Origin of the sequence: Kitasatospora sp. NPDC059160 (assembly GCF_042755465.1) — a bacterium.
Classification (GTDB): Bacteria; Actinomycetota; Actinomycetes; order Streptomycetales; family Streptomycetaceae; genus Kitasatospora.
Genome location: NZ_JBHZCN010000001.1, coordinates 168329 through 220738, shown reverse-complemented (window position 1 = coordinate 220738; position 52410 = coordinate 168329). Strand labels below are relative to the sequence as shown.

General features: G+C 73.6%; 45 protein-coding genes. 23 read left to right on the top strand and 22 right to left on the bottom strand.

Going from position 1 to position 52410, the window contains the following annotated elements; all coding sequences use genetic code 11:
• Nucleotides 1–148 precede the first annotated feature (148 nt).
• Nucleotides 149–2077: a hypothetical protein gene (locus ACFXOZ_RS01005; RefSeq protein WP_380586265.1), complete on the bottom strand. Its 1929-nt coding sequence runs from the start codon at nt 2075–2077 to the stop codon at nt 149–151.
• A 150-nt stretch (nt 2078–2227) separates the two neighbouring features.
• Here ACFXOZ_RS01005 and radA point away from each other — a divergent pair, with 150 nt between their 5' ends.
• Nucleotides 2228–3775, top strand: a complete 1548-nt coding sequence (gene radA, locus ACFXOZ_RS01000; RefSeq protein WP_375881658.1) for a DNA repair protein RadA — start codon at nt 2228–2230, stop codon at nt 3773–3775.
• Between the two features lie 202 nt (nt 3776–3977).
• The gene (gene disA, locus ACFXOZ_RS00995) at nt 3978–5036 is read left to right on the top strand and encodes a DNA integrity scanning diadenylate cyclase DisA (RefSeq protein ID WP_350507754.1); all 1059 of its coding nucleotides are present in this window, start codon (nt 3978–3980) and stop codon (nt 5034–5036) included.
• Between the two features lie 179 nt (nt 5037–5215).
• Here the strand turns inward: disA and ACFXOZ_RS00990 are convergent, their stop codons facing one another.
• Nucleotides 5216–6088 (bottom strand): hypothetical protein, encoded by an 873-nt coding sequence (locus ACFXOZ_RS00990; RefSeq protein WP_380586262.1) that lies wholly within the window; start codon nt 6086–6088, stop codon nt 5216–5218.
• A 291-nt stretch (nt 6089–6379) separates the two neighbouring features.
• Between ACFXOZ_RS00990 and ACFXOZ_RS00985 the strand changes: the two genes are divergently transcribed.
• Complete coding sequence (locus ACFXOZ_RS00985; protein WP_380586259.1) at nt 6380–7297, top strand: A/G-specific adenine glycosylase; 918 nt, start codon at nt 6380–6382, stop codon at nt 7295–7297.
• Nucleotides 7298–7380: 83 nt separating this feature from the next.
• Here ACFXOZ_RS00985 and ACFXOZ_RS00980 read toward each other — a convergent pair whose 3' ends face one another.
• Nucleotides 7381–8976 carry an MDR family MFS transporter gene (locus ACFXOZ_RS00980; protein WP_380522913.1) on the bottom strand — a complete coding sequence of 532 codons (1596 nt, stop codon included), beginning with the start codon at nt 8974–8976 and terminating at the stop codon, nt 7381–7383.
• 260 nt (nt 8977–9236) lie between these two features.
• Here ACFXOZ_RS00980 and ACFXOZ_RS00975 point away from each other — a divergent pair, with 260 nt between their 5' ends.
• Nucleotides 9237–9875, top strand: a complete 639-nt coding sequence (locus ACFXOZ_RS00975; RefSeq protein ID WP_380522912.1) for a TetR/AcrR family transcriptional regulator — start codon at nt 9237–9239, stop codon at nt 9873–9875.
• Nucleotides 9876–9901: 26 nt separating this feature from the next.
• Here ACFXOZ_RS00975 and ACFXOZ_RS00970 read toward each other — a convergent pair whose 3' ends face one another.
• The 16 genes from ACFXOZ_RS00970 to ACFXOZ_RS00895 all read right to left on the bottom strand — a co-directional run bounded on the left by ACFXOZ_RS00970 (nt 9902) and on the right by ACFXOZ_RS00895 (nt 29274).
• Complete coding sequence (locus tag ACFXOZ_RS00970; protein ID WP_380586256.1) at nt 9902–10825, bottom strand: M23 family metallopeptidase; 924 nt, start codon at nt 10823–10825, stop codon at nt 9902–9904.
• Between the two features lie 440 nt (nt 10826–11265).
• Nucleotides 11266–13617: an immune inhibitor A domain-containing protein gene (locus ACFXOZ_RS00965; protein ID WP_375881672.1), complete on the bottom strand. Its 2352-nt coding sequence runs from the start codon at nt 13615–13617 to the stop codon at nt 11266–11268.
• Nucleotides 13618–13890: 273 nt separating this feature from the next.
• Nucleotides 13891–16410 carry an ATP-dependent Clp protease ATP-binding subunit gene (locus tag ACFXOZ_RS00960; protein WP_375881675.1) on the bottom strand — a complete coding sequence of 840 codons (2520 nt, stop codon included), beginning with the start codon at nt 16408–16410 and terminating at the stop codon, nt 13891–13893.
• A 668-nt stretch (nt 16411–17078) separates the two neighbouring features.
• Entirely contained in the window at nt 17079–17429 is a 351-nt protein-coding gene (locus tag ACFXOZ_RS00955; RefSeq protein ID WP_375881678.1) for an Lsr2 family protein, read from the bottom strand.
• 91 nt (nt 17430–17520) lie between these two features.
• Entirely contained in the window at nt 17521–18057 is a 537-nt protein-coding gene (locus ACFXOZ_RS00950) for an amino-acid N-acetyltransferase (protein ID WP_375881681.1), read from the bottom strand.
• A gap of 9 nt (nt 18058–18066) precedes the next feature.
• Nucleotides 18067–18531, bottom strand: coding sequence for a BlaI/MecI/CopY family transcriptional regulator (locus ACFXOZ_RS00945; RefSeq protein ID WP_375881683.1), 465 nt, complete (start codon nt 18529–18531; stop codon nt 18067–18069).
• 249 nt (nt 18532–18780) lie between these two features.
• Entirely contained in the window at nt 18781–20337 is a 1557-nt protein-coding gene (gene lysX / locus ACFXOZ_RS00940) for a bifunctional lysylphosphatidylglycerol synthetase/lysine--tRNA ligase LysX (protein WP_375881685.1), read from the bottom strand.
• 102 nt (nt 20338–20439) lie between these two features.
• A complete protein-coding gene (locus ACFXOZ_RS00935; RefSeq protein WP_375881688.1) occupies nt 20440–21189 on the bottom strand; it encodes a hypothetical protein in 750 nt (249 codons plus the stop codon).
• A 165-nt stretch (nt 21190–21354) separates the two neighbouring features.
• Nucleotides 21355–22140 (bottom strand): type III pantothenate kinase, encoded by a 786-nt coding sequence (locus tag ACFXOZ_RS00930; protein ID WP_375881691.1) that lies wholly within the window; start codon nt 22138–22140, stop codon nt 21355–21357.
• Nucleotides 22141–22199: 59 nt separating this feature from the next.
• Nucleotides 22200–23168: a carboxylating nicotinate-nucleotide diphosphorylase gene (gene nadC, locus ACFXOZ_RS00925; protein WP_375881694.1), complete on the bottom strand. Its 969-nt coding sequence runs from the start codon at nt 23166–23168 to the stop codon at nt 22200–22202.
• A 4-nt stretch (nt 23169–23172) separates the two neighbouring features.
• Complete coding sequence (locus ACFXOZ_RS00920; protein WP_380405477.1) at nt 23173–24846, bottom strand: L-aspartate oxidase; 1674 nt, start codon at nt 24844–24846, stop codon at nt 23173–23175.
• A gap of 15 nt (nt 24847–24861) precedes the next feature.
• Nucleotides 24862–25311, bottom strand: coding sequence for an aspartate 1-decarboxylase (gene panD / locus ACFXOZ_RS00915; protein ID WP_375881700.1), 450 nt, complete (start codon nt 25309–25311; stop codon nt 24862–24864).
• A 96-nt stretch (nt 25312–25407) separates the two neighbouring features.
• A complete protein-coding gene (panC, locus tag ACFXOZ_RS00910) occupies nt 25408–26313 on the bottom strand; it encodes a pantoate--beta-alanine ligase (protein ID WP_375881702.1) in 906 nt (301 codons plus the stop codon).
• Nucleotides 26313–27260 (bottom strand): Rossmann-like and DUF2520 domain-containing protein, encoded by a 948-nt coding sequence (locus ACFXOZ_RS00905; RefSeq protein WP_375881705.1) that lies wholly within the window; start codon nt 27258–27260, stop codon nt 26313–26315. Before ACFXOZ_RS00905 ends, panC begins: the two co-directional genes overlap by 1 nt.
• A 104-nt stretch (nt 27261–27364) precedes the next feature.
• Nucleotides 27365–28054, bottom strand: a complete 690-nt coding sequence (locus ACFXOZ_RS00900; RefSeq protein WP_375881707.1) for a response regulator — start codon at nt 28052–28054, stop codon at nt 27365–27367.
• A gap of 26 nt (nt 28055–28080) precedes the next feature.
• Entirely contained in the window at nt 28081–29274 is a 1194-nt protein-coding gene (locus ACFXOZ_RS00895; RefSeq protein WP_375882323.1) for a sensor histidine kinase, read from the bottom strand.
• 165 nt (nt 29275–29439) lie between these two features.
• Between ACFXOZ_RS00895 and ACFXOZ_RS00890 the strand changes: the two genes are divergently transcribed.
• Both ACFXOZ_RS00890 and ACFXOZ_RS00885 read left to right on the top strand, forming a co-directional pair.
• Entirely contained in the window at nt 29440–30456 is a 1017-nt protein-coding gene (locus ACFXOZ_RS00890) for an SAM-dependent methyltransferase (protein WP_375881710.1), read from the top strand.
• Nucleotides 30453–31622, top strand: a complete 1170-nt coding sequence (locus tag ACFXOZ_RS00885; protein WP_375881712.1) for an NADH-quinone oxidoreductase subunit D — start codon at nt 30453–30455, stop codon at nt 31620–31622. Before ACFXOZ_RS00890 ends, ACFXOZ_RS00885 begins: the two co-directional genes overlap by 4 nt.
• A gap of 169 nt (nt 31623–31791) precedes the next feature.
• Here ACFXOZ_RS00885 and ACFXOZ_RS00880 read toward each other — a convergent pair whose 3' ends face one another.
• On the bottom strand, nt 31792–32616 hold the full coding sequence (locus ACFXOZ_RS00880) for a hypothetical protein (protein WP_380522919.1): 825 nt from the start codon (nt 32614–32616) through the stop codon (nt 31792–31794).
• Nucleotides 32617–32909: 293 nt separating this feature from the next.
• On the opposite strand from ACFXOZ_RS00880, the gene ACFXOZ_RS00875 reads away from it, so the two are divergent.
• The 3 genes from ACFXOZ_RS00875 (at nt 32910) to ACFXOZ_RS00865 (ending at nt 36556) form a co-directional block, all read left to right on the top strand.
• Nucleotides 32910–33380: a hypothetical protein gene (locus ACFXOZ_RS00875; protein WP_380586251.1), complete on the top strand. Its 471-nt coding sequence runs from the start codon at nt 32910–32912 to the stop codon at nt 33378–33380.
• Between the two features lie 28 nt (nt 33381–33408).
• Complete coding sequence (locus ACFXOZ_RS00870) at nt 33409–36243, top strand: toxin glutamine deamidase domain-containing protein (protein WP_380586248.1); 2835 nt, start codon at nt 33409–33411, stop codon at nt 36241–36243.
• A gap of 67 nt (nt 36244–36310) precedes the next feature.
• Nucleotides 36311–36556 carry an antitoxin gene (locus tag ACFXOZ_RS00865; RefSeq protein WP_380522905.1) on the top strand — a complete coding sequence of 82 codons (246 nt, stop codon included), beginning with the start codon at nt 36311–36313 and terminating at the stop codon, nt 36554–36556.
• A 3-nt stretch (nt 36557–36559) separates the two neighbouring features.
• On the opposite strand, the gene ACFXOZ_RS00860 is transcribed toward ACFXOZ_RS00865, so the two are convergent.
• A complete protein-coding gene (locus ACFXOZ_RS00860) occupies nt 36560–36829 on the bottom strand; it encodes a DUF6247 family protein (RefSeq protein WP_380586245.1) in 270 nt (89 codons plus the stop codon).
• Between the two features lie 109 nt (nt 36830–36938).
• On the opposite strand from ACFXOZ_RS00860, the gene ACFXOZ_RS00855 reads away from it, so the two are divergent.
• From ACFXOZ_RS00855 to ACFXOZ_RS00825, 7 genes are all read left to right on the top strand, one after another.
• Complete coding sequence (locus tag ACFXOZ_RS00855) at nt 36939–38267, top strand: SUKH-4 family immunity protein (RefSeq protein ID WP_380586242.1); 1329 nt, start codon at nt 36939–36941, stop codon at nt 38265–38267.
• Between the two features lie 169 nt (nt 38268–38436).
• Nucleotides 38437–39291: a glycerophosphodiester phosphodiesterase gene (locus ACFXOZ_RS00850; RefSeq protein WP_380522902.1), complete on the top strand. Its 855-nt coding sequence runs from the start codon at nt 38437–38439 to the stop codon at nt 39289–39291.
• A 151-nt stretch (nt 39292–39442) separates the two neighbouring features.
• Nucleotides 39443–40405: a Ppx/GppA family phosphatase gene (locus ACFXOZ_RS00845; protein ID WP_375881728.1), complete on the top strand. Its 963-nt coding sequence runs from the start codon at nt 39443–39445 to the stop codon at nt 40403–40405.
• 504 nt (nt 40406–40909) lie between these two features.
• Nucleotides 40910–41713, top strand: coding sequence for a sugar phosphate isomerase/epimerase family protein (locus ACFXOZ_RS00840; RefSeq protein WP_375882328.1), 804 nt, complete (start codon nt 40910–40912; stop codon nt 41711–41713).
• 45 nt (nt 41714–41758) lie between these two features.
• Entirely contained in the window at nt 41759–42529 is a 771-nt protein-coding gene (locus tag ACFXOZ_RS00835; protein WP_375881731.1) for a class I SAM-dependent methyltransferase, read from the top strand.
• A gap of 216 nt (nt 42530–42745) precedes the next feature.
• Complete coding sequence (ilvD, locus tag ACFXOZ_RS00830) at nt 42746–44590, top strand: dihydroxy-acid dehydratase (RefSeq protein ID WP_380522901.1); 1845 nt, start codon at nt 42746–42748, stop codon at nt 44588–44590.
• A gap of 79 nt (nt 44591–44669) precedes the next feature.
• Nucleotides 44670–45182 (top strand): hypothetical protein, encoded by a 513-nt coding sequence (locus ACFXOZ_RS00825; protein WP_380522900.1) that lies wholly within the window; start codon nt 44670–44672, stop codon nt 45180–45182.
• Between the two features lie 36 nt (nt 45183–45218).
• Here the strand turns inward: ACFXOZ_RS00825 and ACFXOZ_RS00820 are convergent, their stop codons facing one another.
• Nucleotides 45219–45668, bottom strand: a complete 450-nt coding sequence (locus tag ACFXOZ_RS00820; protein WP_375881738.1) for a hypothetical protein — start codon at nt 45666–45668, stop codon at nt 45219–45221.
• Nucleotides 45669–45876: 208 nt separating this feature from the next.
• Between ACFXOZ_RS00820 and proC the strand changes: the two genes are divergently transcribed.
• From proC to ACFXOZ_RS00785, 7 genes are all read left to right on the top strand, one after another.
• On the top strand, nt 45877–46704 hold the full coding sequence (gene proC / locus ACFXOZ_RS00815; protein WP_375881741.1) for a pyrroline-5-carboxylate reductase: 828 nt from the start codon (nt 45877–45879) through the stop codon (nt 46702–46704).
• An 85-nt stretch (nt 46705–46789) separates the two neighbouring features.
• A complete protein-coding gene (locus ACFXOZ_RS00810) occupies nt 46790–47992 on the top strand; it encodes an MFS transporter (protein WP_380586239.1) in 1203 nt (400 codons plus the stop codon).
• Between the two features lie 49 nt (nt 47993–48041).
• Nucleotides 48042–49238: an acetoin utilization protein AcuC gene (locus tag ACFXOZ_RS00805; RefSeq protein ID WP_375881746.1), complete on the top strand. Its 1197-nt coding sequence runs from the start codon at nt 48042–48044 to the stop codon at nt 49236–49238.
• 225 nt (nt 49239–49463) lie between these two features.
• Entirely contained in the window at nt 49464–49673 is a 210-nt protein-coding gene (locus tag ACFXOZ_RS00800) for a helix-turn-helix domain-containing protein (protein WP_045699258.1), read from the top strand.
• A 190-nt stretch (nt 49674–49863) separates the two neighbouring features.
• Complete coding sequence (locus ACFXOZ_RS00795; RefSeq protein WP_003948845.1) at nt 49864–49962, top strand: 30S ribosomal protein bS22; 99 nt, start codon at nt 49864–49866, stop codon at nt 49960–49962.
• Nucleotides 49963–50113: 151 nt separating this feature from the next.
• Nucleotides 50114–51205: an NAD-dependent epimerase/dehydratase family protein gene (locus ACFXOZ_RS00790; protein WP_375882331.1), complete on the top strand. Its 1092-nt coding sequence runs from the start codon at nt 50114–50116 to the stop codon at nt 51203–51205.
• A 7-nt stretch (nt 51206–51212) separates the two neighbouring features.
• The gene (locus ACFXOZ_RS00785; RefSeq protein WP_380586236.1) at nt 51213–52220 is read left to right on the top strand and encodes a lysophospholipid acyltransferase family protein; all 1008 of its coding nucleotides are present in this window, start codon (nt 51213–51215) and stop codon (nt 52218–52220) included.
• The last annotated feature ends 190 nt before the right edge of the window (nt 52221–52410 follow it).

Below are 52410 nucleotides of genomic sequence, written 5' to 3'. Positions count from 1 at the left end.
GGTCGCGCTCCACCTCCTCCCCGGGCGGCCCCCGCTGCGCGCCCGCGCCCGGGGCTCACCCACCCCCCCCCCGCCGCCCCCGCGGCTCGGGGAGCAGGAAGTCGACCCGGCCGACTTCCCACTCCACGCGGCACCGCGGCCCGCCTGCCTAGTGCCCCGTCGCCGCCCCCGTCGGGTGGGGCGAGGCGCCGGCCGTCGGAGACGCCGTGGTCGCGGGTGCGCTGCTCGGCGATCCGGAGGGGGACGGCGGGACCGTCCGGCTCGGCGTCGCGGTGGGCTGGGCCGGGGCCGTCGTCGAAGGCGACGCCGGCGAGGAGGGCGAGGCGGAGGCCGACGAAGGCCCCGAGGGCGCAGGCCCCGAGGAAGGCCCTGCCGAGCTCCCTGCCGAACTCCCCGTCGAGTCCCCCGACGAGGGCTCCGCCGAGGAGGACGCGGTACCGCCCCGGTTCTGCGGTCCGCCCTCCAGGGTGACCACCGCCTGGGAGGGCGGCAGCGCGATCCGGGCGGTCCAGTGGGTGGTGGGCGCGAGGTCCTCGTCCACGGTGACGATCACGGTGATCCGCTGCCCCGGCGCCAGCGTCCCCGAGTCGCGGCTGAGCCGGAGCCAGCCGGCGTCCGTCACCGCGTGCCAGCGGATCTCCGTGGTGCCGGAGTTGGTGAGGGTGAGCACCGTCCGGCTGCCGTACTCCCCGGCCTCGACGGTGAGCAGCCCGGCGGGCGCCGGGTTGCCCGCGCCCGGCGCGGAGGCCTGTTCGACCGCGGGAGCCGGGGCGGCGACCAGGGCGGGGCTGCCGAGCGGGGTCGCGCCGCGGGCCGGCACGGGGACCAGCGGTCCCTGGAGGGTGAGCCGCGGAAAGCCGGGCAGCAACGTTTCTGCACCACTCCCGCCACCTCCGCCACCCGCCCCACTGCCACCCGCACCCGCCAGCTCCAGCCCGGGCATCCCCGCGCCGCCGCCCGCGCCCACCCCGGCCGACCAGGGCGGCCGCTGCCCGGCGTCCGACCCGGCCCCGTCCACCCGCACCGCCGACACCGAGGCCGCCGCCCCCGCCCCGGTGCCGCCCCGGTGCCCGGCCCAGAGCGCCACCACCGGCGCCGCCAGGACGGCCGCGAGCACCCCGGTGGTCACCACCCGCCGACGGACCGCCAGGCTTCGGCCCGCGTCCGGCGCCCGGTGCCGGGGGAAGCCGCCGTGGTCGAAGCGCAGCCCCGGTTCGGCCGCCGCGGTACCCCGCCGCCCCGCCGCCCCTGCCGCCGGGGGCTGCGCCGCGCCGCCCACCGCGGCCGGCGCCGTCAGCAGCGGCAGGCCCGACAGCCCAGACAGCCCGGACGCGCCCTCCGCCGCCCCGCCGGCGGCCACCCGCTCCGCCGTTCCCCGGCAGGTCGGGCAGTCCACCACGTGCTGCACCAGCTCCCGCCGCAGCGCCGGGCCGAGCACCCAGTCCCGCCAGGACTCGGCCCCGGCCCCGCCCAGCCGGTCCAGCTCGGGGCAGCTACCCACCCCGAGCACCAGCAGCGCCGCCCTGGTCCGGGCCACCTCGGCCTCGGCGGCGGCGAGCAGGGCCCGGGTCCGCTCGAACGGCAGGCCCAGGACGGCCGCCACCTCCAGCGGCGTCAGCCGGTGCCGGACGGAGAGTTCCAGCGCCTCGCGCTGCTCCGGGTCCGTACCGGCCGCCTCCGGCCAGGCGAGCGAGGCCAGCTCGCGCCGCCGCCGGACCGCCTCCGCCCCGGTCGGCTCCGCGCCGGTCGAATCGGCCCCGGGCCCCGCGCCGGTCCCGTCCTCCGACCCGCTGCCGCTCTCCGGCCCGCTCCCGCCCTCCGAGCAGGCCCCGTCCGCGAGCCGCCGCAGGCAGCAGTACCGGGCCAGTGAGAAGAGCCAGGCCCGGACCAGTCCGGGCTCGGCCAGCCGGTTGCCGTGCCGCCGGGCCAGTTCGCGGACCTCACGCAGGGCGCCGGCCGCCGCGTCGTGCTCGCACAGCACCGAGAGGCAGTAGGTGAACAGGCCGTCCACCTGCCGGTCGTACGCCGCGAGCACGGCGTCCGCAGCCCCGACGGGCCCAACAGTTCGCGTTGTCACCCGTCCGACGGTAGGAGCAGCGGGCGGTCCGTCCCCGCCGTTCGCCGCGTATGTACTTCTTTCGGGTAACAACATCGCCCATCTGTGTGGGCGCGCGTCCGGTCCGGCGGTGGTCCTCCGCTGTCACACCCAGCCGCTACCGTGGGCCGCATGCCTCCGCGTTCCAAGACCACCGCCAAGCCGCGCCCGGCCTACCGCTGCACCGAGTGCGGCAACCAGCTGCCGAAGTGGGTCGGCCGCTGCCCGGAGTGCAACGCCTGGGGCACGGTCGAGGAGTACGGCGCGGTGCCGATCCGCACCACCGCCGCGGGCCCGGTCAGCGCGCCCGCGCGGCCGATCGCCCAGGTGGACGGCCAGGTCGCGACGGCCCGCTCCACGGGCGTGCCGGAGCTGGACCGGGTGCTCGGCGGCGGCCTGGTGCCCGGCGCGGTGGTGCTGCTGGCCGGCGAGCCCGGTGTCGGCAAGTCCACCCTGCTGCTGGACGTCGCGGCCAAGGCGGCCACCGACCGGCACCGTACGCTCTACGTCACCGGCGAGGAGTCGGCAGGCCAGGTCCGGCTGCGCGCCGACCGGATCAACGCCCTCTCCGAGCACCTCTACCTCGCCGCCGAGCAGGACCTCGGCGCGGTGCTGGGGCACATCGAGGCGGTCAACCCCGGCCTGCTGATCCTGGACTCGGTGCAGACCATCGCCTCCGCCGAGCTGGACGGCGCCCCCGGCGGCCCGGCCCAGGTCCGCGAGGTGGCGGGCGCGCTGATCCGGGCCTCCAAGGAGCGGGGCATGGCCACCCTGCTGGTCGGCCACGTCACCAAGGACGGCCAGATCGCCGGCCCCCGCCTGCTGGAGCACCTGGTGGACGTGGTGCTGAGCTTCGAGGGCGACCGGCACGCCCGGCTGCGGCTCATCCGCGGGGTCAAGAACCGCTACGGCGCCACCGACGAGGTGGGCTGCTTCGAGCTGCACGACGAGGGCATCGTCGGCCTGGCCGACCCGTCCGGCCTCTTCCTGACCAGGCGTGACAAGCCCGTCCCGGGCACCTGCCTCACCGTCACCCTGGAGGGCAAGCGCCCGCTGGTCGCCGAGGTGCAGGCGCTGATGGTGGATTCGCAGATCCCCTCCCCGCGGCGCACCACCTCGGGCCTGGAGTCGCCCCGGATCGCGATGATCCTGGCCGTGGTCGAGCGGCACGGCGGGGTGAAGCTCGGAAAGCAGGACATCTACACCGCGACGGTCGGCGGGGTGAAGCTCACCGAGCCCTCCGCCGACCTCGCGGTCGCGCTCGCGGTGGCCAGCTCCTCCACCGACACCCCGCTGCCCAGCAACCTGGTGGCGATCGGTGAGGTCGGCCTGGCCGGCGAGGTGCGGCGGGTGACGGGTGTGCAGCGCCGGCTGGCCGAGGCGCACCGGCTGGGCTTCACCCACGCCCTGGTCCCGCCGGACCCGGGCAAGGTGCCGCCGGGCATGAAGGTGGTCGAGGTGGCCGACATCGGCGAGGCGCTGCGGGCCATCCCGGGCCGCCGCCGGGCCGCCGCCAAGTCGCGCTCCGAGAGCCGCTCCGAGACCCGCGGTGAGGCCCGTACGGAGGGGCGTGGTGAGGCTCCGTCGGCCCCGCCGGCGCCCCGCGCACCCCGGGTCCCGGCGTACCCGGAGGAGCTGATGGACGGCTGGGAGCCGCTCGACTCCGATGAACTGCGCTGACCCAAGCCCTGCCGAAGCCGCACGCAGTTAGACTTTCCCCAGTCTCATTGGCCAGAAGGCAGTACCGGAGCGGTACTGAGCGACAGAGCAACAGACCGCGGACCGGCGCACGGCGCGAGGCGCGCGGCACGGGGTCGACCGGAGGAGTCACGTGGCAGCCAGCGACCGGGGGGCGGACAAGGCCTCCCGTGAGGAGGCCCTGCTGCGGGCCTCCCTCACCGCCATCGCGCCCGGTACCGCGCTTCGTGACGGACTGGAACGGGTCCTGCGGGCCAATACCGGTGGCCTGATCGTGCTGGGCTTCGACAAGACCGTCGAGCCGATCTGCACCGGCGGCTTCGTCCTGGACGTCGAGTTCAGCGCGACCCGCCTGCGCGAGCTGTGCAAGCTCGACGGCGCGGTGGTGCTGGACAAGGACATCACCAAGATCGTCCGGGCCGGCGTCCACCTGATGCCGGACTCCACCATCCCCACCGACGAGACCGGCACCCGCCACCGCACCGCCGAGCGGGTCAACCGGCAGACCGGCTACCCGGTGGTCGCGGTCTCGCACTCGATGCGGCTGATCGCCATGTACGTCAACGGCACCCGCCGGGTGCTGGAGGACTCCACCACCGTCCTCTCCCGCGCCAACCAGGCGCTGGCCACCCTGGAGCGCTACAAGCTGCGCCTGGACGAGGTGGCCGGCACGCTCTCCGCCCTGGAGATCGAGGACCTGGTGACGGTCCGGGACGTCACCGCCGTGGCCCAGCGCCTGGAGATGGTCCGGCTGATCGCCACCGAGATCGCCGGCTACGTGCTGGAGCTCGGCATCGACGGCCGTCTGCTCTCGCTCCAGCTGGACGAGCTGATCGCGGGTGTGGAGCCGGAGCGCGAGCTGGTCGCCCGGGACTACTTCCCGGAGCGCGCCGCCAAGAAGGGCCGCACGGTCACCGAGGTGCTGGCCGACCTGGAGGCGCTCACCCACGCCGAGCTGCTGGACCTGCAGACGGTCGCCAAGGCGCTCGGCTACTCCGGCACGCCGGAGTCCCTGGACTCCGCCGTCTCCCCGCGCGGCTACCGCCTGCTGGCGAAGATCCCGCGCCTGCCCAACACGGTGATAGAGCGCCTGGTCGAGCACTTCGGCGGCCTGCAGAAGCTGCTCGCGGCCAGCATCGACGACCTGCAGACGGTCGAGGGCGTCGGCGAGACCCGGGCCCGCTCGGTCCGCGAGGGCCTGTCCCGCCTTGCCGAATCGTCCATCCTGGAGCGCTACGTCTGACCGGACGCGGACGCGCAGCGGACCACGAACGGCCCCCGGAGAAACGCTTCCTCGGGGGCCGTTCCGCGTCCCCGGACCCCGCGGCACGGAACGGCCGACGTGCCGCCGGGCCGACGTGCCGAAGCGCGGAGCCCCCGACCGCTCGGCGGCCGGGGGCTCCGTGGGGACGTGACGGGCGTTCAGCTGTCCAGTCGGATCGAGGTCCGGGCCGACACCTTGTCACCGGAGAGCCCGGTGAGCTCCGCCAGCACCACGTACGTCCCGTTCGCCGGGGCGGTCTGGTCGGCGGTCGCGCACTGCGGCTTGCTGCGGCTGCGGTCCCAGGTGAAGGTCTCGGTCTGGCTGCCGTTCGCCGGGATCTGCACCCAGATGTTGCCCTTGTCGGGCGGGCAGTCGCCGGAGGACCAGACCCGGTCGTTGTTGCTGCCGCTGCTGACCGTGATCACGGAGGCGGTGCGGCCCAGGTCCACCCGGCAGTTGGCGCCGGAGGAGTTCTTGACCGTCAGCGCCAGCTTGGGCTTGTCCTTGGGCTGGTACGAGTTCTGGGTGCCAGCCAGCTCCAGGGCGACCTGCGAGGAGGAGCAGACCGGGAGTGCCATCACCTCGGCGGTGTTCACCGCCGGGGCGCCACCGCCCGAGCCGCCGGCCCCGCCGGGCGCCGGGCTGCCGCCACCGGAACCGCCCGCGCCGCCGGACCCGCCCGAGGTACCGGACCCACCGGTCCCGCCCGAGCCGCCGGTCCCGCCGGCGCCGCCACCCGTGGCGCCGCCGCTGAGGCCGACCTCGCTGCCGCCGCCGCTGGCCACCGGCCCGCCGCCGGAGCCGCCGGCCGGGTGCGCCGCGGGGCCGCTCGGCGAGGCGCCGGGCGTGATCGCCTGAGCGGGCGTCTGGCTCTGGGACGGTACGGGCTGCGCGGCCTTGCTCGACGAGCCGCCGTCACCGCCCCCGCCCTGATCGGTCATCAGCCAGGCGATCAGGGCGACGACCGCCGCGACGGCGACGAGCACGACGACACGCCGACGCCAGTAGATCGAGGCCGGCAGCGGTCCCACGGGTTGACGCAAAGAGGGCACGATCAAACTCTATGGGACTGCGTGTGGCGATTGACTCACCAACACCGCACAGTCGCCCCTTCTTTCACATGATCCGCCATTTGATCCGTTCGAGGGAGTCCTTTCACCCGGATGCCCGGCCGGAAACCGGCGGAGAACCGGCCGGAGACCCGCTGGAGTCCGGAAGGAGCCCGGGTGGCGACCCGAGCGGAAACCGGGGGAGAACGGTCCGTCCGGAGCCCCCGCATCCGCTTCGATCCGGCTCCGCGGCCGTGGGAGGATCGAAGGGCCATGACTGCCATCACCGCCACCGAAGCCGCCCCCGCGCCGCCACTGCCCCTGCCGCTGCTGCACTCGACCGTCATCGACTGGTACGAGGCCAGCAAGCGCGACCTGCCCTGGCGGACCCCCGACGCGACGCCCTGGGCCGTCATGGTGAGCGAGTTCATGCTCCAGCAGACCCCGGTGAAGCGGGTGCTGCCCGCCTGGCAGGCCTGGATGACCCGCTGGCCCACCCCCGCCGCCCTCGCCGCCGAGGCGCCCGGCGAGGCGGTCCGGATGTGGGGCCGGCTGGGCTACCCGCGCCGCGCGCTGCGCCTGCACGCGGCCGCCGTGGCGATCACCGAGGAGCACGGCGGGGAGGTCCCGGACGACCACGCCACGCTGCTCTCGCTGCCCGGGGTGGGGGAGTACACCGCCGCGGCCGTCGCCTCCTTCGCCTTCCGCCAGCGGCACGTGGTGCTGGACACCAACGTCCGCCGGGTCTTCGCCCGCGCGGTGACCGGCGTGGAGTACCCGGCCACCGCCACCACCGCCGCCGAGCGCCGCACCGCGACCGCGCTGCTGCCGGACGACGCCGGGACGGCCGCCACCTGGGCGGTCGGCGTGATGGAGCTGGGAGCCCTGGTCTGTACCGCCCGGGGCCCGGAGTGCGGGGAGTGCCCGCTGTTCACCGTCTGCGCCTGGCAGCGGGCCGGCCGCCCGCCGTACGAGGGCCCCGCCCGGCGCGGCCAGACCTACGAGGGCACCGACCGCCAGGTGCGCGGCAAGCTGCTCGCGGTGCTGCGCGAGGCGCACGGCACCGTCCCGCAGGCCCGGCTGGACGCGGTCTGGCCGGATGCGGTGCAGCGCGCCCGGGCCCTGGACGGACTGGTCGCCGACGGCCTGGTCGAGCCGGTCGAGCAGGGCGTCTACCGGCTGCCCCAGTAGCCGGCGGCGAAGCCCCCCCGGACAACGAGGACGGCGCCCCCGGGAGATCCCTTCCCGGGGGCGCCGTCGTCCGTGGGCGGTCGTCAGACGGCCGCCGCCTCCAGCGAGGCCTCGGCCGGCTTCTCGCCCTTGCCGGTGCCGCGCAGCGGCACCTCGCGCAGGAACAGTGCGGCGGCGATGGCGATCACGGCCACCCCGGCGCCCCACAGGAAGACGGTGTGCATGCCGTTGGACACGGCGTGGTGGTAGGCGTCCTGGACGACCTCGGGCAGCTTGCGCAGCTCGGCCGGGCTCACCTGGCCCGGGTCCTTCGCCCCGCCGCCGGCCGAGGCCTGCTCGCCCAGGCGCGAGGTCATGGTGTCCTTCACCCGGTTGTTGAACAGGGCGCCGAACAGCGCGACACCGAAGGAACCGCCGATGGTGCGGAACAGGGTGGCGGTGGAGCTGGCCACGCCCATGTCCTTGAGCTCCACGCTGTTCTGGGCGACCAGCATGGTGATCTGCATCAGGAAGCCCATGCCCGCGCCGAGCACGACCATCCAGCAGGCCGAGGTGAAGCTGCTGGTCCCGACGCCCATGGTGGAGAGCAGGACCATGCCGGCGGTCATCACGACGGTGCCGATGATCGGGAAGATCCGGTACTTGCCGGTCTTGGTGACGGCCTGGCCGACCACCAGCGAGACGACCAGCATGCCGAACATCATCGGCATCAGCAGCAGGCCGGAGTTGGTCGCCGAGGCGCCCTGGACGATCTGCTGGTAGAGCGGCAGGAAGACGGTCGAGCCGAACATCACGAAGCCGACCACGAAGCCGATGATCGAGACCAGGGTGAAGTTCAGGTTCTTGAAGAGGCTCAGCGGGAGCATCGGCTCCTGGGCCCGCTGCTCCACGTAGCAGAAGGCGATCAGCGAGGCGACGGCGAGCGCGGCCAGGCCGAGGATCTCCTTGGAGCCCCAGGCGTACTGCTGGCCGCCCCAGGTGGTGATCAGCACCAGCGAGGTGATGCCCGCGGTGAGCAGCACCGCGCCCGGGTAGTCGATCCGGGCGGTGTTGGTGACCTTCGGCAGCTTGAGGGTGACGACGACCACGGCGAGGGCTATCAGGCCGAGCGGCAGGTTGATGTAGAAGGTCCAGTGCCAGCTCAGGTGGTCGGTGATGAAGCCGCCGACCAGCGGGCCGCCGATGGTGGCGAGGGCCATCACGGCGGCGAACATGCCCTGGTACTTGCCGCGGTCACGCGGCGGGACGAGCGCACCCATGATCGACATGACGCCGACCATCAGGCCGCCGGCGCCGAGGCCCTGCACGGCGCGGAAGCCGATCAGCTCGTTCATGTTCTGGGACAGGCCGGACAGCGCCGAGCCCACCAGGAAGATCACGATCGAGGTCAGGAAGATGCCCTTGCGACCGTAGAGGTCGCCGAGCTTGCCCCAGATCGGGGTGGAGGCGGCGGTGGCCAGGGTGTACGCGGTGACCACCCAGGAGAGGTGCTCGGCGCCGCCGAGGTCGCCGACGATGGTCGGCATCGCGGTTCCGACGATCAGGTTGTCGAGCATGGCCAGCAGCATCGTGACGACCAGGCCGACCATCACGAGGCGGATCTCGCGGGGTGACCGCGGCTGCTCCTCCTCGGTCGCCTTGTCCTCCGGTACCGGGCCGGCGGTCTTGGACTGTGACATGGGGTGGGGTCTCCCGGAGGGGTGTTTCGGACGGGCCTCGCGCCGCGGTGCGGATCACTTACTTGACGCCCGGCTAGTTTATCGATCGTCGGCACGGTAGGCTTTTTACTAGCCGGTCGTCAAGCCAGTTTTAAGACCGAGCGCCTGGGCAGGGAGAATGGGCCCGGGGCGGACGCCACCCTGGGTCCGCAGCCGTCACCGCAGCAAGTCACCGCAGCAAGTCACCGCAGCCGTCACCGACGCAGTCAACGAGGCAGGCCATGGGCACTCCGCACAGCCCCCGCAGCGACACCCGGGCTCGCATCATCGAGGTGTCGTTGGAGCTCTTCTCGGAGCAGGGCTACGAGCAGACCTCGCTGCGTGAGATCGCCGACCGACTGGGCGTCACCAAGGCCGCGCTGTACTACCACTTCAAGACCAAGGACGACATCGTCCTGGGCATCGTGGAGCGGATGGCCGCGCCGATCGACGAGATCATCGCGTGGGGCCGGGAGCAGGAGGCCTGGAGCCCGGAGATGCGCGACGAGTTGATCCGGCGCTACGCGGACGGGATGACCGAGCGGGCCCCGCTGCTGCGCTTCTTCCACGAGAACCAGCCCGCGCTGCGGGAGTCCCCGGCCGGGCTGGCGTTCCGGGAGCGCGTGATCACCATGATGCAGCTGGTGCACGGACCCGACGCCGGGTTCCGCGACCGGCTGCGGGCCACGATGGCGCTGTTCACCGCCCACTCGGCGTTCTTCCTGCTCAAGCAGGACTCCTCCGACTGCGGCGAGACCGAGAACGTGTGGGGCGAGAAGCTGCCGGCCGCGGACCTGGAGGAGGCGCTCGAAGCGGCCCGCGAGGTCGCGCTGGAGATCAGCAGCCGGATCGGCCGACCCACCACCGGCACCACCGGCTGATCACCGCGGCACCGCGGCACGGCGTCCTAGAACGCCGTGACGCCGTGCGCGGAGAGGTAGGCGATCGGGTTGACCACCGCGCCGTAGCGGTTGCTGGTGCGGATCTCGAAGTGCAGGTGCGGCCCGGTCGAGTTGCCGGTGTTCCCGGACAGTCCGACCCGTAGGCCCGCCGGCACCCGGTCGCCGGCCGACACCGAGACCGCCGACAGGTGCGCGTACTGCGCGAAGTGCCCGTCGGCCAGCCGCAGCACGACCTCCTTGCCGTACGCGCCGTCCCAGCCGGCCGAGACCACGGTCGCGTCGCCGACCGCCAGCACCGGCGTGCCGGGGGAGACCGCGAAGTCCACCCCGGTGTGGTACCCGGCGGCGTAGCTGCGGTTGGGCTTCCCGAACGGGTTGCTGGTCGGCGCGTCCGGCGCCGGCGCCGACCAGTCCGGCGCGGGCGCGGGGTCCGGTGCGGCCTCCGGCTGCGCGCCGGGCTGTTCGGCGGGCGCGGGCTCCGCGGCGGCCGGGTCGAGCGGCAGCAGGTTGGGCGCCACGGCCACGAAGGCCTGCGCCGAGGCGGCGTCGTCCGGCAGCTTGTACGGGCTCGGCCCGGCCACCTGCACCAGGCCCGGGTTGGGCACCTCCGCCCGCGGGGCCGTGAAGGCCGAGCTGCCGGGCGTGGTCGGCCGTACGGTCTGCGCCGAGGCGCTGCCCGGAGTGGCGATCAGCAGCACGCCCGCCAGCAGCGCGGCGGCCGCCCCGGCCGAGGCCACCGCGTGGTCGCGCTCGGTCCGCTGCCGGCTGCCCGGCAGGGTGGCGTGCCGGGGGGTCGTGAGCAGCCGCAGCGACGGTACGGCGCGGCTGCGGACGGCCTGGCCGATCCGCGGCTGCCAGACGGCCGCCTGGGCCGTCGCGCGGACGGCGAGCCGGCGCAGGGCCGGCCCCACGGGCGGGACGTTGGACATCGCGGGTCGTACCTCACGGTCGTGCGGGGGCAGCACGGAAACGCCCGGTCGGGCGGTCGGCTGCGCTGGGGAGCACTCAGCTTTAACCGTCACCGAGCGCAGCCCCAAACCCGGCGATGTACTACCCCGTGTAGTCGGCGTGGCGCCGGGATTCCCGCCGACGGAGTAATGATCATGAGATCGGATCGCCGAGGCCCGACCGGGTCCACGCCGCGGTCCCGCCCCGCCGACTACTAGGCCCGGTCGTACCGCGCCGAACCGCTGTGACCAGCGCCACCCGGTGCGCGCGCTCCCGGGCGGAGCCGGCCGACGGAAAGCGCCCGGCCGCCGAAGAGCGCCCGGCCGCCGAAAAGCGTCCGGCCCGCCCCCGCGCGGTGGCGGGGGCGGGCCGGACGTGGAGAACTCAGTGCCGCGCGATCACGGCCTGACCGTCAGGACGATCAGTTGTCGACCGGGCGGACCCGGATCCAGGTCTCCAGGTAGTTCGCGGACTCGTTCTCGACCTCGATGCTGGTGCCGGTCTTCGGCACGTCCACACCGGCGTACTGGTCGTCCTTCGACCACCAGGACTTCAGGTCGTTGAACTCGTCGACGCCCTTGGACTTCGGGATGACGGTCTCGACGTCGGCCTTGTGCAGGGTCAGCGCCGGGACGCGGCGCGAACCGAAGGTCGAGTCGAAGCCCTGCATGCGCGGACGCATCAGGGTGCCGTCGGACCACTTGATCGGGGCCGGGTGCGAGTCGACCGGCAGGACCAGGCCGTGGCCCGGGTGGGCGCTGACGTTGTTGTCGGTCTGCGACTCGTCCCAGTACCAGATCAGCAGGCCGGGCTGGTACGAGTAGTGCTCGACCCAGCTGGGCTTGGCGGCCGAACCGAAGTTGTACGGGCCGGTCTTGAGGGTCTGGTCGAACGACACGTACTGCTTGTTCTCCGCGATGTAGTACTGCGCGTAGTCCTTGGTGTACGAGCCGCCGAAGCGGGTGAAGCCGGCGGCGGTCCAGCCGTTGTCGCCGTTCTCCACGTCGTCGCTGAACACGGTGGCACCGTCGGCGACCACGGCGATGTTGTCCGCCGCGAAGCCGCGGTAGTGCAGACCGCCGTCAGTGGTGTTGTGGTAGCGGAACTGGATCTTCTTGCCCGCGTAGGCGTCCAGGTTGAACGACAGGTCGCCCCAGGCGGCGGTGAGGCCGCTGAGGGCCGGGCGGCCGTTCTCCTTCGGGAGGGCGGCGCCGTTCCAGGTGCCGTCCACCACGGTCCAGGTCTTGCCACCGTCGGTGGAGACCTCGCCGAAGGCGTAGTCGAAGTCCGGCTCCAGCTCGTACCAGGCCTTGGCGTTGATGCTGGCCTTGGTCTTGCCGGTCAGGTCGATGTCGCGGGTCAGCGTGACGTTGAGGTTGTCGGCGCTGCCGCTCCACCACTCGTTGTTGCCACCGAAGGGCTTGTTGATGTCGGTGGTGATGCTCTTCTTCGGCAGGTCGACGATGAGCGCCTGCGGAAGGTTGGTGTTGTACTCGACCGGGCCGATGTGGTGCGTCGACTCGGTGCCCGCCTTGGCGCGGTCGACCTTGAGCCAGCCGAGCTGGTACTTGCTCCAGGCGTCGAGGTCGTTCGGCATGTCGCCGATGCTGTCCTTGCCCTCGCCGAGCCAGGAGCCGGAGGACATCAGGGACCAGAAGCCGACCGAGTTGTCGATGCCCTTGCCGGCGGTGTCGTAGAGGTCCGGCAGACCGAGGTCGTGGCCGTACTCGTGCGCGAAGACGCCGAGGCCGCCGTTCTCCGGCTGCATCGTGTAGTCGCCGATCCAGAAGCCGGAGTCACCGACCTGGACGCCGCCGAGCTTGTTGTTGTCCGGGCCGGCCTGGCCGGTCAGGTTGCCGTAGACGTACGAGCGGTGCGCCCACAGGGCCTTGCTGCCCTGCTTGCCGCCACCGGCCGACTTGTCCTCACCGGCGTGCACGATCTGGAAGTGGTCGATGTACCCGTCGGGCTGGTTGAAGTTCCCGTCGTGGTGCGACCCGTAGCGGTCCCACTGGTCGTACGAGGCCAGCGTCGCCTTGACCTGCTCCTTGGTCTGACCCTTCGCCAGCTGGTCCTTGTACCAGATGTCGACGGCGTCGCGGATCAGGTCCTGGGCGCTGGAGCAGACGTTGGAGCCGCAGTAGTCGGAGCCGTAACGGGCCTCGTTCCACGGCACCCGGACCCAGTCCGAGACCACGCCGTCGACCGTGTAGCGGCCCGAGGACTGCTTCTCGTAGAAGGTCTTCAGCGAGGGCTTGTCCTTGGCGAAGTACAGGTCCTGGTAGTGCTGCTGGTTGTAGTCGGCCTGCCAGGCGGTCGAGTTGTTCGTGGCGCGGTCGGGCGCCTCGATCTCGTTGTGCTTGGGGCCGGCCTCGCCGCCGTACTTGACCTTGCCGTCGGCGGTCTTGGTGGTGTTGTCGACCTGGTCGCCGAAGTCGACCAGGATCGTGAAGATCTTGTCCGAGCGCTCACGGGGGAGCTCGACGTACTTGTCCTTGCCGAGCTTCACGCTGGTGCTGCCGTTGTGCTGCTCGACCTGGGCGGTGCCGTTGAGCAGCTGCTCGGTGGCGGCCTTCTTCTCCGCGTCGACCTTGGCGGTCAGCGGGCCCGGGATGTTGTGCTCGGTGTTGACGGACTGGACGGCGTCGGCCGGGTCCTTCGGAACCGGTGCCGAGCCGGCCGCGACGGCGCTGCTCGGGAACAGACCCGCGCCGAGCGTGACTATGACCGCCGCCGCGGTGGTGACCGCTGCGGCTCTCCTGGTGGTCTTCAACGTTGTGACGCCCTCCCCGACCGAGCTGACTCTTGGCCAAGGCCCGGTAAACCAATATGAAAGACAGGTGGACGTCATTTGACCGAAGTGGAGCTGGAAAAGATAGACCTTGACCCTGACATGGCCACGGCGCTATGCTCGCCGATTTCATGTCAGCTGACGGCAGGTCAGAAAACGCCTGGTCCGGGCCCTGCGCGGGAATCCGGAACGCAACGAGCCCCCGGCGCGGACGCCGGGGGCTCGTGGCTGTGAAGTTGTCTGTTAAATGTTGGTCTACTTCGTCAGGTCCGGACCGGACGAAGCGACCTCGGCCGGGGTGTCCGCGACGGCCGACTTCTCCTCGCCGCGGAAGGTGAACTTGGCGTCCTTGCCGTCGCCGTCCACGTCCACGACCACGATGTGGCCGGCCCGCAGCTCGCCGAAGAGGATCTTCTCGGAGAGGTGGTCCTCGATCTCGCGCTGGATGGTGCGGCGCAGCGGACGGGCGCCCATGATGGGGTCGTAGCCGCGCTTGGCCAGCAGCTTCTTGGCCTCGACGCTGAGCTCCAGGCCCATGTCCTTGTCCTTGAGCCGCTCGTCCACCTTGGCGATCATCAGGTCGACGATCTGGATGATGTCGACCTCGGACAGCTGGTGGAACACCACGATGTCGTCGACGCGGTTCAGGAACTCGGGGCGGAAGTGCTGCTTGAGCTCCTCGCCGACCTTCGCCTTCATCCGCTCGTACCCGGTCTGGGAGTCACCCGTGGCCGCGAAGCCCAGGTTGAAGCCCTTGGAGATGTCCCGGGTGCCGAGGTTGGTCGTCATGATGATGACGGTGTTCTTGAAGTCGACCACGCGGCCCTGGGAGTCGGTCAGACGACCGTCCTCCAGGATCTGCAGCAGCGAGTTGAAGATGTCCGGGTGGGCCTTCTCGACCTCGTCGAAGAGGACGACCGAGAACGGCTTGCGGCGGACCTTCTCGGTCAGCTGGCCGCCCTCCTCGTAGCCCACGTACCCGGGCGGGGAGCCGAACAGCCGGGAGACGGTGTGCTTCTCGGAGAACTCGGACATGTCGAGCGCGATCAGCGCGTCCTCGTCGCCGAAGAGGAACTCGGCGAGCGTCTTGGACAGTTCGGTCTTACCGACGCCGGACGGGCCGGCGAAGATGAACGAACCGCCGGGGCGCTTCGGGTCCTTGAGGCCCGCACGGGTGCGCCGGATGGCCTGGGAGAGCGCCTTGATGGCGTCCTTCTGGCCGATGACGCGCTTGTGTAGCTCGTCCTCCATGCGCAGCAGCCGGGAGGTCTCCTCCTCGGTCAGCTTGAAGACCGGGATGCCGGTGGCGGTGGCCAGGACCTCGGCGATGAGCTCCTCGTTGACCTCCGCGACGACGTCCATGTCGCCGGCCTTCCACTCCTTCTCGCGCTTGGCCTTGGCCTGCAGGAGCTGCTTCTCGTCGTCGCGCAGGGACGCGGCCTTCTCGAAGTCCTGCGCGTCGATCGCGCTCTCCTTCTCGCGGCGCACGTCGGCGATCTTCTCGTCGAACTCGCGCAGGTCCGGCGGCGCGGTCATCCGGCGGATGCGCATGCGCGAGCCGGCCTCGTCGATCAGGTCGATCGCCTTGTCCGGCAGGAAGCGGTCCGAGATGTACCGGTCGGCCAGGGTGGCGGCGGCGACCAGGGCGGCGTCCGTGATGGAGACCCGGTGGTGGGCCTCGTAGCGGTCGCGCAGACCCTTGAGGATCTCGATGGTGTGCGGCAGCGAGGGCTCGGCGACCTGGATCGGCTGGAAGCGGCGCTCCAGCGCGGCGTCCTTCTCCAGGTGCTTGCGGTACTCGTCCAGGGTGGTGGCACCGATGGTCTGCAGCTCGCCGCGGGCCAGCATCGGCTTGAGGATGCTGGCGGCGTCGATGGCGCCCTCGGCGGCGCCCGCACCGACCAGGGTGTGCAGCTCGTCGATGAACAGGATGATGTCGCCGCGGGTGCGGATCTCCTTGAGCACCTTCTTGAGGCGCTCCTCGAAGTCACCGCGGTAGCGCGAGCCGGCCACCAGGGCGCCCAGGTCCAGCGTGTAGAGCTGCTTGTCCTTGAGCGTCTCCGGGACCTCGCCCTTGACGATCGCCTGCGCCAGGCCCTCGACCACGGCGGTCTTGCCGACGCCGGGCTCACCGATCAGGACCGGGTTGTTCTTGGTGCGGCGGGACAGCACCTGCATGACCCGCTCGATCTCCTTCTCGCGCCCGATGACCGGGTCGAGCTTGGCCTCGCGGGCGGCCTGGGTGAGGTTGCGCCCGAACTGGTCCAGGACCAGCGAGGTCGACGGGGTGCCCTCGGCGGGCCCGCCGGCCGTGGCCGACTCCTTGCCGCCGCTGGTCTGGTAACCGGAGAGCAGCTGGATGACCTGCTGGCGCACCCGGTTGAGGTCGGCACCCAGCTTCACCAGGACCTGGGCGGCGACGCCCTCGCCCTCGCGGATCAGGCCGAGCAGGATGTGCTCGGTGCCGATGTAGTTGTGGCCGAGCTGCAGGGCCTCCCGGAGCGACAGCTCCAGGACCTTCTTCGCCCGGGGGGTGAAGGGAATGTGACCGGACGGGGCCTGCTGGCCCTGGCCGATGATCTCCTCGACCTGCTGGCGCACGGCCTCAAGGGAAATCCCGAGGCTCTCCAGGGCCTTGGCGGCGACGCCCTCGCCCTCGTGGATCAGACCCAGGAGGATGTGCTCGGTGCCGATGTAGTTGTGGTTGAGCATCCGGGCTTCTTCCTGAGCCAGGACGACAACCCGCCGCGCGCGGTCGGTGAACCTCTCGAACATCGTTTATCGCTCCTCAGAGCGGTCGGGCAGTTCGGGGTCCGTCCCCGCCCTGTCCTTCCGCATGCTAGTCCCGCTCAGCGGCGCGGCCCACGGATTCACTCCCCGGTAGAGGAGCGAGATGCTGCGCGACCAGCCGACACCAATCCCAACCTGATGCTGGGAATCGGTGTTCCCACAGGTGGGCCGGATGCACCGGAAACCGCTACGCCATCGGCGAACAAGAGTCGCCGGGGCGGAGCCGGGTCCTCTTCGGCCGGTCGCACATGCTGCCCCTGGACAGGTCGAAGAACCCGTCCACCTGCATTCATACCCGGTATCGGGGCGGTTCTCGCGCAGTTTCCGCGGTGGCGGTGTTCGCCTGGCGAGAAGTCCGGCCGCGGTGACGGTGGTTCGACGGCGGCCGGGGACGGTCGTACGCCATCCCGGGGTGTCCGCGTTACCGCTTCGCCCCTACAGCGTTGCACAGCTCGTGATTGTTCCGCCGCCCGAGCCCGCAGCCCCGGCCGGCCGGGCAGGCCCGGGCCCCGGGGCCCCGGTGCGGCGGCCGGCCCGGTGCGCGCCGCGGGGCGCGGAGGTGTCACCTCCGCGCCCCGCGCGTGTGTCGTCGGTGCCGTACGCGGCCGCCGGGGCCCCGCATCCGCTCCGGCGGGCCGGTGGTGGCGCCGGGGTCAGGCCACGTTGGCCTTGTCGTAGGCCTCGCGGACGGTGCTCGGCACCCGGCCGCGGTCGTTGACCTCCATGCCCTGCTCCTTGGCCCACGCGCGGACCTTCGCGGTGTCGGGAGCGCTGCCGGACGGCCGCGCAGCGGCGGCGCGGCCCGGGCGGCGGGGCCCGGCCAGCCGGCCGCTCTGCTTGCGGCCCTTCTCCAGGTAGGGCGCCAGCAGACCGCGCAGCTTGTCCGCGTTGGCGCTCTTCAGATCGATCTCGTAGGCAACGCCGTCGAGCGCGAACGTCACCGTCTCGTCCGCCGAACCGCCATCGAGATCGTCTTCAAGAATGACCTGCACCCTCTGTGCCACGGGCTTCCCTTTCCGCTAAACGACCCATTGCCTAAGGAAAGGAAAGCGCCTTTCTGCGGAAAACACAAACCCTTGACCGGCGCGGAGCCGCTCAGAGGTGCAGCAGCATGCGTGAGTTGCCCAGTGTGTTGGGCTTCACCCGCTCCAGGTCGAGGAACTCCGCGACACCTTCATCGTACGAGCGGAGGAGTTCTTCATAGACGTCCGTAGCGATCGCCGCCGGGTCTGTCGTACCATCATCGGTTTCCTGGAGCTCCCCGATCTCGACGAAACCGTGTTTCGCGAAGAACGGAACCTCGAACGTCAAGCAGAAAATCCGACGGACGCCCAGCCAGCGGGCGGTCTGCACCAGCTTCTCCAACAGCACGTGCCCGATCCCGAAGCCCCGGCAGGACGGATCGACCGCGAGGGTGCGGACCTCGGCGAGGTCCTCCCACATCACGTGCAGGGCGCCGCAGGCCACCACCGCGCCGTTGTCGTCGCGTTCCGCGACCCAGAACTCCTGGACGGATTCGAACAGTGTGACTGTGGGCTTGTCGAGCAGAATGCCGTCGCGCGAGTAGGCGTCGATGAGCCCGCGTACGGCCCGTACGTCCGTGGTCCGCGCGCGGCGGATGGTGACCTCCATGGCGGGACGTTATCGCGTCGCGCCCGGCGGGGTCTCCCCGGTATCCGCTCCGCCGGTATCGGGGCCGTCCGCGGGGGAATCCGGGGCGGGCTGATCCGCCGCTGGATCGGGCGGGAACAAGGCCGCGACCCGCAAGGCGTCCCGGAGGGCCTCGCGCTGCTCCGGCGACATCAGGCCGAAGAAGTGGACCAGGGCCGCCGCGGGATTGTCGCCGGTGGCCCAGGCGTCGTTCATCAGGGCCGCCGTGTACGCCTCACGCGAGGAGACCGGTTCATATCGATAGGCCCGGCCCACCCGCTCGCGGCGCAGCCAGCCCTTTCTGTGCAGCTTGTCCAGGACGGTCATCACCGTGGTGTACGCGATTTCGCGTTCCGACTGCAGATCCAGGAGAACCTCGCGAACCGTCACCGGTCGGTTCCACCGCCACACCCGGGTCATGATGGCGTTCTCAAGTTCGCCGAGTTGCCGGACCATAGTGCGGCCAGGATAGGGAGTGAATGGGGCAAATCTTGTGAAGTGCGCCAAACCGGCGCGCCGCCACCCCCGGGAATCGGGAATGGCGGCGCGGGTGGTTCGGAGCGGCTGACGACGCCAGTCGATCAGTCGGTGTCTTCCTTGGCCTTCTGGGCCCCGCCCTGGCTGCGGATGATGGCCCGCACCAGGAATCCGAAGCCGATCGCCATGACCAGCGGCGGCACGATCGCGCTGACGTAGTCCATCAGGTCACTCCTCCTCGGTCTTCTCCGCCGCGGCGGCGGAGGCCTTCGGCTCCGGCTTCACCAGCGGGAAGAGCACGGTCTCCCGGATGTTCTTGCCGGTCAGCAGCATGATCAGGCGGTCCACGCCGAGGCCCAGGCCACCGGTCGGGGGCATCGCGTACTCCAGGGCGCGCAGGAAGTCCTCGTCCACCTGCATCGCCTCGACGTCGCCGCCGGCGGCCAGCAGGGACTGCGCGGTCAGGCGGGCGCGCTGCTCGACCGGGTCGACCAGCTCGGAGTAGGCGGTGCCGATCTCGGTGCCGAAGATCACCAGGTCCCACTTCTCGGCCACGCCCGCGACCGAGCGGTGCTGGCGGGTCAGCGGGGAGACCTCGGTCGGGTAGTCCTTGATGAAGGTCGGCCGGACGGCGTTCTCCTCCAGCAGGCGCTCCACCATCTCCAGCACGATCTGGCCGTGGCCCCAGTTCTTCTCGAACGGGATGCCGTGCTCGGTGGCCAGCGCGCGCAGCTCCTCGACGGAGGTCTCCGGGGTGACCTCGACGCCCAGGTGGGCGGAGATGCCCGGGTAGACGCTGACCTCCGCCCACGGCTCGGCCAGGTCGATCTCGTGCTCCACGCCGTGCGGGTCGAGGCCCTTGATCACCGTGGTGCCCAGGGCGTCCCGGGCGGCGTTGACGATCGTCGCGCGGATCAGCTCGGCCTGGGTGTCGTAGTCGCCGTAGGCCTCGTACGACTCCAGCGAGGTGAACTCCGGGTTGTGGGTGGAGTCCGCGCCCTCGTTGCGGAAGTTGCGGTTGATCTCGAAGACCTTCTCGGCGCCGCCGACCACCAGCCGCTTGAGGTACAGCTCGGGGGCGATGCGCATGTAGAGGTCGATGTCGTACGCGTTGATGTGCGTCTTGAACGGACGCGCGTTGGCACCGCCGTGCACCGGCTGCAGCATCGGGGTCTCGACCTCGATGTAGCCGCGGTCCTCGTAGGTGCGGCGGATCGAGCGGACGACCTTGCTGCGCAGGTGCAGGATCTCGCGCGCCTCGGGGTTCACGATCAGGTCGACGTAGCGCTGGCGGACCCGGGCCTCCGGGTCGGTCAGGCCCTTGTGCTTGTCCGGCAGCGGGCGCAGGCACTTGGCGGTGAGCTCCCAGCGGTCCACCATCACCGACAGCTCGCCGCGCTTGGAGGTGATCACCTCGCCCTCGACGCCGACCTGGTCGCCCAGGTCGATGTCGGACTTCCAGGCCGCCAGCCGCTCGGCGCCGAGCTTGTCCAGGGAGAACATCACCTGGAGGTCGCCGGAGCCGTCGCGCAGGGTGGCGAAGCAGAGCTTGCCGCCGGTGCGGGACAGGATCACCCGGCCGGTGATGCCGGCGCGCTCGCCGGTCGCGGTGTCGGGTTCGAGGTCCGGGTGCTTGGCACGCAGGTCCGCGATGGTGCTGGTGCGGGGGAATCCGACCGGGTACGGGTCGACCCCGGCCGCCCGGAGCCGGTCCAGCTTCTCGCGCCGGACGCGCATCTGCTCGGGAAGGTCGTCGGTCGCGGGGACAAGGCTCTGATCGCTCACCCCACAAGGGTAGCCAGCCACACACGGTGCTCCGCGACCGGATATCGCCGGAGGGGAGGCCGTCGGACCGACGGCCTCCCCTCCGGGGCGGGTGCGGGCGGCTCAGCCGGTGCCGGTGGCGAGCTCGACCTCCTCGCCGTCCCGCCCGGCCTCCGGGGCGGGCCGGGCCGGAGGCTTGGGGCGGCGGCCGAAGAGTTCGGCCGGGGTGGGCATCCGGTGCGGGCGGGGCGGGGTCTGCGCGGCGGCGGGCTGCTCCGGGCGGGAGTCCCGGGAGTCGGTGCTGCTCATCGTGATCCGTCCTCCTACAGGGGTGGGGTGACTGCTGGGTGGTGCGGCGGGGTTCGGTACGGCCACCAGGTGGCGCGGCTGCCCGGTGGAGAGCGCCAGGCGCTCACGGACGGCGGCCTCGGCCAGGGCGTGGCAGCGCCCGGCGAGCCGGGAGCGGCGGGCCCGCTCGCCGTGGCCGCAGGGCTGGCGGGTCAGCCCGCGCAGGGCGGTGAGGTCCTCGGGTCCGGGCAGGTAGCCGTCGGTCACCGCCTCCTCCAGGCGCTCCAGGTAGCCGGGGGCGCTGCCGGGCAGGGCGGCGCGGTAGCGGCCGAGGTCGGCGAGCAGGAAGGCGCGCAGCCGGCCGCCCTCCTGGACGGCCTCGTCGATGGCCTCGGTCAGGTGCAGGGCGTCCTGGACGTCCTCCGCCCACAGCTCGGCGCCGGGCCCGGCGAGCGCCGTCCGGTCGGGGGCCTGGAGGTGGACGGGGACGGCGGGGTGCAGGGCTTGGGCGAGGGCTCGGCGCAGCACGCGGACTTCGTCGGCGCTGAAGGCCATGCCGCCGCGCGATCCGTGTGGCGTAGGCATGGGTTGACACTACGTGAGGAATATCCGATTTGTCGGTAACGTCGCGCGGAATTCCGCGCGGTCGGCCCGCTGGAGAAACCTTTCGCCAAGCCTGTGACGCTGCCCCGCACCCACCGGGTCAGCCGAGTGACCGGGGGTGCGGGGCAGCGGGGACGGCGGGCGGGGTCAGCTCGGCCGGTTGCGCTCGTACACCAGGCGCAGGCCGATCAGGGTCAGCCAGGGCTCGTGCTCGTCGATGGTGGTGGCCTCGCCGAGGACCAGCGGGGCGAGCCCGCCGGTGGCGATCACCTGGACGTCGTCCGGGTCCTTGGCCAGCTCCCGGGCCATCCGCTCGACCAGGCCGTCGACCTGACCGGCGAAGCCGTAGAGGATGCCGGACTGCATGCCCTCGACGGTGTTCTTCCCGATCACGTTGCGCGGCCGGGCCAGCTCGATCTTGCGCAGCTGGGCGCCGCGGACGCCGAGCGCCTCGACCGAGATCTCGATGCCGGGGGCGATCGCGCCGCCCACGTAGTCGCCGCGCGCGTTGACGGCGTCGAAGGTGGTCGCGGTGCCGAAGTCGACCACGATGCACGGGCCGCCGTACAGGTGGTTGGCGGCCAGCGCGTTGACGATCCGGTCCGCGCCGACCTCCTTGGGGTTGTCCATCAGGACGTGCACCCCGGTCTTCACGCCGGGCTCCACGATCACTGCGGGGACGTCGCCGTAGTAGCGGCGGGTCACCTCGCGGAGCTCGTGGAGCACGGCGGGGACGGAGGAGCAGATCGCCAGGCCCTCCACCGCGGCCTCCCGGACCGCGGTGCGACTGCCCGTCAACCCGTGCAGCAGCACCGCCAGTTCGTCGGCCGTGCGGCGCGGATCGGTGGAGATCCGCCAGTGTTCCACCACTTCCTCGCCGTCGAACAGGCCGAGCGTGGTCTGGGTGTTGCCGACGTCGATGGTGAGGAGCACGGGAACGCTTTCTGCGAGTCGGGACGGGATCGGGGCAGGAACCGCTCTCGACCTGACGGTCAGGCGCGCAGGTCCAGGCCGATGTCCAGGATCGGCGAGGAGTGGGTCAGCGCGCCCACGGCCAGGTAGTCGACACCAGTCTGGGCGACCTCGCGCGCGCCGGCCAGGGTCAGTCCGCCGGAGGCCTCCAGCTTCGCCCGGCCGGCCACCAGCGCGACGGCCTCCTTCAACTGCTCGACGGTGAAGTTGTCCAGCAGGATCAGGTCCGCACCGGCCTCCAGCACCGGGGGGATCTGCGCCAGCTCGTCCACCTCGACCTCGACCGCCAGCTCCGGGTACGCGGCCCGGACGGCCCGGAAGGCCTCGGCCACGCCGCCCGCGGCGACCACGTGGTTGTCCTTCACCAGGGCGGCGTCCGAGAGCGCCATCCGGTGGTTGGCGCCGCCGCCGCAGCGGACCGCGAACTTCTCCAGGGCGCGCAGGCCCGGGGTGGTCTTGCGGGTGTCCCGGACGACCGCGCCGGTGCCCTCCAGGGCGTCCGCCCAGGCCCGGGTCGCGGTGGCGATGCCGGACAGGCGGCAGAGCAGGTTGAGCGCGCTGCGCTCGGCGGTCAGCAGGTCGCGGGTGCGCGAGCGGACCGACAGCAGCACCTGGCCGGCCTCCACCCGGTCGCCGTCCTGGACGTGCCGCTCGACCTCGAACTCCTCCTCGCAGACCAGCGAGACGACCGCCTCGGCGACCCGCAGGCCGGCCACCACACCGGCCTGGCGGGCGGTGAAGTCGGCGGTCGCGACCGCGTCGGCGGGCACGGTGGCCACCGAGGTGACGTCCTCGCCGCCGGCCAGGTCCTCGGCCAGCGCCAGGGTGGCGATGTCCTCGACCTCGATCGGGTCCAGCCCGGCCTCCTCCAGCAGCTCGGCCAGCTGCGGGTCCAGGCCGGTCTCGTAGCCCTCGCCGTCCCCGCAGGCGCAGCCGTCGCCGCAGCCGCCCTGGTCGGCCAGGGGGAGTTCCTCGTGCGCGTGGGTCATGGTTCTACTGCTCCTCGGGAGTGCTGACGGGGTCGCCGGAGGCGGCGAGGGTGGTGATCAGGTGGCGCCGCCAGTGGGCGTCGTCGCGTTCGGGGAAGTCCTCGCGCCAGTGGCCGCCGCGGGTCTCCTCGCGCTGCGCGGCGGCCGCCACCAGGGCGGTGGCGACCAGCAGCAGGTTGGCGGCCTCCCAGGTCTCCACCCGGGGGTCGGCCGGCTTCTCCTCGGCCACGTGGGAGCGGGCCTGCTCGCCGAGCAGGGCCAGCCCGGCCGCGGCGTCGGCCAGCGAGGCGGCCGAGCGCAGCACGCCCGCGCCGCGCGACATCAGCCGCTGGATCTCGGCGCGCGCCTCGGAGGCCGGCAGCGGCACCGGCCGGGCGGCCTGCGCGGCGGCCACGTCCACGGTGCGCTCGGGCAGTTCGCCGGCCGTGTGCCGCTCGGCCAGGTCGGCGGCGATCCGCTCGGCGAAGACCAGGCCCTCCAGCAGGGAGTTGGAGGCCAGCCGGTTGGCGCCGTGCACCCCGGTGCAGGCGACCTCGCCGCAGGCGTACAGGCCGGGGACGGAGGTGCGGCCGTGCCGGTCGGTGCGGATGCCGCCGGCGGCGTGGTGCGCGGCCGGGGCGATCGGGATCGGCTCGGTGACCGGGTCGATGCCGTGCGAGCGGCAGGAGGCCAGGATGGTGGGGAAGCGGTGCTCCCACATCTCGGCCCCGAAGTGCCGCCCGTCCAGGAACATGTGGTCGGAGCCCTGCTCCTGCATGCGCCGGGTGATGGCCTTGGCGACGATGTCGCGCGGGGCGAGTTCGGCCAGCTCGTGCTGGCCGACCATGAAGCGCACGCCGTCCGCGTCCACCAGGTGGGCGCCCTCGCCGCGCACGGCCTCGGAGACCAGCGGCTGCTGGCCCGCGGCGTCCGGGCCGAGCCAGAGCACGGTCGGGTGGAACTGGACGAACTCCAGGTCGGCGGCGGCGGCGCCGGCCCGCAGGGCCAGGGCCACGCCGTCGCCGGTGGAGACGGCCGGGTTGGTGGTGGCGGAGAAGACCTGCCCCAGGCCACCGGTGGCGAGCACCACGGCGCGGGCCCGGACGGCGCCGACGCCGTCGCGCTGGCCCTCGCCCATCACGTGCAGGGTCAGCCCGGCGGTGTGGCCCTCGGCGTCGGTCAGCAGGTCGAGGACGAGCGCGTGCTCGATCAGTTCGAGGTCCGGGTCGCTGCGGACGGCGGCGACCAGGGCGCGGGAGACCTCCGCGCCGGTGGCGTCCCCGCCCGCGTGCACGATCCGGTGGCGGTGGTGGCCGCCCTCGCGGGTGAGCAGGATCTCGCCGTCCGCGTCGCGGTCGAAGGCCGCGCCGACGGCGATCAGCCGGCGGACGGCGTCCGGGCCCTCGGTGACCAGGGTGCGGACGGCCTCCTCGTCGCAGACGCCGGCGCCGGCCACCAGGGTGTCGTCCAGGTGCTGCTCCGGGGTGTCCCCCTCGCCCAGGGCGGCGGCTATGCCGCCCTGGGCCCAGCGGGTGGAGCCCTCGTCCAGCACCGCCTTGGTGACCACCATGGCCCGCAGGCCGGCCTTGCGGACGTTGAGGGCGACGGTGAGACCGGCGATGCCGGAGCCGACCACGACCACGTCGGTGGCGGCGGTCCAGCCCGGGGCCGGGGCGGTGAGGCGGTGCGTAGCGGACATGACTCAGTGGCTCCTTCAGCGCGTGGCCGTGGTGGCCGCGCCGTCCTCGTCACGGTACGCCGCGTCGCCGCGGAGCAGTCCGCTGCCCTCCGGGGCCTGCGCCGGGTCGCCGCCGAAGCCGGTGATCCGGTTGTTCCCGTCCACGAAGACCACCTTCGGCTCGTAGCCCTTGGCCTCGGCCGTGTCCATCTGCCCGTAGGCGATGAGTATGACGAGGTCGCCCGGGTGGACCAGGCGGGCGGCGGCGCCGTTGATGCCGATCACGCCGGTGCCGCGCGGGCCGGCGATGGTGTACGTCTCCAGCCGGGCGCCGTTGTTGATGTCGACGATGTGGACCAGCTCGCCGGGGAGCAGGTCGGCGGCGTCGAGCAGGTCCTCGTCCACCGTGACCGAGCCGACGTAGTGCAGGTCGGCCTGGGTCACGGTGGCCCGGTGGATCTTGGACTTGAGCATGGTGCGGAGCATTGCGGGTCACGCCTCCTGTGAGTGCATGCCTGAGGGGTTGAACTACCTGTTCGGCGAACTGTTCAGCGAACGATTCCGTGCTGGACGGTCAGCTGCCTAGCGGCAGATGACGTGAACGTTGTCGATCAGGCGGGTCGAGCCCACCTGTGCGGCGACGGCCAGCACCGCCTCGCCCTGGAAGTCGTCCGCCGCCTCGGAGAAGTCGTGCGGGTCGATCAGGGCGAGGTAGTCGAGGGTGACGCCCTCGGCGCCGTCCAGGACGGCGGAGGCGGCCTCGCGCACGGCCTTCGGGCCCTGCGCGGCGACGTCCCGGCCGGCGAACAGGGCCTTGGACAGGGCGAGGGCGCGGGTGCGCTCCTCCTCGGAGAGGTAGCGGTTGCGCGAGGACAGCGCCAGGCCGTCCTCCTCGCGGACGGTCGGCACGCCGACGATCTCGACGTCGAAGTCCAGGTCGGCGACCATCCGCTGGATGAGCGCCAGCTGCTGGGCGTCCTTCTCGCCGAAGAAGGCGAAGTCCGGGTCGGTGATGTGCAGCAGCTTGGCGACGACGGTCAGCACCCCGTCGAAGTGGCCGGGGCGGGTGGCGCCCTCGAAGCGCCCGCCCATCGGGCCGGCCGCCAGGCGCACCTGCGGCTCGCCGTTCGGGTAGACCTCCTCGACGGACGGCGCGAACACCACGTCGGCGCCGTTCTCCTCGGCCAGCTTGACGTCGGCGTCCAGGGTGCGCGGGTAGCGCTCCAGGTCCTCGGCCGGGCCGAACTGCAGCGGGTTGACGAAGACCGTGACCGCGACCCGGCCCTCCCGGCCGACCTGCTTGCGGGCGGCCCGGACCAGCGCGGCGTGGCCCTCGTGCAGGGCGCCCATGGTCATCACCACGGCGTTGTCCACCGGGCTCTCGTCCGGCCAGAACGCGGCCTCGAAGTCGTCCACGGTGTGGGTGACGACGGCCCGGTGGACCTTCGGCGCCCGCTGGGCCTTGCTCGGCTGCTTCCCGCGTGCCATCAGTGCTTCTCCTCGTTCAGTACGTCCAGCAGCGCCGCCGCCGACGCGTCGTCGATCGTCCCGTTGGCGAGCGCCCGTTGCGCGGTGGCGCGGGCCATCGCCCGGTACGCCGCCGGGATGTCCGGGGACACCGTACTGAGCTGCGCCAGGTGGCGCCGTACGGTGCCCGCGTCGCCCCGGGCGACCGGGCCGGTGAGGGCCGCGTCGCCGGAGCGCAGGCTGTTGTCCAGGGCGGCGCCGAGCAGCGGGCCGAGCATCCGGCCGGGCTCGGCGACGCCGGCCGTGCGCAGCAGGTCCATCGCCTGGGCGACCAGGGTGACCAGGTGGTTCGCGCCGTGCGCGAGGGCGGTGTGGTAGAGCGGGCGGACCTCCTCGGGCACCCACTCGGGCTCGCCGCCCATCTCCACCACCAGCGCCTCGGCGACCGGCCGCAGCTCCTCGGGGGCGGTCACCCCGAAGGGGCAGCCGGCCAGCCGGGCGAGGTCCACCGAGGTGCCGGTGAAGGTCATCGCGGGGTGCAGGGCCAGCGGCAGCGCCCCGGCCCGGGCGGCGGGCTCCAGGATGCCGACGCCGTGCGCGCCGGAGGTGTGCACCAGCAGCTGGCCGGGGCGGACCGCCCCGGTGGCGACCAGCCCGGCCACCAGGTCGGCGAGCGCGTCGTCCGGGACGGTCAGCAGCACCAGGTCGGCGGCGGCCATCACCTGCGGCGGGGTGACGATCCGCACGCCCGGCAGCAGGGACTCGGCGCGGCGGCGGGAGGCGGCGGACACCCCGGAGGCGGCGACCACGGTGTGCCCGGCGAGCTGCAGGGCGGCGCCCAGCGCGGGGCCGACCCGGCCGGTGCCGACCACGCCGACGGCGAGCCGGGCCGGTCGGCTGCTGGGGTCGCCGAGGCCGTCGGCGAGCGGGGCGAACTCTCCGAAGTCGGCGAAGTCGGACGAATCCATGTCCACCCTTGTCCTGAATGACCGTTCCGGTCCGCGTCGGGTACCGGACGTACCGCCCCAGTGTACGGGCGGCCCCGGCAGTCGTCCCTGGGCGTGGCTAGGCCCTAGTCGGACGCCCCGGCCCGGATCAGCCCGGCCTCGTACGCCAGCACCACCGCCTGGACCCGGTCGCGCAGCCCCAGCTTGGCCAGGATCCGGCCGACGTGGGTCTTCACGGTGGCCTCGGAGAGCACCAGCCGGGCCGCGATCTCGCCGTTCGACAGGCCCTGGGCGACCAGCAGGAACACCTCCCGCTCGCGCTCGGTCAGCGGGCCCAGGACGTCCGAGCCCGGCGCGCTGTGCGGGGTCGGCAGCACCTCGGCGAAGCGGTCGATCATCCGCCGGGTGGTGGTCGGGGCGACCACGGCGTCCCCGCCGTGCACCGCGCGGATCGCGGCCACCAGCTCGGTCGGCGGGACGTCCTTGAGCAGGAAGCCGCTGGCCCCGGCCTTGAGCGCGGCGAAGGCGTACTCGTCCAGGTCGAAGGTGGTGAGGATGAGCACGTGCGGGGCGTTCGGCAGCGGGCTGCCGTCCTCGGCCAGGCAGATCCGGCGGGTCGCCTGCACACCGTCCAGGCGCGGCATCCGCACGTCCATCAGGATCACGTCCACCTGCGTGTGCCGCAGCCGCTCCAGCGCCTGGGCGCCGTCGCCCGCCTCGGCGGCGATCTCGATGTCGCCCTGCGACTGGAGGATCATCCGGAAGCCGGTGCGCAGCAGTTCCTGGTCGTCGACGAGCATCACGCGGATGGTCAAGGTGGCTCCTAACAGAGGACGGGGGGCTAGTGTGCCGCCTTGAGCGGGAGGACGGCGCGGATCCGGAAGCCGCCGCCGGGGCGGGGGCCCACGTCGAGGCTCCCGCTGACCATGCCGACCCGCTCGCGCATGCCGATCAGGCCGTGGCCCAGACCGTCCGTGCCGCCGGCGGCCAGTTGTTCGTCGGTGCTGCCGCGGCCGTCGTCCTCCACCAGGACGGCCAGCTCGCGTTCGCCGAAGTCGACCGCCACCCGGGCGTGCACGTCGGGGCCGCCGTGCTTGCGGACGTTGGTCAGCGCCTCCTGGACGATCCGGTAGACCGTCAGCTCGACGCCGCGGGGGAGTTCGCGCGGGTGCCCGGAGGTCGCGTAGTCGACCTCCAGCCCGGCCGTGCGGACCTGCTCCAGGAGGTCGGGCAGCTCCTCGACGCCCGGCTGCGGGACGTACTCCTCGGCGGTGCCGGCGGTGCGCAGCACGCCCAGCAGGCGGCGCATCTCGACCAGGGCCTGCCGCCCGGTGGAGGCGATCGTGCCGAGTGCCTCCTTCGCCTGCTGCGGGGAGTTGTCCAGCACGTAGGCGGCGCCGTCGGCCTGGACGATCATCACCGACACGTTGTGCGCGACCACGTCGTGCAGCTCGCGGGCGATCCGGGCCCGCTCGGCCGCCACGGCCACCTTGGACTGGGCGTCCCGCTCGCGCTCCAGCCGGGCCGCGCGGTCCTCCAGCTCGGTCAGGTAGGCGCGCCGCACCCTGGTCAGCCGGCCCCAGGCCCAGCAGAGGATGAACGGGGTGCTCATCAGCACGGTGACCAGCAGCGCCTCGGCGACGCCGTACGGCCGGGAGACGTACACCCCGGTGTGGTCGGTGGTGGACGTCTTCACCAGGTGCATCCGCCAGAACGCCAGCGGACCGGCGGAGAGCCCGGCGAGCAGGGCGAGCCGGGAGGTCCACTTCTGGCCGAAGGCGGCGCCGGTGTAGGCGAACACCAGGTAGGCGATGGAGGAGGCGCCCGGGTCGATGTCGGCGGCGACCTGCCCGAGGCCGACACCGGTGGCGGCGGCGACGGTGACGTCGGGGAAGCGCCGGCGGAAGACCATTAGCAGCGGCAGCAGCACCGCGACCAGGATCTCGGAGTTGAGGCGCCAGCCGCTGTCGGAGGAACTGTCGGACACCAGGGCGAAGAAGAGCACGAGCGACGCCCAGACGGCGTCGACCACCATGGGGTGACGGCGGAGCCAGGCGTTGAGTCGATGCACGTGTCCAGCCTAGGCAGTCGCACGAGGTGCCCAGGTCCGCCGGTAGGGCGATCCGTCCTACTCCGTAGGTCGGAGACGCCCCCGCTCCGGGTGGGAGGGGCCGCGCACCGGCGGGTAGCGTCCCGCCCCATGACGTGGATGCGGTGGGCGCCCGCCATGGAACGGGCCCTGTACGACCGGGACGGCGGCTTCTACCGCAGGCCGGAGGGCCCGGCCGGGCACTTCCGGACCTCGGTGCACGCCTCGCCGAGGTTCGCCCGTGCGGTGGCCCGGCTGCTGCTGGAGGTTGACGAGGCCCTCGGTCGTCCGGAGGAGCTGGCCCTGATCGACGTCGGGGCCGGGCGCGGGGAACTGCTGGCCGGGGTGCTGGCCGAACTGCCCGGGCCGGTGCTCGCCCGGCTGCGCCCGTACGGCGTGGAGCTCGCCGACCGGCCCGCCGGACTCCCGTCCACAGCCCTGTGGACGACGGAGCCGCCGCGCGGGGTGACCGGGCTGCTGTTCGCCAACGAGTGGCTGGACAACGTGCCGCTGGACGCCGGGGAGGTCGACGAGGACGGGGTGCTGCGCTACCGCGAGGTGGACACCGCGACCGGCGAGGAACGCCTCGGCGAACCCGTCTCGGCGGCCGACGCGGCCTGGGCCGAGCGCTGGTGGCCGGCCGTCGAGCCCGGGGAGGTGGTGGAGTTCGGGGCGCCCCGGGACGCCGCCTGGGCCCGGGCGGTGGCCGGGCTGGAGCGCGGCCTGGCCGTCGCCGTCGACTACGGGCACACGGCCGGGCGGCGGCCGCCGTTCGGGACCTTCACCGGTTTCCGGGACGGCCGGGAGGTGGCCCCGGTGCCGGACGGCTCCCGCGACGTGACCGCGCACGTCGCGCTGGACGCCGTCGCCGTCCCCGGTCTCCACAGCCTGTGGACGACGCAGCGCGAGGCCCTGCGCGCGCTCGGGGTCAGCGGCGGGCGCCCGCCGCTGGCGCTCGCCTCCACCGACCCGGCCGGCTACCTGCGGGCGCTCAGCGGCGCGGGGGAGGGGGCCGAACTCACCGACCCGGCCGGGCTGGGCGGCTTCGGCTGGGTCCTGCAAGCCGTCCGCATGCCGGTACCGACGAGCCTGGCGGCCCTGCCGGGATGGCAGACTCTGGGGTCATGAGGGAGACCACGGTCGGCATCGGGGCGGGAGCCGAGAACTTCACCGGCGGGGCGGGCACCACCGACATGGTGCTCAACATCGGCCCGCAGCACCCGGCCACCCACGGCGTGCTGCGGCTGCGCCTGCTGCTCGACGGCGAGCGGATCGTCACCGCCGAGCCGGTGATCGGCTACATGCACCGCGGCGCGGAGAAGCTGTTCGAGGCCCGTGACTACCGGCAGATCATCATGTTGGCCAACCGGCACGACTGGCTCTCCGCCTTCTCCAACGAACTCGGCGTGGTGCTCGGCGTCGAGCGGATGCTCGGCATGGAGGTCCCCGAGCGGGCGGTGTGGATCCGCACCCTGCTCGCCGAGCTCAACCGGGTGCTCAACCACCTGATGTTCCTCGGCTCCTACCCCCTGGAACTCGGCGGGATCACCCCGATCTTCCACGCCTTCACCGGCCGCGAGGACCTCCAGCACGTGCTGGAGGAGGCCTCCGGCGGCCGGATGCACTACATGTTCAACCGGGTCGGCGGCCTCAAGGAGGACCTCCCGGCCGGCTGGCTCGGCCGGGTCCGCGCCGCCGTCGCCACCGTCCGCTCCCAGCTGCCGGTCTTCGAGGACCTCGTCCTCGGCAACGAGATCTTCCGCGCCCGCACCGCCGGCGTCGGCGTGCTCACCGCGGCCCAGGCGCAGGCGTACGGGGTCAGCGGCCCGATCGCCCGGGCCAGCGGCCTCGACCTCGACCTGCGCCGCGACGAGCCCTACCTCGCGTACGGCTCCGAGGAACTGCGGCAGGTGCTCACCGTCGTCACCCGCGAAGAGGGCGACTGCCTCGCCCGCTTCGAGTGCCTGCTGGAGCAGACCGGCAACGCGCTGGACCTCGCCGACGCCTGCCTCGACAAGCTCGCCACCCTCCCGCCCGGCCCGGTCAACCAGCGGCTGCCCAAGGTGCTCAAGGCGCCCGAGGGCAGCACCTACGCGTGGACCGAGAACCCGCTCGGGGTCAACGGCTACTACCTGGTCTCGCGCGGCGACAAGACGCCGTGGCGGCTCAAGCTGCGCTCGGCGTCCTTCAACAACATCCAGGCGCTCACCGAGCTGCTGCCCGGGACGCTGGTCGCCGACATGGTGGCGATCCTCGGGTCGATGTTCTTCGTGGTCGGCGACATCGACAAATAGACCGACCGGTCTACTGAGGGTTGTCTGGACCGACCGGTCTACCGAGGGTCGTCTGGACCGACCGGTCTACTGGTGGTTCTGGACCGACCGGTCTACCGAGGGCCGCCTGGACCGACCGGTCTACCGACGGCAGGCCCGGCTCCCCTGAGGGGGACCGGGCCCGCAGCCGCTACTTCTTGTCCTTGGCCTTCTTGACCGGGTCCGCCGGGTGCGGGGCCACCCTGCGGTCGCCCTTGGTGGCGATGCGCTCCTCGCACAGCCGGGCCAGCACCTCGTACGCCTCGCGGCCCATCAGCTCGGTGAGCTCGGGGCGGTAGCTGACGTACACCGCCACCGCGCCCTGGTGCGCGGCCGGGGCGCCGGTGCACCACCAGTGCAGGTCGTGGCCGCCCGGGCCCCAGCCGCGGCGGTCGTACTCGCCGATCGTCACCTGGAGGTAGCGGGTGTCGTCGGGGCGGTCGATCCAGTCGTAGGTGCGGCGGACCGGCAGCTGCCAGCAGACGTCCGGCTTGGTCTCCAGTGGCTCGCGGCCCTCCTTGAGGGCCAGCGCGTGCAGGGCGCAGCCGGCGCCGCCCGCGAAGTCCGGGCTGTTCACGAAGATGCAGGCGCCGTCGACCCGGCGGGTCTGGCGGTCGCCGTCCTCGTCCAGCATGGTGACGCCGCCGTCGTTGCGGATCCGGCCCTTGGCGTCGGTGCCCTCGGCGAAGTTCTCCCACAGCTCGGGCGTCAGCCGGGCCGCGTGGCCGAGGACGCGCTTCTCGTCGTCCTCGTCCGAGTAGTGGGCGCCCAGCGTGCAGCAGCCGTCCGACTCGCCGCGGCCCTCGCGGATGCCGTGGCAGCCCTGGCCGAAGACGCAGGACCAGCGGGAGGTCAGCCAGGTCAGGTCGCAGCGGAAGACCTGCTCCTCGTCGGCGGGGTCGGCGAACTCGACCCAGGCGCGCGGGAAGTCGAGCGGGACCTCGTCGCGCGGGATCTCGCGGCGCAGGGTCGGCATCGCGAGGTCGACGGGGGCGGGGGCGGCCGGGGGCTTCGCCTTGGCCTTCTTCTTGGACGTTTCTGCTGGTGCCACCCGGCAAGGGTAGAGCTTCGCGGGGGTGTACGGGCCGGTGGGCGACGCCCGCCGCGCGCCCGGGACGCGTCCGGGACGCGTTCGGCACGCGCCCGGGTCGCGTTGGGCACGCGCCCGGGACGCGGTGAAGGCGGGGTGAAGAGGTGCGGCCGTCCGCCGGGCGGAGGCGGCCGCGTGCCTAGGATGGCGGCCGCGGTCCGCTACGGGGAGGTACGGGGATGGCAGGCGGCAGCACCGGCGAGTCCGACGGCGACGGCACCGGGTTCGCCCTCAAGCCGTGGGAACTCCACGGCGAGGGCAGGGAGTTCGAGAAGCTCGGACGTGAACTCGGCAAGGCCGTCGGCACCTTGGAGAAGGACCTGGCCGCGCTCGGCGCGCCCTGGGGCGCCGACCAGCCGGGCAGCGCCTTCGCCGCCGTCTACGGCCCGGCGCACGGTGAACTCCTCGGCGGGCTCAGAGCCCTGGCCGGCCAGGTGGGCCAGGTCGGCGCCGGACTGCACACCATGGCCGAGCGGACCACCGACACCGACACCTCGACGGCGGACGGCTTCGGCGCGAACACCGGACCGGCCGCGGCCGCGCCGGGGGCGGTCGCCAGGCCCGCCGTCCACCAGGGCCCGCCGACGGCTTCGGGAACCGGGGCAACCCCGGGGGCGGCACCGGCCGTCCCCCAGGACATGTCGGTCTGAACGGCCCGGCTCGAAGGGGGAGAAGCGCGTGTCCCGGAAACTGCCCGAGGAACTGGTCCCGCTCCTGGCCAGGACCGGCCACCCGTGGCCGCAGGCCGACGAGGGGGCCCTGCGCACGGCGGCCGCGCACTGGCGGGAGTTCGCGGCGGAGGCCGAACGGATCACCCGCCGGGGCGGCGAGTCCGCCCAGCGCGTGGCCGCCGACAACACCGGCCACGCCGTCGACTCCTTCACCGCCTACTGGCGCACCTGCAGCGACGGCGGCAAGGGCCGCCTGCCGGACGCCCACACCGCGGTCGGGCTGGTCGCCGCCGCCTTCGACACCGCCGCGCAGGACGTCGACGGCTGCAAGGCCGAGATCATCGCCACCCTGCGGAACCTGGCCGCCGAGCTCCAACAGGCCCGGGAACAGGCCGCCGAGGTCCGGCGGACCGCGGCCGAGGTGGCCCGCAACGCCGACCGGACCGGGCAGACGGGGCAGAGCGGGCAGACCGGCCGGACGGGAGTGTTCGGCGGACTGGCGAAGTCCGTCGCCGGCTTCGCGGCCGGCGTCGAGAACACCGCCGCCGACCAGGTCGCCGCGGGCATCGAGGCCGTCGCGGTGGAGACCGCCGCCCGCAAGATCGCCGGACTGCTCGCCGAACTCGGCCGCGGCATGAAGGACGCCCTGGCCACCGCGCTCAAGGACCCCTCCGCCGTCGCCCTGCTGCGCCTGGGCACCGCGGCCACGCCCGGCGTCACCACCGCCTCCTACCGCACCGCGGCCGGCTTCGACCCGCTCGCCGCCGGACTGCCCGCCGCCCTGGGCGAACCGGGCGTGCTCGGCAAGGACGGCACCGGCCTGGTCGTGCTCTCCGGGAAGGACGGCAAGCCGCTGGTCGGCGTGCCCGGCCTCAGCGTCGCGCTCGACGCCCACGGGCAGCCCGTCCTCGGCACGGACGGCAAGCCGGTCATCCTGCGCTCCGACGGCACACCGGTGGCCGATGCCGCCGGGCTGCTGGTGGTGACCGGGCCGGACGGCAAGCCGGTGGTCGGGGTGGCCGGCCTCGCCGTCCGGCTCGACGAGCACGGGCAGCCGGTGCTCACCGACCGGGCGGGCAAGGACCTGCACGGGCTGCCGCTCGCCGACCTGACCGACCTGACCGACCTGACCAACCCTCGGGACCCCAGGGACCCCAGGGACCCCAGGGCTCCCGGGGCTCCCGGGGGCGACCCGAAGGTGCCGGGGGAGCCGACGGCGGACCGGGCCGGCGCGCCGGTGGTCCCGTCCGTGCTCTCCGCGGCGTCGTACGTCGCGGACCCCACCGCGGACCCCACGGCCGTCCCGGCCCCGGTGCCGACGGCCGACCCGGCCGCGGCGGCGGCCACCGGCCCCGCGTACGGAGGCTCGTACGGCGGGTCGCACCGGGCCGTGGCCGCGGCCGCCGACTGGTCGCCGCCCGCCCGGGACGACGGGCCGTCGGTCCGGGCGGCGGCCCCCGCCCACCAGGGCGGCTCATCGCCGGCGGCGGGCTGGTCGGACGGGGACTACCCGCTCCAGGCGCCCACCCGCACCAACGGCGGTGGCGGCACCGTGCCGGTGACCGTACGGACCGACTCCGTGGCCGCGCCGCCCGCGCCCGTCACCGCGCCGTCCACCGGCGGACCCGTCTACAGCCCGGCGCCGGACACACCCCCGGTCGTCCGACCGATCGGCGTGGTCGGTGTCGGCGGCGTCATCGGCGCGCCCGGGCCGTTCGGGACACCGGCCTACTCGGGCGGCTACCCGGTGGCCGGCCCGATCGGCGCCGTCGGGCCCGGCCCGCTCGCCGCCGGCGGCGGCGGATACCCGGCGCACCCGGCCACGCCCTTCGGCAGCGGTGTCGGGGCGGGGACGCCCGCCATCGGCGCGCCCGTGGTCGGCACCCCCGTGGTCGGCACCCCCGTGGCCGGTGCACCCGCCGTCGGCGCGCCGGTGGCCGCCGGACCGCAGTCCGGCGCACCCCGTACCCCGGCCGGAACCCACGGCCCGGCCACCGCACCGCCACCGCCACCGCCACCGCCACCGCCGACCGAGCCGCCGATCGTCGGCACCACCCCGGTCATCGGCCGGCCCGAGCCCCACCACCCCGACGGCCGCCGCCGGGACACCGCCGCGCCCCTCGCCGACCCGACCCTGGCCTGGGGCGCCGTCCCGGTCGCCACCGCCCACGCCCTGGCCCTCCAACTCGCCCTGCGCGCCCGCCGCGGCCCGCTCGCCGACGACCCCGAACCCCGACTGCGCACCATCGCCGACAGCCGCCCGTACGGACGGCCCGGCGGGCTCGGCCCGGTCGACCCCCAGCACCAGGCCGAACTGGAACGACGGGTCCCCCGCGACCAGGACGACCGGCCGGCCCGCCACCCCGACCCGGCGGCCGGCGGCTGGACCGAGGCCGTCAACGCGGGCGGCCACCGCCAACCCGGCCGGGCCAACAACAGCCTGGAGATCGCCCTCTCCGCCGTCGACACCTACACCGGCCGCCCCACCTGCGCGGCCCCGCGCATCCCCACCGAGGGCGACGCCGGCGAACGCGGCGGCCGCGACCGCGCCGAACGCGAACTCGGCGCCCCCTTCCGCGACCTCGGCGACGGCGGCCAGGCCTTCACCCGCCTCGCCGCCGAACTCCGCCGGGCCGGGCACGGTGCCCAGGCCGTCCTGCTCACCCTGGACGCCTACGGCCGCCCGCACGCCTGGAACGCGGTCAACCACCGGGACGCCGTCACCTACCTCGACCACCAACTCGCCCGCCGCGGCCCCGCCCCCCTCCACCCCGCCACCCAGGGCCTCTGGGCCATCGTCCTGACCCCGGAGGGACGGCCCCTCGACCTCGCGGTGGCCTGAGCGCCTTTGCAGCCGGGAACAGCGCTGCTGCACGCGGAGACGCGTGCAGCAGCGCTACCTTCCAGGCATGACCGCCCTGACGATCCGGGACGTCCCGGAAGACCAGCTCCGGATCCTCGAAGTTCGTGCGGCCCGGGCCGGCAAGTCGCTCAACGCCTATGTCCTGGACCTCATCGCGCGCCAGACCTCCAAGCCCACGCTGGCGGAGACGGTGGCCCGACTGGATCGGGAGACCAGCGCCGGCGTCAGCACGGTGGACGTCCTGGCCGCGATCGACGAGGGGCGGGAGCGGTGCCCCGAGTCGCGGACCTGAGGCTCACGGCGCCCCGAGCCGGCGCAGGACCGTGGACGCGGGAGCGCCGGGAGCGGTGCCGGACCGGACGGCGGTGTGGATGCGGTCGCCCTCCGGGTCGCGGTAGAGCTGTGCGCGCAGCCACCAGCGGCGCAGGACGCCGTCGATCGTCTCCTCGTCTGCCTCGTCCATCTCCCGGTGGAACTCCTTCCGCTGTGCCGGGGGGAGGGCTGCGGCGACGGCGCCCTGGGTGCGGGCGACGGGCTGTCGGCCGTGCACGGGTGTGGTGTTCACCGTTCCTCCGGATGTCATGGTCGGGCGGGCGGGGTCCAGTGTCGTCCCCGGTGGCTGATCGGGGCTGGATGATGGTGGCGTTCGGATTCGGTTCGACGGGGGTGGACGCGTGATCGCTCGGGCGCAGGCGGTGGAGGCGGGGCACCGGTGGATCAACGGGGATCTGCCGCAGGGGGCCGGGGTGGCGCGGCGGGTGTGCGCGCATGAGTTCGAGCTGGGGTGGGTGGTCTGGGCGGAGCCGCCGCGGGTGGAGGTGGATCCGCGGACGGGGGAGCGCCGGGCGCCCGAGGAGGTCGGGGCCGCGTGTGCCGTGGTGGACCGGGAGAGCGGGCGGTTCACGGTCTGGCCGTCCGTGCCGGTGGACGAAGTGGTCGGGCTCTACCGGGACTTCGTCGGTGCGGGCGGCCACGACCCGACCCGGCCGCCGGCCACCGGCCGTGGTGCCCGGGCCGAACTGACGTACCGGGACGGCACCGGCGGCACCCGCACGTTGGCGCTGCGCTCGGCCGCCGGGCTGCCGCATCCGGCGCTGCGCGGCTGGTGGTGGCTGCGGGAGCGGGGCGTCGCGGCGGAGGACGTGCTGGCGGTGCGGACCGACCTGCGGATGGCGGCCCTGCCCGGCGGCTACTGGTCGTACGCGCTGGCGGCCGAACTGCCGCACGCCCGGCTGGACTTCGACCTGCCGTACGGCCCGCGCTTCGACCACCGGGCCGCCGCCGTACGGGAGTTGCCCGCCGGGACCGCCGGTCCGGACGCGTCGGACGCGTTGGACGCGCCGGACGGGCCGGGGCGCAACCGGGTGCCGTTCCCGCGGGCGGTGCCGCCGCTGCCGCCGGAGCCGGACGCCGCGCTGGCGCAGCGGCTGGCCGGGCGGTTCGGTCCGGCGGGCGTGCAGCGCTTCGACCCGGCGGAGGTGGTGCGCGCGGAGCTGCCCGGGGAGGCGGCGGCGCTGCTGCTGGCGGTCGGGCTGCCGAGGGCGGTGGACGGCTTCTTCGCGCTGCACCACCCGGGTGCGGAGGCGATCGCGGACGGCTCCCGCCCGGGCACCGTGCTGCCCCCGCTCGCGCCGTACCTCGCCGCGCTCGGCCGCGGCACCCGGGCAGCCGAACGGGAGCGGACGGCGGCGGCCGGGCAGCTGGTGCTGGGGACGGACGGCTGGGCGCTGATCACCCTCGACCCGGCGGACGGCGCCGTCCGGGCGGTGGACCCGGACGACGCGACGGCCCGGCACTGCAACGCCGACCTGCGGGCCTTCGTCCGCTGCCTGGAGCTGTTCGCCGGCTGGTGGCCGACCCTGCGCGGGCTGGACCCGGCCGCGGCGGGTACGGCGGTGGACGCCCTGCAGCGGGGGCTGGCGGAGCTGGACGGTACGGTCTACGGCGATCCGGAGAACTGGTGGGCCGTCATCGTGGAACAGTTGTGGGACGGCCTGCTCTGATCCGGCCGCGGGCCGTGGCGATCCGGCCGATCCCGGCGATCCCGGCGGACCGGGGAACCGGACGTCGGTGCGGGGCTGTCAGGAGGATCAGACGACCGCGTACCAGCCGACCCCGAGTGACCGAAACCGACCGACCGACCCCGAGCGACCGAAACCGGAGCACCGAGCCGTGACCGCCCCGCCCCGCGCCGCCCAGACGGCCGCCCTCGCCGCGCTCGCGGTCCTGGCCACCGGGTGCGCCTCCGCCGGTCCCGCGCTGCAGGCCCGCTCGGCCGCCGCGCCGCAGGTGTGCGCGTCCCCGGTGGTGATCGGGCACCGGGGTGCGCCGTTCAACGCGCCCGAGAACACCATGGCCTCCTTCGACACCGCGCTGAACCAGGGCGCGGACTGGCTGGAGACCGACGTGCAGACCACCCGGGACGGCGTCCCGGTGCTGATGCACGACCCGACCGTGGACCGCACCACCAACGGCAAGGGCGCCGTCGCGGACCTGACCGCCGCCCAGGTCGCCGCCCTGCGGGTGACCGTCGGCCCGGGCGGCGCCCAGCCCGTCCCGACCCTGGAGGAACTGCTGACGCGCCTCTCCACCAGCAGCGCCACGCTGCTGATGGAGATCAAGTGGCAGCGCCCCGAGGACGTCGCCCGGATCGCCCGGATCGCGGCCGGCAGCCGGGCGCACGTCGTGCTCTACTCCTTCTCGGTCGCCAACCTGCGCCAGGCCCACGCGGTGGCCCCTGCCCTGCCGGTGGTGCTGATCCAGAGCGGCGGGATCGCCGAGGACCCGGGGGACCTCAAGCTGGACGGCATCGCCCTGGACGCGGGCCTGGCCAGTGCCACCCGGATCGCGGCCGAGCGCAAGGCCGGGCGCGAGGTCTACGTCTGGACGCTGGACGACGCCGAGGCCTGGCAGCTGATGACCGCCCGGGACGCCGACGGCCTGATCACCGACACCCCGGGCCCGGCCCGCCGCTGGGTGGACGCCAACTGCCGCACCGAGCGCCGGTCCGGTCCGCGCGGCCACTGAGCGCGCGGCCACTGAGCGGGCGGCCACTGAGCGCACGGTCGTCGGGCACCACCCACCGATCGCACCCGGAACGGTCGGGAACGACCTGGACCAGCGCGAATACGGTCACAACCGATCTCCTCCACGGCCGGATCGCGTAGCGTGGAGAGTTATGCGACTCGGTGTACTCGACGTAGGTTCCAACACGGTCCACTTCCTCGTGGTGGACGCCCATCCGGGTGCCGCCCCGCTGGCCGCTTACTCGCACAAGGCCGAACTGCGCCTGGCCGAGCTGCTCGACGGCTCCGGCGCGATAAGCGAGGCCGGCGTCGACCGGCTGATCGGCCACATCGCCTCCTCGCTGCGGGTCGCCGAGGACAAGGGCGTGGTCGACATCCTGCCGTTCGCCACCTCGGCCGTCCGCGAGGCCGCCAACGGCGAGCAGGTGCTGCGCCGGGTCGCCGCCGAGACCGGGGTCGAACTCCGGGTGCTCTCCGGGCAGGACGAGGCCCGGCTCACCTTCCTGGCCGTCCGGCGCTGGTTCGGCTGGTCCTCGGGCCGGCTGCTCAACCTGGACATCGGCGGCGGCTCCCTGGAGATCGCCTGCGGCCTGGACGAGCAGCCGGACGTCGCCTGCTCGCTGCCGCTCGGCGCCGGGCGGCTGACCGCCCGCTGGCTGCCCGGGGACGTCGCCGACCCGGACGCGCTGCGCGAGTTGAGACGGCACGTCCGCGCCGAGATCGCCAACGTGGTCGGCGAGATCTCCCGGCTCGGGGCCCCGCAGCACGCCGTCGCCACCTCCAAGACCTTCAAGCAGCTGGCCCGGATGACCGGCGCCGCCCCCGCCGACGCCGGCCCGTACGCCGACCGCCGGCTCACCCGCAGCGGGCTCGCCGCCTGGCTGCCGCGGCTGTCCACGATGACCGTCGCCGAGCGCGCGCAGATCCCCGGGGTCTCCGAGGGCCGGGCCAAGCAGCTGCTGGCCGGGGCCCTGGTCGCGGACGCCGCGATGGACCTGTTCGGCCTGGACGAGCTGGACGTCTGTCCGTGGGCGCTGCGCGAGGGCATCATCCTGCGCGAGCTGGACGCCATGGACAGTCCCACCGACCAGCGCCGCCCCGCGCTCACCCAGTAGCGGGGGAGCGTGCCGGCGGTCACTCCGCCGGGCGTCCGCCCCCGTTCGGGGCGCGCTCCGCTTACGCTGTCTCCCGTGGTGCAACCAGCGGGCGAGGACGGAACGCAGGAGGGCCGCGCTCCCGGAGCGGACGGGCAGCCGCGGCCGGCCGGCCCGCGCGGCCGACTCGGCACGGCCGGGCTCGGCAAGGCGGTCAAGGGCGCCACCGCGGCACAGGCGGGCAAGGTGGCCAAGGTGGCCAAGGCCGCGAAGGTCGCCAAGAGCGCGAAGGCCGCCAAGGCGGCCAAGAGCGCCAAGGCCCCCGCCAAAGCCGCCCCCGCCCCCGCCAAGGCCGCCTCCGCCCCCGCCTCCGCCCCCGCCAAGAAGACCGCGGCGCGCAAGGCCGCCGGTGCCGCCAAGGCCGCCGTCCAGTCCGTCCGCTCGGTGAAGGCCGCCAAGCGCGACGCCGCCCGCCCGCCGCTGCTGCGCACCACCGACCGGCTGGTGCTGCCCCAGCACCCGACCCTGCACATCCCGGACACCAAGGTGGCGCTGTCCACCGCCTCGGTGTACCCGGCGAGCACCGCCGTCGCCTTCGAGCTGGCCGCCAAGCTCGGCTACGACGGGGTCGAGGTGATGGTCTGGAACGACCCGGTCAGCCAGGACCTGGAGGCGCTGCGCCGCCTCTCCGACGCCCACCAGCTGCCGATCCTGGCCGTGCACGCCCCCTGCCTGCTGATCACCCAGCGGGTCTGGACCACCGACCCGTGGACCAAGCTGGTCCGGGCCCGCGCGGCGGCCGAGAAGCTCGGCGCGAGCGCCGTCGTGGTGCACCCGCCGTTCCGCTGGCAGCGGCAGTACGCCCGCGAGTTCGTCGAGGGCATCAACCGGATGGCGGGCGAGACCGACGTCCGCTTCGCCGTCGAGAACATGTACCCGTGGCGCTACCGCGACCGCGAGGTGCTGGCGTACGCCCCCGGCTGGGACGTCACCGACGAGGAGTACCGGCACTTCACCATCGACCTCTCGCACGTGGCCACCTCCCGGATCGACGCCTTCGAGATGGTCGAGCGGATGGGCGACCGGCTCGCCCATGTCCACCTGGCCGACGGCAGCGGCTCCGGCAAGGACGAGCACCTGATCCCCGGCCGGGGCAAGCAGCCCTGCGCCGAACTGCTGGAGCACCTCGCCCGCACCGGCTTCGACGGCCACGTGGTGCTGGAGGTCAACACCCGCCGCTCCGCGTCCCCCGCCGAACGCGAGGCCGACCTGGCCGAGGCCCTGGCCTTCACCCGCTTGCACCTCGCCACCCCCTCGCGCGTACGCTGATCGCCCGGCCCGATCGGGCGTGAACTGCCGTACGCAGGGGGAAACGTGACGGACTACCAGAACTACCGGGAACTCGCCGTGAGCTTCGGCGCGGTCGCCGCCGAGTACGACCGGGGGCGCCCCGGCTACCCGGACGAGCTGTTCGACGCGGTGGAACGGCTCTGGGGCCGCGGCCTCAAGGGCGCCCGGGTCCTGGACGTCGGCGCCGGGACGGGCATCGCGACCCGACTGCTGGCCGCCCGGGGCGCCGAGGTCGTCGCGGTCGAGCCCAGCGACGGCATGGCCGCCCAGTTCCTGGCCTCCTCGCCCGCCCTGCCGCTGGTCCGCGGCACCGGCGACGACCTGCCCTTCCACGACGCCTCCGCCGACCTGATCACCTACGCCCAGGCCTTCCACTGGACCCGCCCCGAGCGCTCCGTCCCGGAGGCGGTCCGGGTGCTGCGGCCGGGCGGCGCCGTCGCCACCTGGTGGAACGTGCACGACGAGACCGTGCCGTGGGTCCGGGCCCGGGCCGAGCGGATGGCCGCCGCGCTGCCCGACCGCTACCGCGGCTACGGCGGGATCAGCGGCCACACCCGGCACTTCGCCCCGGCCGGCCTGGTGGTCGAGCGGACGGTGCTGCACTGGGAGCGGCAGGTCACCGTCGAGCACGTGCTCACCGACCTGACCTCCCGCTCCTACCTGGCCTCGCTCAGCCCCGAGGAGCGCGCCCCGGTGCTGGCCGCCGAGCGGGCGGCGATGGCCGTCGAGTTCCCGGACGGCCTGGTCGCAGAACCGTTCAGCCTGGACCTCACCGTGGCCGTCAAGCCGGCCTGACCGCAGGCCGTCCGCGCGCCGTCCGCAGGCCGCCCGTCCCGCCGCCCGGGGCCGCCCGTCCGCCGCAGGCCCTCGCACGCACCCCGCCCCGGCTGCCCGCATCGCGGACGCGCCGTCCGCCGGCCGGACGGCGGGCGTAGGCTCGTAAGCCACAACGGCCCCCGCACCCTGATCACCGGCGGGGCGCCGGCGAGAGCCCCGAAGGAGTGGAGCACAGTGCCCGAGCTGAGGTCCCGTACGGTCACCCACGGTCGCAACATGGCAGGCGCCCGGGCGCTTCTCCGGGCCGCCGGCGTAGCCCGCGAGGACTTCGGCAAGCCGATCATCGCGGTCGCCAACTCCTTCACCGAGTTCGTCCCCGGCCACACCCACCTCCAGCCGGTCGGCCGGATCGTCTCCGAGGCGATCAAGGAGGCCGGGGGCATCCCGCGCGAGTTCAACACCATCGCCGTCGACGACGGCATCGCGATGGGCCACAGCGGCATGCTCTACTCGCTGCCCTCGCGCGACCTGATCGCCGACTCGGTCGAGTACATGGTCAACGCGCACTGCGCCGACGCGCTGATCTGCATCTCCAACTGCGACAAGATCACCCCCGGCATGCTGATGGCCGCGCTGCGCCTCAACATCCCGACCGTGTTCGTCTCCGGCGGTCCGATGGAGGCCGGCAAGGCCACCCTGGTCGACGGCACCGTGCGCAAGCTGGACCTGATCGACGCGATCTCCCAGGCGGTCAACGAGAACGTCTCCGACGAGGACATCGCGATCATCGAGGAGAACGCCTGCCCGACCTGCGGGTCCTGCTCGGGCATGTTCACCGCCAACTCGATGAACTGCCTCACCGAGGCGATCGGCCTCTCGCTGCCCGGCAACGGCTCGGTGCTCGCCACCCACACCGCCCGCCGGGCGCTGTACGAGCGGGCCGGGCGCACGGTCGTCGAGATCACCAACCGCCACTACGGCCAGGACGACGCCTCGGTGCTGCCGCGCGCGATCGCGAGCCGCGCCGCCTTCGAGAACGCCATGGCCCTCGACATCGCCATGGGCGGCTCGACCAACACCATCCTGCACCTGCTCGCCGCCGCCCAGGAGGCCGAGCTGGACTTCGACATGCGGGCCATCGACGCGGTCTCCCGCAGGGTGCCCTGCCTGTCCAAGGTCGCGCCCAACGGCTCGTACTACATGGAGGACGTGCACCGGGCCGGCGGCATCCCGGCCATCCTCGGCGAGCTGTACCGGGGCGGGCTGCTCAACGAGGACGTCCACACCGTGCACTCCGACTCGCTCGCCGAGTGGCTCAAGACCTGGGACGTGCGCGGCGGTTCGCCCTCCGCCGAGGCCGTCGAGCTGTGGCACGCCGCACCCGGCTGCAAGCGCTCCGCCGAGGCCTTCTCGCAGTCCGAGCGCTGGGAGTCGCTGGACACCGACGCCGCCGGCGGCTGCATCCGCAGCGTCGAGCACGCCTACTCGGTCGAGGGCGGCCTCGCCGTGCTGTACGGCAACCTCGCCGAGGACGGCTGCATCGTGAAGACGGCCGGCGTCGACGAGTCGATCTGGACGTTCAGCGGCCCGGCGGTGGTCTGCGAGTCCCAGGAGGCCGCGGTCGAGGCGATCCTCGCCAAGCGGATCAAGGAGGGCGACGTCGTCGTCATCCGCTACGAGGGCCCCAAGGGCGGCCCGGGCATGCAGGAGATGCTCTACCCGACCTCCTTCCTCAAGGGCCGCGGCCTGGGCAAGGCCTGCGCGCTGGTCACCGACGGCCGGTTCTCCGGCGGTACCTCGGGCCTGTCCATCGGCCACGCCTCCCCGGAGGCGGCCTCCGGCGGCATCATCGCGCTGGTCGAGGACGGCGACACCATCGCCATCGACATCCCGGCCCGGACGATCTCCCTGGAGGTCCCGGACGAGGTCCTCGCCGAGCGCCGTCGGGCGCTGGAGGCCGGGCACGGCTACCGGCCGCAGAACCGCGAGCGCCAGGTCAGCCAGGCGCTGCGGGCCTACGCGGCGATGGCCACCTCGGCCGACAAGGGCGCCGTCCGGGACGTCAGCAAGCTCGGCTGACCCCGCACACCCCGGAGGAGCCGTCCCGGCCGGGACGGCTCCTCCCTCGTTCCGCGGCGCCCGGGTGATAATCGACGACGTGAGCGAGCAGCCCCCCACCCCCGCCCCCAAGCCCGCCGGCGCCCCCGAGCCGGAGCCGATCCGCTTCTTCGGCACCTCCTGGCTCCACCGGGACAACGGCTACTGGCTGCGCCGGGTCGGCGTCTCGGTCGGCGCGCTGGCCGCCACCGCCGCCGCCGCACTGGTGCTGCGCTTCGGCGTCGAGGGCATCGCCCTCTCCGAGAGCGGCGGCTTCCTGAACGGGCTGCTGACCGCCGCCATCGCGGTCTGCTCGCTGATGGCCGTCCGACGCACCTGGAAGGTCCTCACCGAGGGCAAGGAGCAGCTGACCGGCTGGATGGCCGAGGACAAGTCGCTCGGCGCCGTCTGGCTGATCGGCGGGGTCGGCAGCCTGGCCGCCTACTTCGCCCGCAGCCTGGTCGAGGCCCCCGGCGAGGCCGTCCGGCGGGACGCCCACCGGAAGGCCGTCGAGCAGTACGAGAAGCGCCAGGCCGGCCGCAGCGGCCGACCCGGCGGCAAGCGCAAGCGCTGACCGCCGACCCGGCGCCCCGATCCTCGCCGCGGGTGCCTAACCCTTGCCGCGGGCCTGCTTCACCGAGCCCACCACCCCGGCGATCACCAGCAGCAGGCCGGCCGGCAGCAGCGAGATGAAGAAGGACCCGAACAGCCCGCTGTCGCCGAGGAAGTACTGCGCCAGGGTGTTCAGCACCAGCAGTCCGCCGGCCGCCGGGAGCGCCGACTGCCACGGGTGCGCGTCGGCCCAGCGGCGCAGCCGCCGGTCGGTGGTGTCGCGGCGCAGCTGACCGCCGACGGTGCCGACCAGGAAGAGGAAGAACAGGGCCCAGCCGGCCGGTCCGGCCAGCATGGCCAGTGACCAGTCCCCGGAGATCGCCTCGACCCCCAGGGCGGTCGCGCCCACCACCGCACCGACTCCCGCGGCCGTCCGCCACGGGCCCATCGTCGCCGAGGCGGCGGCGAGTTGCCGGTTCTCACGTCGGGACATTTCGTCGTGTGCCATGGCTCCACGGTGCGCCCGCCCGGGCCCGGAGGCCATAGGGGAAACCCCCGAGTTTTCTCCCTAGGGGCAAAGCCCGCGCCCGGACCCTTCCGGCGCTCCCGGGCCGTCCCCGCCCCTGCGGGGCCCTGCGGACCACGGACCGGACGGTCCGGACGGGCGCCGCCGGGCGGTGCGAGGATGGCCGCAGTACCGAGGCAAGGAGCGGACCATGGGCAGCAGCGCAGCACACGGACAGAAGATCGCCTTCCTGGGCACCGGCAAGATCGGCGAGGCCCTGCTCTCCGGCCTGCTGCGGGCCGGCACCGACCCGGCGGACGTCCTGGTGACCGCCCGCCGCCCCGAGCGCGCGGCCGAACTCGCCGACCGCTACGGCGTGGTGGCCGTCTCCAACGCCGAGGCCGCCAAGCTCGCCGACACCCTGATCCTCGCGGTCAAGCCGCAGGACATGGGCACCCTGCTGGAGGAGCTGGCCCCGCACATCAGCCCGGACCGGCTGGTGATCTCGGCGGCGGCCGGCGTCCCGACCGCCTGGTTCGAGGAGCGGCTCGCGGCCGGTACCCCGGTGGTCCGGGTGATGCCCAACACGCCGGTGCTGGTGGACGAGGGGATGAGCGTCATCTCCGGCGGCTCGCACGCCCGGGAGGAGCACCTGGCGCGCGCCGAGGGGATCTTCAGCTCGGTCGGCAAGGCGCTGCGGCTGCCGGAGGCCCAGCAGGACGCGGCCACCGCGCTGTCCGGCTCGGGCCCGGCCTACTTCTACTTCCTGGTCGAGGCGATGACCGACGCGGGCATCCTGCTCGGCCTGCCCCGGCAGGTGGCGCACGACCTGATCGTGCAGTCCGCGATCGGCGCCTCGGTGATGCTGCGCGACTCCGGCGAGCACCCGGTCAAGCTGCGCGAGGCGGTCACCTCCCCGGCCGGCACCACCATCGCGGCGATCCGCGAGCTGGAGAACCACGGGGTGCGGGCCGCGCTGCTCGGCGCCCTGGAGGCGGCCCGGGACCGCTCCCGGGAGCTGGCCTCCGGCGGGAAATGACCCCTGCGCGACCCCTCCCGCAAAGGCGGCGCACGCCCTACGCTCTCGGCCAACATCGTTCTACCGGCCAGTAGCGAGGTCCCGCATGAGCGTCGTCCCCCCTGTCCTCCCGCCCGGCCTGCGGGCCGGGCGGGCCGCGCTCGCCGTCAGCTTCCTGCTCCAGGGCACCACCTTCGCGCTGCTGGTCACCTGCATCCCGGAGATCCAGCACCGGTACGGGCTGAGCGACGGCCTGCTGCCGGTCTTCCTGGCCGCGGTGCCGATCCTGGCCGGGGCGGGCTCGATCCTCTCCGAGCAGCTGGTGAAGCGCACCGGCGCCCGGGCCGTGCTGCGGGTCGTCCAGCCGGCCGTCTGCCTCAGCCTGGCGGGCGCCGGGCTGGGGGACACGCTGTGGCAACTGGCCCTCGCGCTGGGCGCCTTCGGGCTGCTGGTGGGGGCGCTGGACGCCAGTATGAACATGCTCGGGGTCGGCCTCCAGCACCGCTACGGCCGCTCGATCATGATCGGCTTCCACGCGGCGTTCAGCCTCGGCGGGATCCTCGGCGCCGCGGTCGCCGGCCTCGGCTCGCACTACGACCTGGGACTGCCGGTGCTGTTCGGTACGGCCGCGGCGGTGGTCGCCCCGCTCGCGGTGCTGACCGGCACCCGCTTCGCCGGACCGGCCGAACTCGGCGACGCCGTCCGGGAGGCCGCCGAGGCCGCCGCCCGGACCATCCCCTGGCGCCCGCTGCTGCCGCTCTGCCTGGCGATGGCCTTCGCGTACATCGCGGACGCCTCGGTCTCCAACTACAGCGTCAAGTACCTCACCGACGGCCTGGGCAGCCGGGAGGACCTCGCCAAACTCTCCTACCTCGGCTACATGGTGGCGATGCTGCTCGGCCGGGTCCTGGGCGACCGCGCGGTGCAGCGCTTCGGCGCCGTCCCGGTGGTGCGCTCCGGTGCCGCGCTGGCCGCGCTGGGCTTCGGGCTGGCCGCGCTGGCGCCCACCGCCTGGGCGGGCATCGCCGCGTTCACCGTGCTGGGCTTCGGCATCTGCGCGATCATCCCGCAGGTGTTCGCGGCCGGCGGCCGGCTCTTCCCGGCCGACTCGGACGCCGCCGTGGCCCGGCTCAACCTCTTCAACTACGTGGGCTTCCTGATCGGTTCACCACTGGTCGGGGCGATCGCGGACGCCGGCTCGTACCGCTGGGCGCTGCTCGCCCCGATGCTGCTGGTGCTCGCCGTACTGCCGCTGGCCGAGCGCTTCGCCCCGGAACCCGCACGGCTGCCGGCCCCCGCCGCCGTCTGACGGTGGGGGCGGGCGGGGCCCGCCGCCCCCACCCACTACGGTGGAGGCCATGCCCGAAGCCGAGCGTGACTCCTCCTGCGGCCTGCACCTCTACTGGGACGAGGCCGTCACCGCCTACGACTTCGGCCCCGGCCACCCGATGGACCCGGCCCGGCTCGCGCTGACCATGCGCCTGGTCGAGGCCCTCGGACTCGCCACCGGGCCCGGGGTGACGGTGCGGTCCGCACCGGCCGCCGGGGAGTCCACCCTGCAGCTGGTGCACACCAAGGAGTACGTCGAGGCGGTCAAGCACGCCGCCGCCCACCCCGAGCAGTCGGACCCCCGGCACGGGCTCGGCACCGACGACAACTGGTCGTTCCCGGCCGTCCACTCGGCCGCCGCGCTGATCGCCGGCCAGTCGGTCGCCGCCGCCGAGGCGGTCTGGCACGGCGAGACCCCGCACGCCGTCAACTTCGCCGGCGGACTGCACCACGCGATGCCCGGCAAGGCCTCCGGCTTCTGCGTCTACAACGACCCGGCCCTGGCGATCGCCCGGCTGCTCGAACTCGGCGCCGAACGGGTCGCCTACGTCGACGTGGACGTCCACCACGGCGACGGCGTCCAGGAGGCCTTCTGGAACGACCCCCGGGTGCTGACCGTCTCGCTGCACGAGCACCCGGCCACGCTCTTCCCGCAGACCGGCTGGCCCACCGAGACCGGCGGCCCGGACGCCCCCGGCTCCGCCGCCAACCTGCCGCTGCCCGCCGGCACCGGCGACGCCGGCTGGCTGCGCGCCTTCCACGCCCTGGTGCCCGAACTGCTCGCCGCCTTCCGGCCGCAGGTCCTGGTCACCCAGCACGGCGCGGACACCCACCTGGAGGACCCGCTGGCCCACCTCGCCGTCACGGTGGACGCCCAGCGGCTGATCGCCGAGGAGCTGCACGGGCTGGCCCACCGGCTCACCGGCGGCCGCTGGGTGGCCACCGGCGGGGGCGGCTACGCCGTGGTGGACGTCGTCCCGCGCAGTTGGACCCACCTGGTCGCCACCGCCGCCGGCCGGCCCGTCGACCCGGCCACCGAGACCCCCGAGTCCTGGCGCGCCGAGGTCTACCGCCGCACCCGCGGCCCGGCCCCGCTGCGGATGACCGACGGCGCCCGCCCGTCCTGGCGCGACTTCGACTCGGGTTACGATCCGGCCGACCGTCTCGATCAGGCCATCCTCGCGGCCCGCCGCGCGGTGTTCCCCCACCACGGTCTGCTGGCCTGAATCCGCCGTCCCGGCCGCGCGCCGGCGGGGCCGTGCGTACGCCCCCTGGGGCGAACCGCCGAGTGACTACGTACTGCAACGGTCCTATCTCTCACCGTACGAGGACTGCACTTCCCCTCTTCCCACTGGTACCACCCATAACTACTCTGGGGATACACGTGTGCCGGTGGAGTCACCGGAGGGGAAGCCGGTGCCTTGCACACGGGTAAGGGTCGGGTGATGGTCATGAGTTCCGTCGAGCGTCCCCTGCAGGAAGTCGTCTTCCTGACCGTGGCCGAGGTGGCCGCGGTCATGCGGGTGTCCAAGATGACGGTGTACCGGTTGGTGCACAGCGGAGAGCTGCCGGCCATCCGGGTCGGACGGTCCTTCCGGGTGCCCCAGCAGGCGGTGCACGAGTACCTCAAGGAGTCCTACGTGCGGCTCGAGAGCGCGTAGCACCAGGCCGGGCGGGGGCGGGTCCACAGCCGTGGATCCGTCCCCGTTCGCCCCGGATTTCCCGCGAGTTTCCCGCTTCAGGGGAGCGCGATTACGGCCCGGGCCACGCGGACGGTAGGCTAGGCCCTCACGTCAGTCGTATGGACTCCGTCTCTCACGGACGAGAGTCTCAGTGAGCGAGGGTTGTTCCGTGGGCTCTGTCATCAAGAAGCGTCGCAAGCGTATGGCCAAGAAGAAGCACCGCAAGCTTCTGAAGAGGACCCGCGTTCAGCGTCGCAACAAGAAGTAAGCGCCCCCGGCCGCGCTGAGCGCGCCCAGCGCTTCCACCGCCCGTCCCGGCCCTCGTGGCCCGGGGCGGGCGGTGTCGTTTCACGGCCCGGTGGGGCGGCGCGGTACGGTGCACGCAGGCCGCTCGGGTCGAGGGAATGGGGTGCAGCACCGTGGGTGTGGTCGTGCTCGTCACCGGCGTGGCACGCCATCTCGGTGCCCGCTTCGCCGCCGAGCTCCGTCGCCGCCCGGGGGTGGACCGGGTCGTCGGCGTGGACGTGCAGCCGCCGCGGCTGCCGCTCCGGGAGCCGGACGGACCGGCCGCCCCGTACACCTTCCACCAGCTCGACCTGCGCCGCCCCGCGGTCTCCCGGGTGATCGCCGAGCACCGGGTGGACACCGTGGTGCACCTGAGCGTCAGCGCCACCGGTCTGGGCTCCACCAACCGCTCCGCGGTGAAGGAGTCCAACGTCATCGGCACCATGCAGCTGCTCGGCGCCTGCCAGAAGGCGCCCGGGGTGCGCCGGCTGGTGGTGAAGTCCACCACCGGCGTCTACGGCTCCGCGCCCCGCGACCCGGCGGTGTTCAGCGAGCGGATCCAGCCGAAGGACCCGCCCGGCGGCGGCTTCGCCAAGGACGCGGCCGAGGTGGAGGGCTACGTCCGCGGCTTCGCCCGGCGCCGTCCGGACGTCGCGGTGACGGTGCTGCGCTTCGCCAACATCGTCGGTCCGGGCGCCGACACCCCGCTCAGCGAGTACTTCGCGCTGCCGGTGCTGCCGACGGTGCTCGGCTACGACCCCAGGCTGCAGTTCGTGCACGAGGACGACGCCGTCGCGGTGCTCTGCCGGGCCGCCGGCGAGCCCGAGCCCGGCACCGTCAACACCGGCACCTTCAACGTGGCGGGGGAGGGCGTGCTGCTGCTCTCCCAGTGCGCCCGCCGGCTCGGCCGCCCCACCCTGCCGCTGCTGCTGCCCGCGGTCAGCTGGATGGCCGTGCTGGCCCGGCAGACCCGGCTGGTCGACGTCTCGCCCGAACAGCTGCGGCTGCTCACCCACGGCCGGGTGGTGGACACCACCCGGCTGCGGGAGACCTTCGGCTACCGTCCGGCGTTCAGCACTCCGGAGGCCTTCGCCGACTTCGCCGCCGCCCGGGGCCCCGGCCTGCTGCCGCCGGAGCGGCTGGCCGCCGTCACCGACCGGCTGACCGCCCTGCTCGGCCCCGAAGGGGCCGCCCCCGCCGTACCGACCCGCCGCCCGAGGAGCTGAACCCGCGATGAGTGCCGCCGCCGACAACGCACCGGGCGAGGCCAAGGTCATCCCGATCGAGTCCGCCCCCAGCTGGAGCTCGCCGCAGGCCCCCGGCCTGGCCGACCGGCTCGCCGGGGCCGTCGGCGGGGCGCTGTCCGGGCAGCTCGGCCCGGCGGCCACCCGGCTGTTCGGCAAGGGCTGGGAGGGCCGGGCCACCGAGGGGCTGGCCTTCCTGCGCCGCCGGATCACCGGCGACTACGAGGTCGACGAGTTCGGCTTCGACCGGGAGCTCACCGATGAGGTGCTGCTCTCGCTGCTGCGCCCGCTGGCCGAGAAGTACTTCCGGATCGACGTCCAGGGGATCGAGCACGTCCCGGCCGAGGGCGGCGCCCTGATCGTCGCCAACCACTCCGGCACCATCCCGCTGGACGCCCTGATGACCCAGGTGGCCATCCACGACCACCACCCGCACCGCCGGCACCTGCGGATGCTCGCGGCCGACCTGGTCTTCGTGCTGCCGGGCGTCAACGAGCTGGCCCGCAAGGCCGGCCACACCCTGGCCTGCAACGAGGACGCCCAGGCGCTGCTGGAGCGCGGCGAGCTGGTCGGGGTCTGGCCGGAGGGCTTCAAGGGCATCGGCAAGCCGTTCTCCGAGCGCTACAAGCTCCAGCGCTTCGGCCGCGGCGGCTTCGTCTCCTCGGCGCTGCGCGCGGGGGTGCCGATCGTGCCCTGCTCGATCGTCGGGGCGGAGGAGACCTACCCGATGATCGGCAACGTGAAGACGCTGGCCCGGCTGCTCGGCCTGCCGTACGTGCCGATCACCCCGACCTTCCCGTGGCTGGGGCCGCTCGGGATGCTGCCGCTGCCGACCAAGTGGACGATCCGCTTCGGCGAGCCGATCGCCACCGACGGCCATCCGCCGGAGGCGGCGGACGACCCGATGCTGGTCTTCGACCTGGCCGACGAGGTGCGCGAGACCATCCAGCACACCCTGTACCAGTTGCTGGTGCAGCGGCGGTCGGTGTTCTTCTGACTGTGCTCTCCTGACCGTGCTCTTCCGGCCACGGTCCTCCGGTCGTCCCGCTCGGGACCGGACGCGGGGGGGGGGGGGGGGGGGGCGGGGCGGCCCCCCCCCCCCCCCCCCCCCCCCCCCCCCCCCCACCCCCCCCCCCCCCCCCCCCCCCCCCCCCCCCCCCCCCCCCCCCCCCCCCCCCCCCCACCCC

Bases quoted from the DNA above. Each gene is read 5' to 3' on its own strand.
- ACFXOZ_RS00960 (WP_375881675.1), bottom strand. From the start codon at position 16,410: ATGTTCGAGAGGTTCACCGACCGCGCGCGGCGGGTTGTCGTCCTGGCT.
- ACFXOZ_RS00905 (WP_375881705.1), bottom strand. From the start codon at position 27,260: ATGGATTCGTCCGACTTCGCCGACTTCGGAGAGTTCGCCCCGCTCGCC.
- ACFXOZ_RS00810 (WP_380586239.1), top strand. From the start codon at position 46,790: ATGAGCGTCGTCCCCCCTGTCCTCCCGCCCGGCCTGCGGGCCGGGCGG.
- ACFXOZ_RS00970 (WP_380586256.1), bottom strand. From the start codon at position 10,825: ATGTCCAACGTCCCGCCCGTGGGGCCGGCCCTGCGCCGGCTCGCCGTC.
- ACFXOZ_RS00920 (WP_380405477.1), bottom strand. From the start codon at position 24,846: ATGTCCGCTACGCACCGCCTCACCGCCCCGGCCCCGGGCTGGACCGCC.
- radA (WP_375881658.1), top strand. From the start codon at position 2,228: ATGCCTCCGCGTTCCAAGACCACCGCCAAGCCGCGCCCGGCCTACCGC.
- ACFXOZ_RS00945 (WP_375881683.1), bottom strand. From the start codon at position 18,531: ATGGTCCGGCAACTCGGCGAACTTGAGAACGCCATCATGACCCGGGTG.
- ACFXOZ_RS00950 (WP_375881681.1), bottom strand. From the start codon at position 18,057: ATGGAGGTCACCATCCGCCGCGCGCGGACCACGGACGTACGGGCCGTA.
- ACFXOZ_RS00800 (WP_045699258.1), top strand. From the start codon at position 49,464: ATGAGTTCCGTCGAGCGTCCCCTGCAGGAAGTCGTCTTCCTGACCGTG.
- ACFXOZ_RS00890 (WP_375881710.1), top strand. From the start codon at position 29,440: ATGACGTGGATGCGGTGGGCGCCCGCCATGGAACGGGCCCTGTACGAC.
- ACFXOZ_RS00820 (WP_375881738.1), bottom strand. From the start codon at position 45,668: ATGGCACACGACGAAATGTCCCGACGTGAGAACCGGCAACTCGCCGCC.
- ACFXOZ_RS00845 (WP_375881728.1), top strand. From the start codon at position 39,443: ATGCGACTCGGTGTACTCGACGTAGGTTCCAACACGGTCCACTTCCTC.
- ACFXOZ_RS00975 (WP_380522912.1), top strand. From the start codon at position 9,237: ATGGGCACTCCGCACAGCCCCCGCAGCGACACCCGGGCTCGCATCATC.
- ACFXOZ_RS00985 (WP_380586259.1), top strand. From the start codon at position 6,380: ATGACTGCCATCACCGCCACCGAAGCCGCCCCCGCGCCGCCACTGCCC.
- ACFXOZ_RS00805 (WP_375881746.1), top strand. From the start codon at position 48,042: ATGCCCGAAGCCGAGCGTGACTCCTCCTGCGGCCTGCACCTCTACTGG.
- panD (WP_375881700.1), bottom strand. From the start codon at position 25,311: ATGCTCCGCACCATGCTCAAGTCCAAGATCCACCGGGCCACCGTGACC.
- ACFXOZ_RS00875 (WP_380586251.1), top strand. From the start codon at position 32,910: ATGGCAGGCGGCAGCACCGGCGAGTCCGACGGCGACGGCACCGGGTTC.
- ACFXOZ_RS00880 (WP_380522919.1), bottom strand. From the start codon at position 32,616: ATGCCGACCCTGCGCCGCGAGATCCCGCGCGACGAGGTCCCGCTCGAC.
- nadC (WP_375881694.1), bottom strand. From the start codon at position 23,168: ATGACCCACGCGCACGAGGAACTCCCCCTGGCCGACCAGGGCGGCTGC.
- ACFXOZ_RS00865 (WP_380522905.1), top strand. From the start codon at position 36,311: ATGACCGCCCTGACGATCCGGGACGTCCCGGAAGACCAGCTCCGGATC.
- proC (WP_375881741.1), top strand. From the start codon at position 45,877: ATGGGCAGCAGCGCAGCACACGGACAGAAGATCGCCTTCCTGGGCACC.
- ACFXOZ_RS00935 (WP_375881688.1), bottom strand. From the start codon at position 21,189: ATGCCTACGCCACACGGATCGCGCGGCGGCATGGCCTTCAGCGCCGAC.
- ACFXOZ_RS00885 (WP_375881712.1), top strand. From the start codon at position 30,453: ATGAGGGAGACCACGGTCGGCATCGGGGCGGGAGCCGAGAACTTCACC.
- panC (WP_375881702.1), bottom strand. From the start codon at position 26,313: ATGGCACGCGGGAAGCAGCCGAGCAAGGCCCAGCGGGCGCCGAAGGTC.
- ACFXOZ_RS00785 (WP_380586236.1), top strand. From the start codon at position 51,213: ATGAGTGCCGCCGCCGACAACGCACCGGGCGAGGCCAAGGTCATCCCG.
- ACFXOZ_RS00980 (WP_380522913.1), bottom strand. From the start codon at position 8,976: ATGTCACAGTCCAAGACCGCCGGCCCGGTACCGGAGGACAAGGCGACC.
- ACFXOZ_RS00895 (WP_375882323.1), bottom strand. From the start codon at position 29,274: ATGGTGGTCGACGCCGTCTGGGCGTCGCTCGTGCTCTTCTTCGCCCTG.